Origin of the sequence: Acetobacter fallax (assembly GCF_011516735.1) — a bacterium.
Taxonomy (GTDB): Bacteria; Pseudomonadota; Alphaproteobacteria; order Acetobacterales; family Acetobacteraceae; genus Acetobacter; species Acetobacter fallax.
The window spans coordinates 1-57,671 of the sequence record NZ_WOSX01000002.1; the positions used below are offsets into that span (position 1 = coordinate 1).

General features: G+C 59.5%; 41 protein-coding genes and 1 pseudogene (1 of these 42 running past the window's edge). 18 read left to right on the plus strand and 24 right to left on the minus strand.

Annotated elements, in window-relative coordinates:
- Nucleotides 1-180 precede the first annotated feature (180 nt).
- Nucleotides 181-753, minus strand: a pseudogene (locus GOB85_RS02115) (LysR family transcriptional regulator); the annotation flags it as partial.
- Between the two features lie 200 nt (nt 754-953).
- On the opposite strand from GOB85_RS02115, the gene GOB85_RS02120 reads away from it, so the two are divergent.
- Entirely contained in the window at nt 954-1,565 is a 612-nt protein-coding gene (locus GOB85_RS02120; protein WP_173576083.1) for an NAD(P)H-dependent oxidoreductase, read from the plus strand.
- Between the two features lie 170 nt (nt 1,566-1,735).
- Here the strand turns inward: GOB85_RS02120 and GOB85_RS02125 are convergent, their stop codons facing one another.
- Nucleotides 1,736-2,548, minus strand: a complete 813-nt coding sequence (locus tag GOB85_RS02125; RefSeq protein ID WP_173576082.1) for an IS5 family transposase — start codon at nt 2,546-2,548, stop codon at nt 1,736-1,738.
- Nucleotides 2,549-2,823: 275 nt separating this feature from the next.
- Between GOB85_RS02125 and GOB85_RS02130 the strand changes: the two genes are divergently transcribed.
- On the plus strand, nt 2,824-4,776 hold the full coding sequence (locus GOB85_RS02130; protein ID WP_173576081.1) for an ABC transporter ATP-binding protein: 1,953 nt from the start codon (nt 2,824-2,826) through the stop codon (nt 4,774-4,776).
- Nucleotides 4,777-5,233: 457 nt separating this feature from the next.
- On the opposite strand, the gene GOB85_RS02135 is transcribed toward GOB85_RS02130, so the two are convergent.
- On the minus strand, nt 5,234-7,201 hold the full coding sequence (locus GOB85_RS02135; protein ID WP_173576080.1) for an AAA family ATPase: 1,968 nt from the start codon (nt 7,199-7,201) through the stop codon (nt 5,234-5,236).
- Between the two features lie 691 nt (nt 7,202-7,892).
- Nucleotides 7,893-8,948, minus strand: a complete 1,056-nt coding sequence (locus tag GOB85_RS02140; RefSeq protein ID WP_173576107.1) for a COX15/CtaA family protein — start codon at nt 8,946-8,948, stop codon at nt 7,893-7,895.
- A gap of 120 nt (nt 8,949-9,068) precedes the next feature.
- Here GOB85_RS02140 and GOB85_RS02145 point away from each other — a divergent pair, with 120 nt between their 5' ends.
- The 5 genes from GOB85_RS02145 to GOB85_RS02165 all read left to right on the plus strand — a co-directional run bounded on the left by GOB85_RS02145 (nt 9,069) and on the right by GOB85_RS02165 (nt 16,721).
- Nucleotides 9,069-9,875, plus strand: coding sequence for a TVP38/TMEM64 family protein (locus GOB85_RS02145; protein WP_173576079.1), 807 nt, complete (start codon nt 9,069-9,071; stop codon nt 9,873-9,875).
- A 151-nt stretch (nt 9,876-10,026) separates the two neighbouring features.
- Nucleotides 10,027-11,292 carry a multidrug effflux MFS transporter gene (locus GOB85_RS02150; protein ID WP_173576078.1) on the plus strand — a complete coding sequence of 422 codons (1,266 nt, stop codon included), beginning with the start codon at nt 10,027-10,029 and terminating at the stop codon, nt 11,290-11,292.
- A gap of 84 nt (nt 11,293-11,376) precedes the next feature.
- Complete coding sequence (locus tag GOB85_RS02155) at nt 11,377-13,617, plus strand: ATP-binding protein (RefSeq protein WP_173576077.1); 2,241 nt, start codon at nt 11,377-11,379, stop codon at nt 13,615-13,617.
- A 212-nt stretch (nt 13,618-13,829) separates the two neighbouring features.
- Nucleotides 13,830-14,354 carry an adenine phosphoribosyltransferase gene (locus GOB85_RS02160; RefSeq protein WP_173576076.1) on the plus strand — a complete coding sequence of 175 codons (525 nt, stop codon included), beginning with the start codon at nt 13,830-13,832 and terminating at the stop codon, nt 14,352-14,354.
- A gap of 129 nt (nt 14,355-14,483) precedes the next feature.
- The gene (locus GOB85_RS02165) at nt 14,484-16,721 is read left to right on the plus strand and encodes an FUSC family protein (protein ID WP_173576075.1); all 2,238 of its coding nucleotides are present in this window, start codon (nt 14,484-14,486) and stop codon (nt 16,719-16,721) included.
- A 243-nt stretch (nt 16,722-16,964) separates the two neighbouring features.
- Here GOB85_RS02165 and leuB read toward each other — a convergent pair whose 3' ends face one another.
- The 4 genes from leuB to GOB85_RS02185 all read right to left on the minus strand — a co-directional run bounded on the left by leuB (nt 16,965) and on the right by GOB85_RS02185 (nt 22,660).
- Complete coding sequence (gene leuB, locus GOB85_RS02170) at nt 16,965-18,074, minus strand: 3-isopropylmalate dehydrogenase (RefSeq protein ID WP_173576074.1); 1,110 nt, start codon at nt 18,072-18,074, stop codon at nt 16,965-16,967.
- Nucleotides 18,075-18,324: 250 nt separating this feature from the next.
- Nucleotides 18,325-19,497, minus strand: coding sequence for a mechanosensitive ion channel family protein (locus GOB85_RS02175; RefSeq protein ID WP_173576073.1), 1,173 nt, complete (start codon nt 19,495-19,497; stop codon nt 18,325-18,327).
- A gap of 248 nt (nt 19,498-19,745) precedes the next feature.
- Nucleotides 19,746-21,569 carry a translational GTPase TypA gene (gene typA, locus GOB85_RS02180; RefSeq protein WP_173576106.1) on the minus strand — a complete coding sequence of 608 codons (1,824 nt, stop codon included), beginning with the start codon at nt 21,567-21,569 and terminating at the stop codon, nt 19,746-19,748.
- A 164-nt stretch (nt 21,570-21,733) separates the two neighbouring features.
- Nucleotides 21,734-22,660: an SMP-30/gluconolactonase/LRE family protein gene (locus tag GOB85_RS02185; RefSeq protein ID WP_408737014.1), complete on the minus strand. Its 927-nt coding sequence runs from the start codon at nt 22,658-22,660 to the stop codon at nt 21,734-21,736.
- A gap of 186 nt (nt 22,661-22,846) precedes the next feature.
- Between GOB85_RS02185 and GOB85_RS02190 the strand changes: the two genes are divergently transcribed.
- From GOB85_RS02190 to GOB85_RS02200, 3 genes are read left to right on the plus strand one after another with little or no spacing between them, the layout of a single operon-like run.
- Complete coding sequence (locus GOB85_RS02190) at nt 22,847-23,086, plus strand: FeoA family protein (protein ID WP_173576072.1); 240 nt, start codon at nt 22,847-22,849, stop codon at nt 23,084-23,086.
- Nucleotides 23,087-23,088: 2 nt separating this feature from the next.
- A complete protein-coding gene (gene feoB / locus GOB85_RS02195) occupies nt 23,089-24,948 on the plus strand; it encodes a ferrous iron transport protein B (protein ID WP_173576071.1) in 1,860 nt (619 codons plus the stop codon).
- Entirely contained in the window at nt 24,945-25,178 is a 234-nt protein-coding gene (locus GOB85_RS02200; RefSeq protein ID WP_173576070.1) for a DUF6587 family protein, read from the plus strand. Before feoB ends, GOB85_RS02200 begins: the two co-directional genes overlap by 4 nt.
- Before the next feature lie 264 nt (nt 25,179-25,442).
- Here GOB85_RS02200 and bla read toward each other — a convergent pair whose 3' ends face one another.
- Both bla and GOB85_RS02210 read right to left on the minus strand, forming a co-directional pair.
- Complete coding sequence (bla, locus tag GOB85_RS02205) at nt 25,443-26,321, minus strand: class A beta-lactamase (RefSeq protein ID WP_173576069.1); 879 nt, start codon at nt 26,319-26,321, stop codon at nt 25,443-25,445.
- Between the two features lie 367 nt (nt 26,322-26,688).
- Nucleotides 26,689-27,291 carry a YqgE/AlgH family protein gene (locus GOB85_RS02210; protein WP_173576068.1) on the minus strand — a complete coding sequence of 201 codons (603 nt, stop codon included), beginning with the start codon at nt 27,289-27,291 and terminating at the stop codon, nt 26,689-26,691.
- 92 nt (nt 27,292-27,383) lie between these two features.
- Here GOB85_RS02210 and GOB85_RS02215 point away from each other — a divergent pair, with 92 nt between their 5' ends.
- On the plus strand, nt 27,384-28,139 hold the full coding sequence (locus GOB85_RS02215; protein WP_173576067.1) for an SDR family NAD(P)-dependent oxidoreductase: 756 nt from the start codon (nt 27,384-27,386) through the stop codon (nt 28,137-28,139).
- A 20-nt stretch (nt 28,140-28,159) separates the two neighbouring features.
- Nucleotides 28,160-29,086 (plus strand): polyphosphate kinase 2 family protein, encoded by a 927-nt coding sequence (locus tag GOB85_RS02220; protein WP_173576066.1) that lies wholly within the window; start codon nt 28,160-28,162, stop codon nt 29,084-29,086.
- A 6-nt stretch (nt 29,087-29,092) separates the two neighbouring features.
- On the opposite strand, the gene GOB85_RS02225 is transcribed toward GOB85_RS02220, so the two are convergent.
- From GOB85_RS02225 to GOB85_RS02250, 6 genes are all read right to left on the minus strand, one after another.
- On the minus strand, nt 29,093-30,832 hold the full coding sequence (locus tag GOB85_RS02225) for a tetratricopeptide repeat protein (protein ID WP_173576065.1): 1,740 nt from the start codon (nt 30,830-30,832) through the stop codon (nt 29,093-29,095).
- Between the two features lie 536 nt (nt 30,833-31,368).
- Nucleotides 31,369-32,886, minus strand: coding sequence for an efflux transporter outer membrane subunit (locus GOB85_RS02230; protein WP_242011242.1), 1,518 nt, complete (start codon nt 32,884-32,886; stop codon nt 31,369-31,371).
- A gap of 74 nt (nt 32,887-32,960) precedes the next feature.
- Nucleotides 32,961-34,229, minus strand: a complete 1,269-nt coding sequence (locus GOB85_RS02235; protein WP_173576063.1) for an efflux RND transporter periplasmic adaptor subunit — start codon at nt 34,227-34,229, stop codon at nt 32,961-32,963.
- Nucleotides 34,226-37,399: an efflux RND transporter permease subunit gene (locus GOB85_RS02240; protein ID WP_173576062.1), complete on the minus strand. Its 3,174-nt coding sequence runs from the start codon at nt 37,397-37,399 to the stop codon at nt 34,226-34,228. The genes GOB85_RS02235 and GOB85_RS02240 overlap by 4 nt, the downstream gene beginning before the upstream one ends.
- A gap of 180 nt (nt 37,400-37,579) precedes the next feature.
- On the minus strand, nt 37,580-39,094 hold the full coding sequence (locus GOB85_RS02245; protein WP_173576104.1) for a sensor histidine kinase: 1,515 nt from the start codon (nt 39,092-39,094) through the stop codon (nt 37,580-37,582).
- A gap of 10 nt (nt 39,095-39,104) precedes the next feature.
- Nucleotides 39,105-39,821 (minus strand): response regulator transcription factor, encoded by a 717-nt coding sequence (locus tag GOB85_RS02250; protein WP_173576103.1) that lies wholly within the window; start codon nt 39,819-39,821, stop codon nt 39,105-39,107.
- A 385-nt stretch (nt 39,822-40,206) separates the two neighbouring features.
- Between GOB85_RS02250 and GOB85_RS02255 the strand changes: the two genes are divergently transcribed.
- Nucleotides 40,207-43,209, plus strand: coding sequence for a TonB-dependent receptor plug domain-containing protein (locus GOB85_RS02255; RefSeq protein ID WP_173576061.1), 3,003 nt, complete (start codon nt 40,207-40,209; stop codon nt 43,207-43,209).
- A gap of 271 nt (nt 43,210-43,480) precedes the next feature.
- Here the strand turns inward: GOB85_RS02255 and GOB85_RS02260 are convergent, their stop codons facing one another.
- The gene (locus GOB85_RS02260; RefSeq protein ID WP_173576102.1) at nt 43,481-44,536 is read right to left on the minus strand and encodes an aromatic ring-hydroxylating oxygenase subunit alpha; all 1,056 of its coding nucleotides are present in this window, start codon (nt 44,534-44,536) and stop codon (nt 43,481-43,483) included.
- A 217-nt stretch (nt 44,537-44,753) separates the two neighbouring features.
- Between GOB85_RS02260 and GOB85_RS02265 the strand changes: the two genes are divergently transcribed.
- The gene (locus GOB85_RS02265) at nt 44,754-45,641 is read left to right on the plus strand and encodes a LysR family transcriptional regulator (protein ID WP_173576060.1); all 888 of its coding nucleotides are present in this window, start codon (nt 44,754-44,756) and stop codon (nt 45,639-45,641) included.
- A gap of 328 nt (nt 45,642-45,969) precedes the next feature.
- Nucleotides 45,970-46,911, plus strand: a complete 942-nt coding sequence (locus tag GOB85_RS02270; RefSeq protein ID WP_338421627.1) for a DUF3034 family protein — start codon at nt 45,970-45,972, stop codon at nt 46,909-46,911.
- A gap of 37 nt (nt 46,912-46,948) precedes the next feature.
- On the opposite strand, the gene GOB85_RS02275 is transcribed toward GOB85_RS02270, so the two are convergent.
- Nucleotides 46,949-48,229, minus strand: a complete 1,281-nt coding sequence (locus tag GOB85_RS02275) for a DNA recombination protein RmuC (RefSeq protein WP_173576059.1) — start codon at nt 48,227-48,229, stop codon at nt 46,949-46,951.
- A 219-nt stretch (nt 48,230-48,448) separates the two neighbouring features.
- On the opposite strand from GOB85_RS02275, the gene GOB85_RS02280 reads away from it, so the two are divergent.
- The 3 genes from GOB85_RS02280 to GOB85_RS02290 all read left to right on the plus strand — a co-directional run bounded on the left by GOB85_RS02280 (nt 48,449) and on the right by GOB85_RS02290 (nt 53,245).
- Entirely contained in the window at nt 48,449-49,813 is a 1,365-nt protein-coding gene (locus GOB85_RS02280) for a dicarboxylate/amino acid:cation symporter (protein ID WP_173576058.1), read from the plus strand.
- Between the two features lie 321 nt (nt 49,814-50,134).
- Nucleotides 50,135-51,931 (plus strand): alginate export family protein, encoded by a 1,797-nt coding sequence (locus GOB85_RS02285; RefSeq protein ID WP_173576057.1) that lies wholly within the window; start codon nt 50,135-50,137, stop codon nt 51,929-51,931.
- Nucleotides 51,932-51,952: 21 nt separating this feature from the next.
- Nucleotides 51,953-53,245, plus strand: a complete 1,293-nt coding sequence (locus GOB85_RS02290; protein WP_408737015.1) for an MFS transporter — start codon at nt 51,953-51,955, stop codon at nt 53,243-53,245.
- Nucleotides 53,246-53,300: 55 nt separating this feature from the next.
- Here the strand turns inward: GOB85_RS02290 and GOB85_RS02295 are convergent, their stop codons facing one another.
- The 6 genes in view from GOB85_RS02295 to GOB85_RS02320 are tightly spaced (at most 6 nt apart) and all read right to left on the minus strand, a layout consistent with a single transcriptional unit that may run on beyond the window.
- Entirely contained in the window at nt 53,301-54,173 is an 873-nt protein-coding gene (locus GOB85_RS02295) for a F0F1 ATP synthase subunit gamma (RefSeq protein WP_173576056.1), read from the minus strand.
- The gene (locus GOB85_RS02300) at nt 54,170-55,705 is read right to left on the minus strand and encodes a F0F1 ATP synthase subunit alpha (RefSeq protein WP_173576055.1); all 1,536 of its coding nucleotides are present in this window, start codon (nt 55,703-55,705) and stop codon (nt 54,170-54,172) included. The genes GOB85_RS02295 and GOB85_RS02300 overlap by 4 nt, the downstream gene beginning before the upstream one ends.
- On the minus strand, nt 55,698-56,432 hold the full coding sequence (locus tag GOB85_RS02305; RefSeq protein ID WP_173576054.1) for a F0F1 ATP synthase subunit B family protein: 735 nt from the start codon (nt 56,430-56,432) through the stop codon (nt 55,698-55,700). The genes GOB85_RS02300 and GOB85_RS02305 overlap by 8 nt, the downstream gene beginning before the upstream one ends.
- A gap of 6 nt (nt 56,433-56,438) precedes the next feature.
- The gene (locus GOB85_RS02310) at nt 56,439-56,684 is read right to left on the minus strand and encodes a F0F1 ATP synthase subunit C (protein ID WP_173576053.1); all 246 of its coding nucleotides are present in this window, start codon (nt 56,682-56,684) and stop codon (nt 56,439-56,441) included.
- Nucleotides 56,681-57,388 (minus strand): F0F1 ATP synthase subunit A, encoded by a 708-nt coding sequence (locus tag GOB85_RS02315; RefSeq protein WP_173576052.1) that lies wholly within the window; start codon nt 57,386-57,388, stop codon nt 56,681-56,683. Before GOB85_RS02315 ends, GOB85_RS02310 begins: the two co-directional genes overlap by 4 nt.
- Nucleotides 57,385-57,671, minus strand: the 3' portion of a protein-coding gene (locus GOB85_RS02320) for an ATP synthase subunit I (protein ID WP_173576051.1). Its footprint extends 34 nt past the window's final position; the window shows 287 of its 321 coding nt (coding positions 35-321); its start codon lies off the right edge, out of view; the stop codon is at nt 57,385-57,387. The genes GOB85_RS02315 and GOB85_RS02320 overlap by 4 nt, the downstream gene beginning before the upstream one ends.

Consider the following 57,671-nt stretch of genomic DNA (forward strand, 5'->3'; position numbering starts at 1 on the left):
GATACTGCGCTCGGGTGATTTCAGTCCAGGCCATCTTGATCTCATCAGGTTATCGCAAACCCATGAATCATAACCCGCTGAAATCACTCAACTCATTTTCGGTCAGACACTCAGGGAAAACGGTGAATCACATTCCCCCTGCAGTGTCACCTCTCGATTCAGAGTTCAGTGGAACTGCTCTAGGCATTTGTGGCGATCCAGATCATCAATGTTCTGTGGTGTACCAAACCGGTTCAGGTAATCCGGCGATCCGACGATCTTACGTCGCGCGGTTCCGATATGTCGGGCTGTCAGATTTGAATCCTGCAACTGTCCGACCCGGAAGGCGATATCCGTGCGATCAAGATAAAGGTCCGTCAGTTCATCGGAGAGCGACAGATCAACGACGATATCCGGATAGGCATCCCAGAATTCCGGAAGGAGAGGTTCAAGCGCCAGCGCCCCGAAGGCCACCGAAGCGTTGATGCGCACAGTGCCGCCTGGCCGGACCGATCCTGTGGTGAGCGCATGTTCCATATCGTCAAGTTCGGCGATCAGCGCCTGAGCGCGCTCGTAGTAAAGCTGTCCTTCCGGCGTGACAGAAAGGCGCCGTGTCGAACGTTCGAGCAGGCGTACGCCAAGGCGTGTTTCAACGCGGGCGATCAGTTTGCTTATCGTCGAGGGCGTTGTCATCGACAGGCGGGCCGCCTCGGAAAAACTGCCGCTTTCCACGACACGCAGAAACATCTGCATTTCGCCAATCCGGTTATCCATCAGCGCCTCTTTGATGAAACAGATTCACAAGTGCTGTGGAGAAGCGACGGATTATCAAAGCCTGTCAAGTTCATCATGTTCCGTAGGGAACGGATGCCGCTCGCACCGCTGATGCGCCGTCATATTGAAAATTCTTCCGGACAATCGCTCTGAATTCTGGTCAGGCATATCCGGGATACTTTTTGCAGGACACTATTGTGATGAAAAACATTCTCCTTCTGAACGGCGGAAAGGCTTTTGCCCATTCTCATGGTCGTCTGAACGATACGCTGCACGACGTCGCCCTTGAGCTCCTGTCGAACGCGGGTTTCAGCACGCGGCAGACAAAGATCGATGCTGGCTACGATATTCAGACGGAAGTCGAAAATATTCAGTGGGCTGACGTGGTCATCTATCAGATGCCGGGCTGGTGGATGGGCGCGCCATGGATCGTGAAGAAGTATGTCGATGAAGTCTTCACCGCCGGGCATGGCACGCTTTATGCCAATGATGGGCGCAGCCGGTCTCATCCTGAGCGGAAGTATGGTTCAGGCGGTCTGCTGCAGGGGAAACATTACATGCTTTCCCTGACATGGAACGCGCCGGAAGAGGCCTTTGTCGATCCGGCGCAGTTCTTTGAAGGGAGGGGGATTGATGCTGTCTATTTCCCTTTCCACAAGGCGAACCAGTTTCTGGGGATGACACCGCTTCCGACGTATCTGGCAACGAACGTCATCAAGGAGCCACACGTTGACCGGACGATCGCGCGCTATCGTGCCCATCTGGCAAATATCCCTGGCTTTGTTGCGCCCAGGACTGGCGCTGAATCGTAATACGGAGCGCAGGATTATCCCGGCAACCTGAAACCGGGAAGGTAGTGTGAGGGAGTGGATAAAGCTGGGTGGTTCCGGAGCGACCGGATCCCGTCACACAGGTGATCGGGCCGGATTACGCACCGGGCCGGCACAAGGCTTCGCTCGACATTACCTTCTCCTGGAGGGTGTTATGCACCTTGCATGAGCAGGTTGGCTGCGTTTTTCAGCATGAAGCCAGCGAATGCGATGGTGTGCATTGCGGCAAGCGTTGAGGCGCAGCGCTCGTAGTCTTTTACGAGCCTTCTGTATCGTGTCGCCCATGCGAAAGATCTCTCTGCGATCCATCGTCGGGGCAGCAGCACGAAACCCCGTTTTGCCAGAGGCAGCCTGATGATTTCGAGAGTGATACCCTGCTCTTCAGCGGCTTTTGCCGCTTTTGATCCGATATAGCCCTGATCGGCCCATGCCAGTTCCACACTTCCGTCCGTTGCCTGCCGGATAGCTTCCGCCAGCGGACCGGTTTCTGCCCGGTCGTCCCTGTTTGCCGGGGTGATATGCAGGGCCGGAAGATGCCCCAGAGTATCGACCGCCATATGCAGCTTCGATCCGTTCTTTCTTTTCGCACCATCATAGGCCGATCGTAACCCGCTTTCCGGGGTTGAACGCAGTGTCCTGCTGTCGATGATCGCCGTCGTCGGTTCAGCCTTCTTTCCAGCCGCCAGACGAAGCACGGCCCTCAGATCATGGACGAGAGCTTCGAAACATCGCGCCTCCATCCATCGCCGGGACTGCTGATAAACCGCAGACCACGGCGAAAGATCGTTTGGCATTGCACGCCACGCAATACTGTCACGGATCACATATCGCAGACCGTTGAACAGCTCTTGCAGATCATGATGACTCTGTTCTGCATCCTCTTTCATCAGAAGAAGGTATGGAACAATCAGCGACCGCTCTTCGTCACTGAGATCAGACGGATACGGTTTGCGTGCAGTATTCATCCATCTATTCTGAAACACTCACGCCATAAATTACATAATACACTCTAATTTTCATAAATTGTTTATTTATTTAATTATTGACAACTAAATATAAATAAACGGAAAATTATTATCATCCTGAAAGAACTGTAGCACCTTATAGTATTATTGTGAAAATTATTCCTGATCACCTCGCAGGAAGGAGACTACTGAAAGACGGGTTTGCCGGGCACAACGGATGGCGCCTCGAATATATGGTGGGCGAGAGATCTTTTTGCTTTTAAGACTGGGGGCACATGACCATTGCTCCTGACTGCCCTTCCGATGCGCCTGACGGCGCCCTGCCCTCTTCTGCTGACCGGCCTGACGGCGGGGGAAATGCTGCTGGTCATCCGGGACCGGCGGCGGTGGCTGGTGCCGGGGATCACGGTCCTGAGACGGGTGTTGTCGGGGCGGGTGGCGCTGAGCGGAGTCCGTTTGTGGCGGCGCTTGGGTTTGCTGTGCGGCGGTGGCTGGACTGGCCGCGTGACCTGGCGGTTACGCTGATCGGCGTTTCGGTTGCGACGCTGTCTGATGTTCTGACGCCGCTGGTGGCGGGGCGGCTGATTTCCGATGTCACGCAGGGAGCGCCTTCGGTTTCATCGGTCATCGGGGACGGGGCCGCGCATCACGCCCTGGCGGATGCGAAGTGGATGCTGGCGGCAATGGCGGGGCTGGGGCTTGTCAGTCTGCTTGGGCGACGGGCGTCGTTCCTTGGGATTACCTGGCTGACGGTCAACATGATGCGGGATGTGGCGCAGACGAGTTTTGCGCGATTGCAGCGGTTTTCGACGGACTGGCATGCCAACACGTTTGCGGGCTCGACGGTGCGTAAGCTGACGCGCGGGATGTGGGCGATTGATGCGCTGAATGACAATCTGCTGCTGATGCTGGTGCCGGAGATGCTGGTTCTGACCGGGACGACTCTGGTTCTGGGCTGGCACTGGCCAGTGATGGGGCTGCTGCTTGGCGGGATGTCGGTGGTGTTTGTGGCGCTCTCCTGTGTGCTGACGTTGCGCTATGTGGCGCCGGGCGCGCGGAAGGCGAACCGCTGGGACAGTCGCGTGGGGGCGGCGCTGGCGGATGCGATCACCTGCAACCCGGTGGTGAAGGCGTTCGGGGCCGAAGAGCGCGAGGAGGCCCGTCTGGGGCGGACGCTGGCGATCTGGCGCAAGCGGACGGGCCGGAGCTGGACGCGCGGGACGAATAGCGGAAACGTTCAGAATCTTGCTGTGACTGTCATGCGGGTTGTGCTGGCGTCCTGCGTGGTGTGGCTGTGGTGGAACGGCCGGGCGGGGCCGGGCGATGTTGCTTATGTGCTGACGATGATCTTTCTGGTGCAGGGGTATCTGCGTGATATCGGGCAGCAGGTTTCGGTGGTGCAGCGGTCTGTGAACGAGATGGAAGAGCTGGTTGCGATCTGGAACCAGCCTCCGGCTGTTGCGGATGTTCCGGGGGCGCGACCTCTGGTGATCACGCGGGGCGAGATCCGGTTTGAGCATGTGCTGTTTCATTATAAGGGGCAGACGGGGCCGCTGTTCCGGGATCTGGATGTGGAGATTCCGGCAGGGAGCCGGGTGGGACTGGTGGGACCATCCGGATCGGGAAAATCGACTTTTACGAAGCTGTTGCAGCGGCTTTACGACATTAACGGTGGCCGTATCCTGATTGACGGGGTGGATATTGCCACTGTGCAGCAGTCATCGTTGCGGGCGCAGATTGCGATTGTGCAGCAGGAACCGATTTTGTTTCACCGGTCTCTGGCCGAGAACATTGCGTATGCGCGTCCGGGGGCTTCGCAGGCGGAGATTGAGCGGGCGGCGGAGCTTGCGAATGCGTCCGGGTTTATTGACCGGTTGCCGCAGGGTTATGACACGCTGGTGGGTGAACGCGGGGTGAAGCTCTCCGGTGGAGAACGGCAGCGTGTTGCGATTGCGCGGGCGTTTCTGGCGGATGCGCGGATTTTGATTCTGGATGAGGCGACGGCGTCTCTGGATTCTGAATCTGAGGCTCTGGTTCAGGAGGCGATGGAGCGGCTGATGCGGGACCGGACGGTGATTGTGATTGCGCATCGGCTGGCGACGGTTGTGGGGCTGGACCGGATTCTGGTGTTTGAGCGAGGTGTGGTGCGTGAGGATGGACCGCATGTGGAGCTGATCCGGCTTGAGGGCGGGCTTTACCGGCGGTTGTATGAGTTGCAGTCGTTGTGAGGGATGCGCGGGAACATCGCGGTTCTGCTCAGCCTGTTCAATGGGGTGGTTTCCGAAAGTTCTTTTTCTATTCCTGACTGATTAGAATCTGGCTTTTCCCGCGGGCAATCAGGTCAGGGCCGGAGAGTGAAGCGGCCCCTGCCCTTTCTTAAGGCGATGATACCGTTTGCAAACACGATTGATGAGGACATCGTTGATCCGCCTTCGGGAAAGGTTACCGGAAGCGGACCAGGCCCGGAGAGAAGAGGCTGGCGGCTTACGTCTACATGTCGGTTGTACGTGCCGATGAACAGCTTTCCGCACAGCGGACATAAGCAGCAAGGTGTATCTTGACCGAGTTGGGCCTGGAGCGGACGGGCCGCTTAAGACTCACAAATGCAAATAGCGGACATAGGTCACGATCTTATCCTCGTGTTCACCAAACCGGCAGCAACTCAGCTGCCCAAAAAACGGAAGGTTAGGCTGGTACTGTGACTTCTGGCGACGCGCCTATCTGCACCTGGGCTTCCTCTTCACTTCTCAAGATGGATTTGACCAAATTCTCTATTTCATCGCGTTGCGGTCGGGGGAGTTGATCCCAGAAGTCCGGTTGTTCTAGAAATGCAATTAATTTTTCAAGGTCCTTGCCTCGGTGGCCTGCTGGCAGGTAATCCTCAAGCGCACCTTTCGACAGGATGTTGATTCCGTCCCCTCTGAGCAACAAAAGAGAGTTGCTAAGTGCAGCCTCTTCATCCTGGGATAGATCAGATTTCAGCATTCTCCGGCGAGACTTAATATATTCCCACACACTAACTGCATCCGTCCAATCACCTGACGTCATAGCCTCTTCGATGCGAGCGACAAGGGTCGCTCCATCCAAACTACTGACATTTTCGATCACGTCCTTTTTGATCTCGCCTACATTAATCCGAAAAAGTCCCTTGATTTCACCGGTACCGACTTGTTCGATATAATCGAGATCCGCGATAGTCGTGCTTGGGACGTGGCAGGCCTTGAGTAGTTTTCTATAGCTTTCGAACAGGCCTTTGCCGCCTACGCTGATAATCTCAATAACATCACGGTGTTCATTCTGACCAAAGCGCTCCAACACCTTTTCAAAGAACATGCGATCGGAAAGGCCTTCGACAAGAATGACCCGGTCACAAAAAAACAGCCTCTCATTGTTTTGGCTATTAACGATGTTGAAGAGATGCTTAGCGTTTGGTAGGTCGGTAGCGTTCAGCCTGACAATTCGACTTTTCTGATCCTCGATATAGACGCGTGATACATATTGAATCGACGCTGGTGATATAAATGTCGGCGAGTGGGTCGCAAGGACAAACTGATTCCCGGTCTCACGTGACATTCGATCAAACAAAGTGAACAGGCTCTTTTGCCAGCGCGGATGCAGATGCAGTTCCGGTTCGTCGACGACTATGACGGCGTCTCTGACGTTCAGAGCGTAGATTGCGAACAGATAAGTGAGCAACTCGCGCTCGCCAGATGAGGCTGCTCCGGAGGTAAATTCGGTACCCTGTTTGGTAAGCATCACGTCATATTCATTGGTATCCGGATTGACGGTTTCCAGTCTCCACGAATAACCTAGATCTTCTAGGGCCGCTGTGAGCGATTTCAGTCTATCGTCGGCATAGAAGGCCGTCTTTACTGAGGTGTTGTCATCCAGTTCAAGTCTCCGATAACGCTTGCCGAGCCGTCCGATTGCAAGCTGAACAATATTGGTTTCGCCCGACCGGGACGTAATGGTGTCTAGCCGCTGCTTCTGTTCCAAGTCATTGAAACCCGACAGTGACACGCGGGACTGAAAGGCTGTACTCGTCCGGTTTACCGGAAGGTAAATCATCGGAAGTTGGAGCGGCTCCTTTTTAAGTTCACTGCGTTGACTGTTGTCGAATTCAAACAGTCGCAGATATTCTAAAAAGTCTCTGTCACTTTTTTGTTCATTTTTTTCTAAAATTCCGTTTTCCCAAACAAAAGTGATATAAGACCCGGGCTTGATGGCTTTAATATCCCACTCGTCTGTCTCTTTCCAAGGATTCGAGTTGTATTTGAGCGTTTGCTTCTTCCATAATTCTTTGGCATCATTCTTTATTCGCGCCATATTGCCCAAATCAGTGTCAGATACTTCAATTGTCACTTCGACGATCTGGGGCTTCTGCGGTGCGTGGGAGTGCTTTTCTAAAATGAGTTTATTGAGCTTATCATTCTGTTGAAGCTGCCAGAAGGCGTCTTCACGGCCTGAATTAAATTCGATGGGATAACGAGTAGCAATCAAATACCGCCGCAACATAGTCACTATGGTATCGAGTAAATTCGTTTTGCCGCCGCCATTCGGCCCAACTATTATCGAAATAGGGCCTTCGAAGGTTAATTCCTGCCGCTCGAGAAAACTTCTCACATTTTCAACGGCGATTTTCCTGATTAACATTCACACCTCTAGTGACCTTGGTTCTTGCTATTTCCAAGTCTGCGAGAAGTAGGCTCAAAGGGCAAGATGAGCTTACGAAGTCCTTTTGGGACAGTCTTCGGTGGTCTGCGCACCTTTAATGGAGCATCGTCAGCGTAGAATTGTGTTTCAACGGTGTCCACTTACGGAGAGACCGTAGAAACTCAGGAGCTACCGAAAGGGGCGCATGACGGTTCCAAGCATCATGCATGTGAATGGCAGCTTCTTGCTTACCGCTTCCATCAGCGGACATTCCGTTATCCCCCCCATTTCAGTCGTAATCCCCCAGGCCCGCCCGCCGTCCCACCAGCATCACAGCGCTGACCGAACCTCGCTCCCTCAATCCGAACATCTTTCAAACCAGCGAAACAGCGCCTGGCGTCCCCACCCCGAACCTCAAGCCCCAACGACCCGCACCACCCGTTTTCCATTCCCCAGCCAGAACAAAAACGTCCGGAACATTCTGGAATCCGCCCCGATTCCATCCCGTCCCCAAAACAAACCAACGCCCCACGGAAAAGAAAAACCTCTGGTCCCCGCCAGCGGAGACACGTCTCCTGCCCCGACAACGAAACCCGGACAGGAACCCACCCATCCCAAAACCATCACACACAGCAGAGCGCGGCTCCGCCCCGGACCCTGCCAGAAACGCGCTTCCGGAAGCCGCCCGCGATCAGGAAACCACCCGCCCCCGCTTCGCCCCGCGCAGCGCGTGCATCGTAAACACCCCGATCCCAAGCAGCACGGCCGCAAATGTCTGATGCACTGTGCCTGCCCAGGCCGGCACAACCAGCAGCAGCGTCGTCACCCCCAGCGCATACTGGATCAGCACCGCCCAGCCGAGCAGCGCCACACCCGCATGAGCCCGCGGCCCCAGATTCGCCCGCACACCCGCCAGCACCACCGCCCCGATCATCAGAACCGTCACCGTCGCCAGCAGACGATGATCGAACTGCACAGCCGGAATATTCGCAATCCAGTTGAACCAGAACGGCGACAGCTTCGCATATCCGTCAGGGATCAGATGCCCGTCCATCAGCGGAAACGTGTTGAACACAAACCCCGCATGCGTGCCCGCCGTGAACCCGCCGGCAATGATCGTCAGAGCCACCAGCCCCAGCGCCCCATGCAGCAGCCCGCGCGTCCGCCGACCAGCCGCCACATCGGCAACAGGCTCCGGCCGGGGATACCGCACTGAAAGCGCCGTCCACAGAATGGCGACATACAAAATCAGCGCCGCGCTCAGATGCAGCACCAGCCGCACCGGCTCCACCGCCGTGCTTCCCTCCCGAAAGCCGGACGCCACCATGAACCAGCCAATCGCGCCCTGAAGCCCGCCAAGCACGAAAAACACGACAAGCCGGATAATCAGCGCCCGCGTCAGCACGCCCTGAACCGCGAACATCACCAGCCGCACCATCAGATACAGCCCGATCACCCGCCCCCAGAACCGGTGCGTCCACTCCAGCCAGAAAATCTTCTGAAAGCCCGCCAGCCCGAACCCGTCATGCAGAATCTTATACTGCGGAATGTTCTGATACAGCGCGAACTGACGCTCCCACTCCGCATGGCTCAAAGGCGGAATCATCCCCGTCACAGGCCGCCAGTCCATAATGGACAAACCGGAGCCGGTAAGCCGCGTTGCCCCACCAAGAGCGATCATGCCAAGCAGCATAACGCAGATGGTCAGCAACCAGTTGGACACGCGCCGCCTGTCACGAACGGTCATACCGTCAATGACGGTCGCGTCAGCGTCCGGAGCAGTCATGGAAGAGGGTGATGTGGCATTGGACATGGCGCCGTTTAACGCGCACTTGCAACGCTGAGCAAGGAGGTGTTACCGCGCCTGATGCACAACGTGTCAGATCTGAATGCCGGGCATGGCTCAGAAGCCCGTCGCGACACCACAGTCCGCGACCAGACGCCGGACCGGCGAGCCCTCCTCGGCACCCTGATCCGTCCCGCGCTGATGCTGCTCCTGCTCGCCGCCGGCGCCATCGCCTTCCGCGAAATCCCGGCGCTCAGACACAGCCTCGACAGCACAGCCGCCCTGCGCGACGGCATCAGCGGCCGCCTTCTGTTCTGCGCCGCCGGCACGCTCTGGTGCCTGTTCGGCCTGCCAAGACAGATCCTCTGTTTCACCGCCGGCCTGGCCTGTGGCTTCTGGGAGGGATCGGCACTCGCAACCATCGCAACCCTGGCCGGTGCAATGGGCTGCTTCAGCTGGGCACGCTGGGGCGGTCGCGACTGGACAACCCGGCGTCTGAACGGCAACGCCTCCGCCCCGCAGACCCGGCGCGGCGTGAAAGCGCAGTTCTTCCGGATGAAGCGGGCGCTACACCATCACCCGTTCGCCTCCGTCATGACCCTGAGACTTCTGCCCGTCGGGTCTTCTCTGCTTCTTAACCTGTTTGCCGGAGTATCAGGCGTCGCAACCGGCCCTTTTGCCGCCGCAACCCTCATCGGCAGCCTGCCGCAGACGATGATCTTCGTGCTGCTGGGGTCCGGCGCGAAAATCGATGGCACGGGCCGCGTCGCGCTGGCCGTCGTGCTGTTCGCAGCCTCAGGCGCGCTGGGAGTCTGGCTCCTCCGCCGAACCGCATCGGAGTTTACGCCCGACACAACCGACACAGTCCCGTTCCGTGCCTCATCCTGACTTGCCATCCGGGGGCGTCACGTCATAGGAGAGCGCCGACACAACCCCGGCTCTCCGCTCCCGGCAAGACAGCTATCGCGGATTGAGGGGTCAAATTCATCCTCTTCCGCACTAAACCATCCTTTCACAGCAAAAAGTCCGGAGTGTCCGCATGGCCTCTGATGCCCGCCCGTCCCTGACCGGGGCCGGCCGCACCTATGAGACACCCTCGGCCACGGCCTGGTGGCTGCCCGTTCTTCTCGGCTTCCTGACAGCCGTCGGCCCGATCTCAACCGATATCTACCTCCCCGCCTTCCCGGCAATGGAGGCGTCGCTGCACACGTCGCTCGGCTCCGTGCAGATGACATTGTCGATCTGGTTCGCAGGCCTCGCGATCGGGCAGCTCAGCGTCGGCCCCATGTCCGACCGCTACGGCCGCCGCATGCCGCTGATCATCGGCAACACGATCTTCGGCCTCGCCTCCGCCGCCTGCGCCGCCGCCCCCGATATCATGACCTTCAGCGTCGCGCGATTCGTCGCGTCGATCGGCGCCTCGGCCAGCCTGGTCATCCCCACAGCCTGCGTGCGCGATCTCGTGCCGGATCGCCGCGAGGGCGCGCGGATGATGTCAAAGCTGGTCATGGTGATGGGCGTCGTGCCGATTCTGGCCCCCATGCTGGGCGGCATCGTCGTGACCTGGGTCTCCTGGCGGGTAATCTTCTGGGCCTCCGCCGCATACGGCCTGATCTGCTCGCTGCTCGTGGTGCGCATCCTGCCGGAAACGCTCCCTCCGGCCAGACGGGCACGCCTCTCGCCCATCACGCTGCTCAGCCGCTACCTCGGGCTTCTGCGGCACCCGGACTTCCTCTCGCACGCCCTGATCGCCGCGTTCTCGACGTTCATGTCGTTCAGCTACCTCACGGCAGCCTCCGCCGTGTTCATCGTCGTGTTCAAATTCACGCCGCTGCACTTCTCCATGCTGTTCGGCGTCTTCGCCGTGTTCATGATCGGCGCTTCGCAGATCAACGGCGCCCTCGTAAACCGGTTTGACCCCTCCAGAATTCTGACAGCCTCCGTGCTCGTCTCCGCGCTCGGCACGATCGCTCTCATGGCCGTCTCAATCTGGGTCGCGCACCATCCGGTCACGCAGGGTGGCCTGCAACCGGTCGTCATCCTGCTGATCGCAACGATGATCGTCGCCCTCGGCGCAACCGGCCTGATCTATCCGAACGCCACCATGGGCGCCCTGGCCGAACACGCGCAGGTGGCCGGCGCCGCCTCCGCGCTGGCCGGAACCATGCAATATGTCTTCGGTTCAGTCGCGGGCATCCTGATCGGATTCATGCCCACAGGCACCCCCGTCCCGATGGCCACCGGAATGCTTCTCGGTGCCCTGATGATGGCGGCAGTCCTGCCAATGAGACCAAAACAGACGTAAACCCTCGTCAAACCCGGTATTCGCACTTGACGCAGGGCCGGATATGACGAGGGTATCGCCACGCGAATACTGACGGGACAAGAGATGGCGCGCCATCCAGCCAAACGGGCCCATGTGCTCGCGCTCCTCGGCGCGGCACTGCTCATCGTGACCTTCGGCACCCTGGCCATGCAGCTGGGAAACGAAATGGCCCGGCATGGCCAGCTCGATAAACAGAGCGTCGGATCAGACCAGTTTATCCGCTCCGTGAACCGACAGGTCAGCGACGCCCGCCGCTGCCACTTCGCCTGGCTCGCCAGACAAAGTCAGGACGATGAAACCTGTTTCATCAGCGCCATAGACCAGATCGCGGAAGCCCGCACCGGCTTCCCGGTCGTTATCAGATTACAGGAGCGGCTGAACCAGGGCCATGCCGCCAGCCTCAATCAGGCACGTACCGCCTTCACTCAGATCGCTTCCTGGAAAGCCGCCCCCGAAGACGCCCTCCGCCGCGCGGACACCGACATCGTTCTCGGCAACCTGGATCAGGCCCTCACACGCCTGAGCAGCGTCGATACGGAAGAACGGGCCGACCGCCTCGCCGATATGCTGCGCAACACAAGCTGGCAGAAACGGCTGGACGTCCTGGGCATCATCATCGGCGTCCTGGTGATGATCACCGCCGGATGGATTCTGGATCGCAGCTCGCTGGCCGCCGCAGAAGCCGAAGCCAGCAACCGTAATCTGGCGCTCCAGCTACGCGCCGTGCTCGACAGTCTCACCCTCGGCGTGGCCGTCTTCACCCCGGACGGACAGCTCAGACACTGGAACGACCAGCTCGGCGCAATCCTCGGCCTGAAAGATGATTTTCTCCACTATGGCCTCTCTTACAACGACCTCAGCGCCGCTCTGATCGTCGAGGGCCGCCCCATGCTTGAGCCCCTCTCCCACGTCGAACGCGCATTGCATAAAGGAAGCTGTGCCCCCCCCGTCGTGGTCGAGTGCAAAGGCATCAACAACGCCGATCTGGAACTCTGCCGCACGCTCTTCTTCGCGCCCGACGGAAGCGTCGATATCGAGGAACGGCGCGGCTTCGTTCTCACCGCCAATGACATCACACTCCGCCTGCGCAGCGAACGCGCCCTTGGCGAAGCGCAGAAACTCCGCGCCGTCGGCCAGCTCACGGCGGGAATTGCTCATGACTTCAAAAACCTGCTCACCGTCATTCTCGGCAACCTCGACCTCGCCACGGAAGCCGATCAGGCCGGTGACATCACCCGGCGCCAGCACTGCATCGATGCCGCAACTCATGCCGCGCGACGCTCGGAGACGCTGACCGGCCAGCTCCTGTCCTTCATGCGACGCGACCGCCCGGCGCCGGACATGGTCCGACCCGCCGATATCTTCCTGCTCACAACCGGCCTGCTCGCCCGCGTCATCGGTCCCCGCATCGCCGTCGAATGCGCCGATGCCAGTATAATCTGGCCCGTGCAGGTCAATCCGGCACAACTCGAAAGCGCCCTCCTCAATCTCGCTATCAACGCGCGTGACGCCATGCCGGAGGGCGGAACAATCAGTATCAGGGCCACGAATGTGACCTTCCCTGCCGGTGTGGACCTCCTCACGCTTCCCATCGAAAGTGACCGGGGCCTGCGCGTCACATCGGACACCACCCCCCTGACAGCAGGCGCATGGGTCCGCATCGACGTCACCGATTCCGGCTGCGGCATGGGGCCAGAAATCCTGCAACAGCTTTTTGAACCTTTCTTCACCACAAAGGACGAAGGCGCCGGCACAGGCCTCGGCATGGCCATGGTGGTCAATTTCGCCCACCACTCCGGCGGCCGTGTCGTTGTGTCCTCCGCCCCGCAACAGGGCTCGCAGGTCACGCTCTGGCTGCCACGCGCCAGCGTGGATACCGCACCCGCCATTCCGCTGAAGGAAGAGCCACCTGCCGCAAAAGCAGCCCGCAAAGCCCTGGTGGTCGAAGACGATCCGGCCATCCGTGACATTGTGGCCACCATCCTCGGCATCGCCGGCTACCGCGTGACGGAAGCCGCCGACGGTGAAGCCGCATTCGATCTGGTGGCCGAGGCCGGCAATCAGTACGATCTGCTGGTCAGCGACGTGCAGCTCCCCGGACCGCTGGACGGATTCCGCCTCGCAAACCTCCTGGCCGAACGCCTCCCCGGTCTCGGGATCGTCTGCATGTCCGGCGACTTCACGGCTGACGGTCACCGCCCGGCCGCAGCGCCGCCAGGCGCCCGTCTCCTGCCCAAACCCTTCCGTCGTGAAGGTTTCCTGAAGGTCGTGGCCGCCGTGATGGACGAAAAAGTCGCATCCTGACAACGAGCCCGTCGATCGGAAACCAGCACGTATCCCACCGGAAAGTCCCGCGACAGCGGAAGGTTGCGACAGAGTGACTCACGGGCTAGTGTCCGCGCCTCAGCCGCCGCAGCCATTCCGCCCCTGAAAAAACAGTCTTCTGTTTTCAACGATAAGGGCGGTCCCTGGCCCCGGAGCGGCCGGTCCGATCAACCCGCTTCTGGCACGGCATCATGCAGAATATTGACCTCAAACAGTATATTCGCGGCATCCCGGATTTTCCGAAGCCCGGCATCCTCTTCTACGATATCTCGACACTGCTCCGGAACGCGGACGCATGGCAGCTCGCAACCGCCCGCATGGCCCATGCCATCGCGCCATGGCAGCCCGATCAGCTCGCAGCCATCGAATCACGTGGGTTCCTGACCGCCGCACCGCTTTCAACCCGCCTCGGCTGCGGTCTCATCATGCTCCGCAAACCAGGAAAGCTGCCAGGCGAGACAATCTCCCTCACCTATGACCTGGAATATGGCAGCGACAGCCTGCACATTCAGGCAGACGCCATCCACTCCGGCCAGCGCATCGTCGTCACCGACGATCTCCTGGCGACCGGAGGCACTCTCGCAGCCTCCGTCGCGCTGCTGCGCAAAGCCGGTGCAAACGTTGTCGGCGCGTCCGTGCTGGTCGAACTGACCTCACTTGGCGGTCGCGATAAACTGGACGTCCCGGTTCACTCACTCCTCTCGTATGACGAATGATATCGCTGCGATCGTTTCGCGCTCTTTCGGGAAATTGAGTTATTCGTTCCGCTAATACGTGATTAAACCAGGCATGGTGTAAGCGAACGTCATGATGTTCGCTTCACGGCAAATGCACGAGGCAAGGGCATGAGTGATGGGGCGATCCCCGAAAAAAAGCCACTCACGGCCCTCCTGACAAGCTTTCTGGCCCGCACAGGACTTTCGGCACCAGTCCTGCCATGGCTGTTTGCGCGCGTACGCTGGCTGATCGCACCGAACATCTACAATTTCGGTTACGCGCTCCGCACCACCGTCGCCTCGCTGATCGCTCTCGGTATCGCCCTGTGGTGGGAACTCGGCAGCCCCCAGTGGGCCCCTCTTACCGTCTGGATGATCGCGCAGGGCTCACGCGGCAAATCGCTCGCCAAAGCCCGCTGGCACATGTTCGGCATGGTGGTCGGAACCCTGGCAGCCATCGGTATCGTTGCCGTCTCGCCCCAGCAACCGCTGATGTTCATCCTGCTGCTCGCGGCCTGCATCGGCCTGTTCTGCTTTATCGGCACGCTTCTGCCCGGCCCGGCGACGATGACGAATTATCGTATCCACGGCATGCGGGCGAGCGGCTTCACCGTTGCCATCATCGCCCTGGACGGCTCGGCAGACCCCGACCATATTTTCCTGATCGCAATGTCACGCGCCACCTACATCACGCTCGGCGTCGTCATTGAGACCGTTCTGTCCTCGCTGTTCCAGTTTCGTCTGAACGAACGCGCCCGGGACCGCCTGGCCAGCAACTTCATCAGCGCGGTCGGCAAGGCCTCAGACGCACTCGCCGCCATGATGTCCGGCAACAGAAACGCGCTGAGAAACTCACCGGAAATGCTGGCCTCACTGGCCTCGCTGGGTGACCAGATCGAATTTTCCGAAATCGAAATGGGCAAACACGGCCACGAAGGCGATCATGCCCGGGCCGCCCTGTCAGATGTCGCGGCCCTGTTTTCCCGCGCACTCGATCTCTCCGCCCTGATGGACGATCCGGCAAGCTATGGCACGACATGGCAGAAGCTGGCCGACCGAAGTCGTGACTTTCTGCAGTCGCTACCCGATCGCCTGAAGGACCCTCCTGAATTTCCCGGCCTCATGGCCGAACTCGCCTCCCTGCGCGCCGACTCCCGCCTCGATGCCGCGACCTGCCTCGACATCGAAATGAACATGGTCACGCATCCGCCCGTGAAAATCGCCACAGAGGTTGCCGTCACGCGGGAAGGGCAGGCCCTGCATGTGCTCGGAGATCTGCTGGATCAGCTTCAGGACGCTCTCACCCAGTTCGAAGCCAGCCGTAATCCCCTGCCCCATGACCGGTTCCACTTCGCCATGCGCACATGGCGTGACTGGCGTATCGCCTCCGCGAACTGCCTCCGCGCCAGCGTTTCCGTCTTCCTGGCCGGCGTCTTCTGGATCACCACCGCCTGGCCTGACGGTCTGGTGTTCGTGATGTTCGTCTGCATCGTCTGCTCGCTGTTCTCCACACTGGAAACACCAGCCATGGCCAGCCGCGCCTTCCTGCATGGCGCCGTATGCGTGTCGGCCGTCGCCATGGTCATCACCTTCTGGGCTGTTCCGGCTGTGACCATCTACGAGATGCTGGCGCTCGTCCTTATGCCGTTCATGATGATCGGCGGCCTCGCCTTCTCAAACCCGGCAATGATTCTGGGCGCGGTGGCCTACAATCTCTTCCTGACAATCCTCGTCGGCCCGCTCAACCAGGGCCGCACGGACGAAATCCTGTTCTTCAACACCGCCATGCCGCTCTGTCTCGCCATGGCGTTCTGCACATGGATGTACCGCGTCTTCCTGCCACTCGACCCCGATGGCGTCCGCTGGGATATGCGACAGCAAATCCTCAGAGGACTGCGCAATCTCGCCCGCAAGCGACATCCGAAACTACCCTCGGATGTCGTGGGGATCAGCGTCGAGCGTATGGTTCGCCTGCTCAACACCGTCGCCGGACGACGAGGCCCGATCATTGACGCCTATCTGAGCGGCGTCCTCTCCGGCATGACCGTCGGCCTCGCCATCCTTAATCTGCGCGCAATCCTGATACGTGCCGAACTCCCGCCTGCCGCTGCCCATGACGTGCAGGAGATGCTCGCTCGCATGGCGCAGTTTACCGGTCGCTACGGAGGCCATTACGGTCGCACAGCACGGGCCACGCGCCTCGCCGTCGCCTCTCTGGAACGACAGGAACAGGTCGAAACCAATCTGTCACAACGGGTGGAAATCCTGCGTGCTCTGGCCAGCCTGCGCGTCATCTCAGCCGAACTCGCCGGTAATCGCCTGTTCTTCGACGCTTCCAGTCCTTATCTGGACCCGATTTTTTCATAATCCGGATAAAGGGGGCCACGCCCCCTTTCGGGTCCGGACAGCACCCGCGTCACTGCCCGGCTTTAATATATAGCCAGCAGTTGTTCAGACTGACCTGTGGACGAAAGCATCCGGGCTCTGCCCGATCCCGGTAGGCACCCCAGGCCCTGCACCCCGATCTGTCGATCAACAGGCCGGTTTCCGGAAGTCTGTGACCCTTGTGGTCATCACGGACAAGCCGTGTGAAAGCAGACCGAAATACCCTCAGCCCTGCAACTTATCCAGTTCACGAACGATGGCATCACCCATCACATCCGTGCCAACCCGCGCCATGCCTTCACTCATGATATCGGCAGTCCGCAATCCGGTCGCCAGTACAGCGGCAACAGCCTTCTCAATCATGTCAGCTTCCGCCAGCATGCTGAACGAATACCGCAGAAGCATCGCAAAGGAGAGAATCTGCGCGATCGGGTTCGCAATGCCCCGCCCCGCAATATCCGGCGCGCTGCCATGAATCGGCTCATACAATGCCGGACGACGACCATCGGAATGCACGGCACCCAGCGTCGCAGAAGGAAGCATGCCAAGGCTGCCGGTCAGCATGGAAGCCAGATCGGACAAAATGTCACCAAACAGATTGCCGGTAACGATCACATCGAACTGACGCGGATTGCGAACAAGCTGCATCGCGCAGTTATCAGCCAGCATGTGCGACAGAGTAACGTCGGAATACTCACGGGCATGAAGATCCGTCACGACTTCCTTCCAGAGAAGCCCGCTCTCCATCACATTGCACTTCTCGACCGAACAGACCGAGTTCTGCCGCTTACGCGCCAGATCAAAAGCAACCCTGGCAACACGTTCAATCTCACGCGTCGTATAAACCTCGGTGTTGATCCCGCGACGCTCGCCATCCGGCAACGTCTCAATGCCACGAGGCTCCCCGAAATAGATCCCGCCCACAGTCTCGCGGACGATCATGATGTCGAGGCCTCTCACCACATCCGGTTTGAGCGTGCTGGCATCCACCAGTGCATCAAACACCTTCGCGGGCCGCAGATTGGCAAACAGCCCAAGCTCCTGACGAAGCTTCAGGATCGCGACTTCAGGACGTTTATCGAAACCGACATGCGCCCATTTCGGGTCACCCACGGAGCCAAACAGAACGGCATCAGCTTCACGCGCTTTCTGAACCACCTCTTCACGGATCGGCACACCATATTCCGCCAGAGACGCACCACCGACAAGATCTTCGGAAATGTCGAATGTGATCCCACGGCGTCTGCTGAGCCACGCCGCAACACGCGCGACCTCACGCATCACTTCGGGACCGATGCCGTCACCAGGAAGAATCAGCAGTTTTTTGGTGCTCATGAGAGTCTCCGCCAGATGCCGCATCCCCGTCGGAGATCGCGACAGCCGGAACGTGTCGCTCGCGCTCCGGCGTTGTAAACTGATCGACAATATTTCATTGCCCGCGCATCGCGATCCGGTCCGTGCGCCCGGGCCGGTGCAGAGCACATAAAGGCCCGGCGTGCTTACCAGCGCGGCGGCCCGCTTTCAATCCAGGAAGAAAGACCACCCCTGCCCGAATACAGCAGAGACCGCATGCCACCACACCCGGTTACCGCCCGGACCGCCCCTCAATCCGCGGCTGCATCGGAGAAGGACCGTCATAACCCCATGCCATCCCATCCCCTTCAGAAGCATGAGCCGAAAACCGTGTCTGCGGAAAAGCTTCCGGGCAATTCAGCCTGATCCAGGAAACAATGCCCTCACGGATGGCGCAACGCAGATCCCAGCTCCGGACAGCCGTGCGCGCACCGGCGGTAATGCGGATCATGATGGTCCGCTCGCTCGCATCCGCGACCTGCACACTGAAATCCTTGCCATTCCATTCGGGGCAGGCCTCGACAATCTCCCCCAGCCGTGTCCGGATCATGTCCATCGGAGCAACAAAATCGAGGTACAGATACACCGCACCGACCAGTTCAGCCGAATTATACGTCCAGTTCTCAAACGGGTTATCGAGAAAATAAGACAGCGGTACGATCCGGCGCCGCTTGTCCCAGCACCGCAGCACCACATAGGTCGAATTGATCTCCTCGACCCAGGTCCAGTCACCATTAAACGCAATCATGTCGCCTATGCGGACAGGCTGCGTCACGGCAATCTGCGCGCCGGCAATAAGGTTCGTAAGAACAGACCGCGCGGCAAAACCGATGATAATGGATGCCGCGCCGGCGGAGGCAAGCAGGCTGAGACCATATTGCCGGACCGGGTCGAACGTCATCAGCGCGGCGCCAATCGTCAGCACCCCGATAATGATCTCCGCCATACGCTGCAAAAGCCGCACCTGCGTGAGATGCTTACGCCCGAGAATATCCTCCTCGCGGTCATCTGCCGAAGCATCAATGTGGCTGATATAGCTCGACGCCCCGATCCGGGCGCTCTTCATCAGCCCCAGCCCGAACGCCAGCACAAGCACGACCGCAAACAGATGCGCCAGACTGCCGGCCAGCGAAACCGGAAGATCAAGCGCCGGAATCGCGAAAATTATAAACGTCGAGGTAATGGCTATCTGCGCGGGATGACGCAGAGTCACCGCCGCCGTGCGAATCAGAGAACCGGATCTGCGACCCGGAATACGCGTCAGAACACGATTGATAATGAAACCGCTGATGAGCGCGACAAACGCCCCGAGCACGAAGAGAATGAGCAGCGAAGCAAGAGTCGGCGGCATCCAGCCAAACCACCGCCGGATATCCAGAAGCGTATAAAAAAAAGGGCCTCGCAAACCGTGTGATTCTCCTGATGACAGACGGGAACAGGCATCGCCAGGCACGAATGCCCACGACCAGAAAACTCAGTATAACCGATCACGTTCCCGTACGGGCGTAAAAAGCCCCGACATCGCATCTCATCCGTCCGGACGATGGCATTACGGCTTCGGATTTACGAAAATCCGGAAATCGCCCGACAATCAGAAGTCAGACGCATCGGGGCAGACAGTCAGCCGCCTGCCCCGGAACAGAGAGTCCCTGCTCAGTCGTGCTTCGACGAACGCTCGTTCTTCTTGCGCTCGTGCGGATCAAGATAACGCTTCCGCAGACGAACAGCAGACGGCGTAACCTCAACCAGTTCGTCATCCTCGATATAGGCAATCGCCTGCTCAAGGCTCATCTTGCGGGGTGGCGTCAGAAGCAGCGCCTCATCCTTACCAGCGGCACGGATGTTGGTCAGCTTCTTTTCACGGACGCAGTTCACTTCGAGATCGTTCTCGCGTGAATGCTCGCCGATGATCATCCCGATATAGACTTTTTCGCCGGCTCCAAGGAACAGCGTCCCACGATCCTGCAACGAATACAGCGAATACTGCGTCGTCGTGCCATCTTCAGACGAGATCAGCGATCCGTTACGACGACCTTCAATCGTTCCGGCATAAGGCTGATACCCGGCGAACAGACGGTTCATGATGCCCGTGCCGCGCGTGTCCGTCAGGAACTCGCCATGATAGCCGATCAGGCCACGTGACGGGATCAGGAAGGTCAGACGCACCTTATCGCCGCCCGAAGGTCGCATGTCCTGCATCTGGCCCTTGCGCAGGGACATCTTCTCGACCACGACGCCCGAATACGGCTCGTCAACGTCGATCAGAACCTCTTCGTAAGGCTCCTCACGCTCGCCGGTCTCTTCATTCTCGCGGAACAGCACACGGGGACGACCGATCGTCAGCTCAAAGCCTTCACGACGCATGGTCTCGATCAGAACGCCAAGCTGAAGTTCGCCACGACCGGCAACCTCGAATGCCTCGCTTTCCGGGCTCTCGCTCACGCGGATCGCAACGTTGCCCTCTGTCTCCTTGAACAGACGGTCACGGATCTGGCGTGACGTGACTTTCTTGCCTTCGCGGCCACCAAGCGGGCCGTCATTCAGGCGGAACGTCATCGACAGGGTCGGCGGATCAACCGGAATGGCGGGCAGCGCCCCGGTCACTTCCGGAGAAGCGATCGTGTCGGGAATCGTCGTGTCGGACAGCCCCGCGACCGCCACGATATCACCGGCCTCAACCTCATCAACCGGCACCCGGTCGAGTCCACGGAACGACAGCAGTTTCGTCAGACGGCCCGTTTCGACAATGGTGCCATCCTGACGGATCGCACGCACAGGCATGTTAAGCTTCGCACGCCCCTGCTCAACACGACCGGTCAGCACGCGACCGAGGAAGTTGTCATATTCGAGAATGGTCGCGACCATCGCGAACGGCTTGTCCTTGTCGAGTGCCGGCGCCGGCACATGACGCAGAATCAGATCGAACATCGGAGCCAGATCCTTGCGGGGTCCGTCCAGTTCCGTATCGGCCCAGCCCTGACGACCGGATGCATAAAGCATCGGGAAGTCGAGCTGCTGATCATTCGCGTCCAGAGAGGCGAACAGATCGAAAATCTCGTTGTGAACTTCATCAGGCCGCGCATCGCTGCGATCAATCTTGTTGACCACCACGATCGGCTTCAGGCCACGGGCCAGCGCTTTGCCAACGACGAATTTCGTCTGCGGCAGCGCACCCTCGGCAGCGTCAACCAGCACGATCGCGCCGTCCACCATGCTCAGGATGCGCTCGACCTCACCGCCGAAATCGGCGTGACCCGGAGTATCGATGATATTGATCCGCGTATCTTTCCAGACCACGGAGGTGCACTTGGCGAGGATGGTGATGCCACGTTCTTTTTCAAGATCGTTGCTGTCCATCGCACGCTCAGAGACCTGCTGGTGCTCGTGAAAGGAGCCGGACTGTTTGAGAAGTTCATCAACGAGCGTGGTCTTGCCATGATCGACGTGAGCGATAATGGCGATATTGCGGATTTCCATCGTAAAGCGGGCCTGATCTTTCCTGCGTACAGACCCGCCACAGACCATGACAGTCTGCGGCGGGTCCCCATTGCTCGCAGTCCATAGAGAGGACGGGCACGGAATGCACGCGAAACTTCATCGCGCATCCGTGACCATGCCATGAAAATCCTGTTTTCCCGGCGTCAGCCCGCGACAGGGAAGCTCACATGTCCCTGAACCAGCCCCGGCGTCTCCGTCCTCAGACAAAACAGCCCGCCCGTCCGGGGCTCAGCCGCAAGCGCCTCCTGCGACAGCCCCTTCCGCGCCGTCGTCACAAAAACCGTGCGCCCGTCCGGACCACCAAAGGCCACTTTCGTCACGTTCCGCGCCGGCACCGCAATGGGGGCCAGCCGCGATCCGTCCGGTCGGAACCGCTCGATCCGACCACCACCCCAGACGCCGGACCAGAGCGTCCCGGCGCTGTCCATAGCGAGGCCGTCCGGCGCGCCATCCTCCACTTTCGCAAAAACACGCCGTCCGCTCAGAGCACCATCCACCGCCACATCAAACACGAAGATCGTCCCGAGAGCCGAGTCACAATGATAAAGGATGCGGCCATCCGGCGAGACCGCCGGACCATTGCTCACCGTATAGCCGCCATGATGCCGGGTCAGCTCATGCCCCGGCCCGATGCTGTAGAGAGATCCCGTCGGGTTCTCCTCGGAATCATCCATGGTGCCGAACCAGAGACGCCCGGCAGGATCGACATGACCGTCATTCAGCCGGTTGCCCGGCAGATCCCGCTCCACAGCCAGCACACTCCCGAATGTGCCGCTGGCAGGATCAAAACGATGCAGACCGTCCTCCATGCCGCAAAGCAGGCGACCATCCTGAAGCGGGACAAGAAAACAGGGCCGCGATGGCGCAGCCCATGACCGGGCCGCACCACTCGCCGGATCATAACGATGGACCCTGCGACCCAGGATATCGACGAACCAGAGGACCTTCGCCCCGCCGCTCCAGACAGGCCCCTCACCCAGCTCCGCGCGCAGATCCCACACACACACCGGCACATCCGTCGCCCCGTCCCGCGGATCGAACGGAACCGCCATCTCAGTGTTCGCGGTCATGTCATTCGCTCCCTTTTCATCCGTCAGACAGGCAACCGGAACGCCCCCGTTCAGACGAGGGTTGCGCTCCTGTTATGCCGGACTTGCCAGATTCATACTGATCAGCACAACACACCAGCCTGGACAGCAGACAAATAACGAAATAGGTATCATTCGCAATTACACAGCAGGCGGACACAAGCAGCCATGCGCCTGAACGAGCTGTCACCCGGGTCAGAAGCCATCATAGACCACATCGAAGACCGCGAATCCGGTGATCCTGTCGCCGTGCGTCTGCGCGAACTCGGCTTCGTGCCCGGTGAGCCCGTAACAATCATCGCACAGGGACCGTTCGGCGCCGATCCGCTCGCCGTAAAAATCGGCTTCACCCGCTTCGCTCTGCGCCGCGCCGAAGCCTCCCGTATCGTGCTCAGGACCGCCGCCTGATCATGGACGCCATGGTGGACATCCTCCCGCTGCGGGCAGCACTGGTCGGCAATCCCAACTGCGGCAAGACAGCCCTGTTCAACCAGCTGACCGGCAGCCGTCAGAAAGTCGCGAACTACGCTGGCGTGACGGTCGAACGGAAGGAAGGACGCCTCACCACCCCCGGCGGCCGCCCCGTCCGCCTGCTCGATCTGCCTGGCGCCTACAGCCTGACCGCCACCAGCCCCGACGAAGCCGTCACCCGCGATGTCTGCGCCGGACGATACAGGGGCGAAGCCGCCCCCGAACTGCTGATCTGCGTGCTGTCGGCAACCAATCTCCGCCTGCATCTCCGCTTCGCTCTCGAAGTCCGGCAGCTCGGTCGCCCCATGGTCGTCGTCCTCAACATGGTCGATGCCGCACGCCAGCAGGGCATGGTCATCGACGTGCCACGCCTTCAGCAGGAACTCGGTGTGCCCGTCGTCACCGCTGTCGCGATCCGCAGAAACGGCGCCACCGACCTGCTCGATCTGCTCGATCATCCTCCCCTCACCGGCCCCGCGCCCCTGGAGGGAAACGAGGACGTGCATGTCACCGTCCGCCGGCTGCTCGCAGACTGCGTCTCCCGTCCCTCCGCCGCCAGCGAAGCCTTCGAAGACAGGCTCGACCGCTGGGTGCTCAGCCCGGTCTGGGGTCTCGTGATCCTGTTCGCGCTGATGTTCGTCATGTTCCAGGCCGTGTTTTCCTGGGCCCAGCCGCTTATGGATGCCATCGATGGCGGGGTAAGCGCTTTCGGCGAAATGGTGCGCCATATCCTGCCGGATGGCGTACTTCAGAGCCTCATCGTGGATGGCGTGATCGCCGGCGCCGGCACGGTCGTCGTCTTCCTGCCCCAGATTCTCATCCTCTTCCTGTGGATTCTCGTCCTGGAAGAATCCGGCTACCTCCCACGCGCTGCCTTTCTGCTGGATCGCATCATGGCCGCCGCCGGCCTCTCCGGCCGTTCCTTCATCCCGCTCCTGTCCAGCTTCGCCTGCGCCGTGCCGGGAATCATGGCCACACGCACGATCCAGAACCCGCGTGACCGCCTGATCACCATCCTCCTCGCCCCCCTCATGACCTGCTCGGCACGGCTCCCGGTCTACACGCTTCTGATCGCCGCCTTCGTGCCCGATCGCACCGTCGGCGGCATCTTCAACCTGCATGGTCTGGTGCTTTTCACCCTCTACATGGCCGCGATTCTCAGTGCGCTGGCCGTGGCCTGGGTTCTGAAACGAGGCGGCAAAACCGCCGAACACCCCCTGCTGCTCGAACTCCCGGCCTATCGCCTGCCCAACCTCCGCGATCTCGGACTTGGCCTCTGGCAGCGGGCCGTCATCTTCCTGTCCCGTGTCGGCACGATCATCGTCACGCTGAGCGTGCTGCTCTGGGCCCTGTCCAGCTTCCCCGCCCCTCCGGCAGGCGCCACCGGGCCGGCCATCGATTACAGTCTCGCCGGCCGGATCGGACACTGGATGCTGCCGCTCTTCGCGCCGATCGGCTTTAACTGGCAGATCTGCGTGGCCCTCATCCCCGGCCTCGCCGCCCGCGAAGTCGCAGTCAGCGCCCTGGCGACAGTCTACGCCGTCGGCGGTACCGAAACCGACGCCGCCGCACAGCTTACCCCGCTGCTCTCAGCCCAGTGGAGCCTCGCCACCGCCCTGTCGCTGCTGGCATGGTACGTCTTCGCACCCCAGTGCTTCTCCACTCTCGCCGTCATCCGCCGCGAAACAGGGGGATGGAAAATGGTCACCATCACCGCCACCTATCTGTTCGGACTTGCTTACGCCGCGTCCTTCGTCACCTGGCGACTGGCACTGGCATTCGGAGGAGGACCGTCATGATCGAAGTGCTTATTGTCAGCGTGCTTGTCGTGGCCTGCGGATTCTACTGGCTCGGGCGTCTTGCTCCCTCCGTAACCCGCAGAATGTGGCGGGGCACGGGGCACGTTCTGGAAGCGGTGCGCGCACCGGCTCCGATGCGCCAGGCCGTGGCAGGACGCGCCAATGCCGCTCCCGGAGGGGGCTGTGGGGGCTGCAAAGGCTGCGACAAAGGCAGTGGCGGCTGCCACTGACAGGGCTGCCGACTCAGCGTATTTTTCTTCATGATGGCCATGGAAGAGGGATGCCGGAATTTTCCCGGGCATCTCAAAAACAGGCTCGTTATGATATGCCCGGACAGAGATCAGAATAACAACCGCCCGGGAAAATAAGAGCACGCGCACAGCGCTTGTCGTTATCGATACGCAGATGGTGATGCAGGAGCGTATCGAGAGCGGACGTGATTATGCAGGACAGATGCTTCTTCCAATATTGCAGACCTGTTGTCGGCTTTTCGTTCAGCCGGGACGCTCCCGCACCAGATGTGAAGCAACCAGACGTCCGGCTCCGGCAAACACCGCGTCAAACTGAGCATTCGTCGGGGCGCCTCCCCGGGTGTAAACGCAGATGACAACGGGAGTGCGTGGATCGGGCCACGACACTGCAATGTCGCCGGCAGCATCCCTGCCGTTGTGACCTGTTTTATTGCCGGTCACCCAGTTACCCGGAAGGCCAGACCGCAGGCGATTGCCACCCGTCTGGCAACCAATCAGTAACTCCGTGAACCACGCGCGGGATTTAGCGGATAAAACGTCCCCAACAACAAACTTGCGGAGATTTTCTGCCATGGCAGCCGGCGTGGTCGTGTCATACGATTCACCCCGGCGTGTTCGGTTCAGAAACGGTTCGGGGTGATCCAGCCGGGTCACATGGTCGCCAATTGTGCGCCAGAACGCTGTCATTACCGGAGGGCCACCCACACGCTTTAGCAACAGATTACAGCAAACGTTGTCGCTAACCTCGACTGCCGCCCTGCACATGTCCCGGACAGACAGAACACCCTTCGACAGATTTGCTCTGGCCACCGGAGCGTACAAATCACCTGTATCCGCTGCGCTGTAATGGATCATTTCATCTAAATCGCCGTGCCCCCGATCGATTTCAGAAAGAACGAACGCGACCAGCGACGCTTTGACGGTGCTGCACATCACAAAGCGATCATGAGCCCGCCACGCGAACGTGGCGCCCGATGATATGTTCTTCGCATATATCCCTATGTGACCTCCGCTTGCCCGCTCATACTCCCGGAGCGGCACAAGCGCGGCATCGCCCGCCACGGCGGGCGATGCCAGAAACGCAGGAATGCCCAGGATGAGAGTTCGTCGCTTCAGACACATGTGAACTCTCTGTTATGGCCTCAGAACGCCATAAAGTCTGCCTTAGCCATGGTTCATTGCACAGCCCCTGAAAGCACTTCGGACAGAGAGAAGCCTCTTCGACCCACAGGATCTCAGCAATGACTGATGCATAGCCCGAATGTCGGAAAAACAGACTAAAAAGCTGTTTCAGGAGGCTCTGTTGTTACGTGTTGATCAGTGATTTTTCAAAGGGTAAGCAGAATCCGGGCTCTGCCCGAACCCGGCAGGGGCTCTGTTGTCATTAACTGTTGGCTTCTTCCCAGGGCTTTGCCCTGGAACCCACCAAAGGTCACAGACCTTTGGAAACCATTTTGTCATGAATAAATCGAGGCGCAGGCAGCCTGCCTCAGGCGTTGCCAACGAACGACGCCAGTCGCAGCGGATCAATATTGATCCCCGCCAGCGCCTTGCGCCACTTCCCGCCATGATCCGCCCCGAAAATAATGTCCCGTGTGGCCGGAGCAATCAGCCAGGCAGAATCGCGGGCAATCTCTTCCTCAAGCTGACCAGCCGCCCAGCTCGCATGACCAAGAGCCAGCAAAGCATCGCGCGGACCCGAACCGGCCGCGATGTCCTTGAGAATTTCAAGGCTGGCAGTCAGACACGTACTGTCATCAACCGTCAGACTGCCCTCGCCACTCCAGTCTGAGGAATGCAGAACAAAACCACGCGCCGACTCGACAGGGCCACCAGCACACAGCCCGATCCGGCGACGCGGAGGCACCGGAGCAATATCAAGCTGCAAAAGAAGATCGTCGAAAGCCGGCTGAGGCAGACGCCGGTTCACGACAATCCCCATTGCGCCAGTCTCCGCCGAATGAGCGCACATATAGATCACCGACCGCGCGAACCCCGTCTCAGAGAGCGTGGGCATCGCAATCAGAAGATAGCCGGTGAACGAGTTCTCCGCCCCGCCGGCGTCAAAGATATCTGTCGAAGAAAGGCACATGCCTCAGGATATGGTGTGCTCCGCGTCATTTGACAACACGGCAACCCGCACGGGCTAATGCCACCAGACAAACAAAGACGGGAGAAAACACGATGACAGACACAGTTCTGGTCACCGGCGCCACAGCCGGTTTCGGCAAGGCGATCGCCCGACGGCTCGTAAAAGACGGATACCGGGTCATCGGCACAGGTCGTCGCCAGGAACGGCTGGATGAACTGAAAAGCACGCTCGGCGATGCCTTTCTGCCCCTGAAGCTCGACATGGACGACACTGCCGCCCTGCGCGCCCTGCCCGGCAGCCTGCCGGATGGCTGGCAGACCGTGGACGTGCTGGTCAACAATGCCGGCCTGGCCCTGGGTCTCGCCCCCGCGCAGCAGGCCGATATCAATGACTGGGAACAGATGATCCGCACCAACGTGTCAGGACTGGTGGAAATCACCGGCGCACTCCTGCCCGGCATGGTCGAACGCAACCACGGACACATCGTCTCGCTCGGCAGCACAGCCGGAACATATCCCTACCCCGGCGCCAATGTTTACGGCGCCAGCAAAGCCTTCGTGTCCCAGTTCATGCGCAATCTCCGCTCAGATCTTCTCGGCACGCGCGTCAGGGCGACCAATATCGAACCCGGACTCTGCGGCGGCAGCGAGTTCAGCAACGTCCGCCTGCGTGACGACGCGAAAGCGGCTGACGTTTATAAAGACACCAGCCCCCTCCTGCCGGAAGACATCGCCGAAACCGTCTCCTGGACTCTCGGGCTGCCGCCACACGTCAATATCAATCGCATCGAGATGATGCCGGTCTGCCAGGCCTCCGCCGGCCTCGCCGTAAAACGCGGCGTGAACTGAAGCCACAGGAGCAGCGCATCATGGCACAGACCAAAACCACGACTGCCGGACCCGGCGTCAGGTCGGTCCTCTCGCAACGCTATCGTGTCAACGAAGAAAAGCCCTTCCACCTCGCCGATTATGACCCGGGTGACACGGCGGGACTTCCGCTCGACAAAGCTCAGGGTAAAGCCCTGCTGAAGATCGCCAAAAAGCGACTCTTCGAATTGCAGGAACTCCTCTACGCCAACGGCACAACCTCAATGCTCATCGTGTTGCAGGGTATGGATGCCGCAGGAAAAGACGGAACGATCAAGCACGTCATGTCCGGCGTAAATCCGCAGGGCGTGAGCGTGACATCGTTCAAACAGCCCGGTCCGCAGGAACTGCTGCACGGATTCCTCTGGCGCATCCACAGCGCCGCTCCCGCCGCCGGCCGCATCGTCATCTTCAACCGAAGCCAGTACGAAGACGTCCTCGTCACACGCGTTCACCCGGAACTTCTGGAACAGGAACATCTCCCCGAAGACACCGGCACCCCCGCATTCTGGAAAGGCCGTTTCGAGGACATCCGGCATTTCGAGCATTACCTGTCACGTCAGGGCACGCTGATCCTCAAATTCTTCCTCCACATTTCGAAGGAAGAACAACGCGCACGTCTGCTCGCCCGCCTGGACGACCACGACAAACGGTGGAAATTCTCCGGCGCAGACGTCAGGGAACGTGAATTCTGGGATCATTACCAGCAGGCTTATGAAGAAGCGGTCAGCCACACTTCACGGCCCTACGCGCCCTGGTTCGTCGTCCCCGCCAACCACAAATGGTTCGCCCGTCTGACCGTACTCGAAACAATCATCAGCGCCCTCGAAAAGCTGGCCCAGAAACCACCCGTCATGGACCCGGCCTTTTCAAAATCCCTGGACACCTACCGCGCGAAACTGGGCGAAGAAACCGACCCGAAAGACTGACGAACATCATGGCCGGAGGGCGCAACTCCGGTCCCGCATGTGCCGGGAAAGCAGGCTGCGAGCCTCCTCAACAGCCCCGGACCAGTCTCCCGGGGCCGATTGCCGGATAACCCGCATCGAGGGATACCACGGAGTGTCAGAGCGACCCTCCAGCCAGCGCCAGCAACTGTCAAAACGTGATAGCATCAGCACCGGCAGACCCAGCCCGCCACCGAGATGCGCGATGGACGTATCAACCGTGATCAGAAGGTCAACACCGCTGAGACGGGCAGCCGTATCCGCGAAATCACCGATGCCCCCGGTGACATCAGTGAGAGGAAAGCCGCTTTCAGCTCTCTGCGTCGCCGCTTCATCCATCTGAAAACTGACGAAACGAGTCCCCTGAACTGAAAAAAGCGGTGCAAGTTCAGCCAGTTTTACAGAACGACGACGATCGAGAGCATGCGACCGTGCTTTGTGCCGCCGGGGCGCGCCAGACCAGACGAGGCCGACAACAAAATCACGCGCGTCCGCCCCACCATTTTCCACAAGACGCCGAACCATATCCCCCTGACGCACAGCCTCTCCCGGAGGAACGGAAAGATAGGGCGCCCCCGGAACCGTGTCCGGCATAATCCCGAACCGCAACGGCAGACTGCCCAGCGGAGAGTGAAAGTCGAAGTGGCAACCGGACGGAAGGGTGCTGCAAACGTCCGCAATGCCCTCAACGCGACGGAATAACCGGACCAGGGGCTCAGGCACCTGCACAGTCACACGCGCGCCACATCGGCTGACGCTGGTGGCGAAACGGATAAACTGAAGCGAATCACCAAAACCCTGTTCAGCATGAAGCAGGATACTGCGACCGCGCAGATCCTCACCCAGCCATAACGGCGCACAGAGATCCATCCGGGGCGTCTGACAGGATCGCCAGCGCCACTCATACTCCCGCCAGCCCTCATCCCAGCGCCCCGCCTTGAGCAGGGCCGTGGCACGGGTAAACAACGTCTTCGGATAAGCTGGCCGCACTTCCAGCGCGCGGTCAGCCGCGATAATGGCCGCATCCGACTGATTGAGAAGAGAGAGCAGATGACTGCGGTTATGCAGCGCCTCCTCATCCTGTGGTTTCAGAGCAAGAGCCTTTTCAACGGCCTGGAGAGACTCCTCCAGCCGCCCTGTCAGCTCGAGTGCCACACCATGATCAAGATGATAATACGCCTCCTCCGGCCGGGCGGCGATGGCCCGCGCAATCAGGTCAAGCGCGGCTTCCGGCTCTCCCTGATCAAGCAGGAGTCTGCCAAGACGGTGGCTGACACAGGGAACATCAGGCGCCAGTTCAAGACTCTGCCTGTAAAAACGAACAGCACGATCCGTTTCGCCAATCCCTTCGAAAGCGACCCCGGCCGTAAAAAACGCAAACCCGGAAGCAGGCATCATGCGACTTGTCTGTTCCAGCTCCGCCGTGGCTTCAGCCTGACAGCCCAGCTTTCGCAAACAATGCGCATAGAGCAGGCGGAAAACAAAATTTCCCGACTGACGAAAGCAGCGCCCCAGCGGCGCCAGAGCACGCGCCGGCCGGCCAAGCCGAAGCTCCGCGCGTCCAAGCAGGGCCAGAGCAGCCATATCGCGCGGATGACGTCCAAGGAAACGCAGCGTATCGCGACGGACCGCTTCGAAATCCCGTCGTTGTTCAAAAACACGACACCGGGCCAGCATCGTGTCCAGCAATGTATCAGAGACTTCGGCGGTGGCGGACCGGATCGTCATGGTGCGAACTCCTCACCACCCTGATGCCACCCGGATCTTAAGAGCCCCTTTCCGGATCGCGGGATTTTTTTGCAGAGCGTTACAGCACCACATCAGATATGACAGGCCCGGCCGAAAGGTGCACCTGCTCCGTCGCACTATGAAAAGATGACAGCCTCTGTTGTCGTTAAGTGTTGATCTGTGATTTTTCAAAGGGTTGGCAAAATCCGGGCTCTGCCCGAACCCGGCAGGGACCGTCACGCGAAGGCGTGCTGCGCACGACGGCCCCTGCACCCCGATTGATCAAATAACAAAATGGTTTCCAAAGGTCTGTGACCTTTGGTGGGTTCCAGGGCAAAGCCCTGAGAAGATGCCGGCACTGAATGACAACAGAGCCTCTGGAAACCGGCCTGTTACTCAACTGATCGGGAAGAAGGGGTTCGAGGACAGAGCTCTGTCCAGTGTTACACCGGGATCAGCAATCCGCTTCTCTGAGCGCCCATGGGACAAAGCCCCCGGTTTTTACACTTCATTATACGAACAGAGCCTGACAGAAGTCAGGGCTGCCGCATCAGATTGGCATTCGCAGGATCGGTGGAAACGGAAATTCCGCCAGCACCCTTCGGCGTACGCAAACCATCATACTGAAGCGGCGCGAAAGGACGAATCGCCTTATATGCCGGCAGATCACTGGCCGACCAGCCACCGCCGAGAGCACGGATCAGAGTAACCTTCGACTGAAGCTCCCGGGTCCTGACCTGCATCAGCGCCACACGGGCAACCAGAGCCGCCTGCTGCGCAACAACAACATCCAGATAGTTGGTGAGACCGCCCGTATAAAGCTCCATCGTCATCGTCTGCGTACGAAGCGCAGCCCTGACAGCACTGTCCTGCTGAATCGTCTCAGTCCTCAGACGACTGACATTCGTCAGACCATCTTCAACTTCCTGGAACGCGGACAGAACCGTGGAACGATAATCATCCTCGGCCTGACGATACTGCGACCAGCTCCGCTGAAGCTCAGCCCGGCGAATACCCCCCTGAAAAAGAGGCAGCACAGCCTGCGCACCAAAATTGTACATGGAGTTCGACAGCGAGGCGAGATCAAAGCCGTTATCCATAAAGCCGGTCATCGCATTGAACGTCACATGTGGATAAAATGCCGCGCGTGATACACCGATGGCACGGTTCGCCTGCGCCATTGCCCGCTCGGACGCAGCAATATCAGGACGACGCTCCAGCAGCGTTGACGGCAGACCGGCAGAAGGCCGCACATCCGGGAAACTGAGGTCATCCACCTTCAGCGGGGCAATATGAAACGAAGCCGGCGCCGCATTCACCAGCACGGCAAGAGCATGCTCCATAACATCACGCCGGGCGCGGATGTCGGTCTCCGCCGCCTGCGTGGCATAAAGCTGGGCTTCGGCGCGTGACACGTCGATCCCCGCGGAAATCGCCCCCTGCAGACGCATCTGCGTGATCTGCACCGCAAGCTGATAATAGCGGATCGAATCCCTGTAGACCGCATCCTGCGCATCGAACCCGCGCAACGCCATGTAATCCCAGGCAAGTTCAGCTTCCAGGCTCAGACGCGCAACCGCATAATCTGCCGCCTGCTGCTGTGCTGACTGTTTCGCCATCAGCGTGCGATTGCGGATCGCATCCCAGAAATCCGGCTCCCATGTCGCAGCGCCCGAATACTGCTCGGACGACATATACATCGGACCGGTAGAGCCCGCACCGCGCCACAGCCGGTGCGCCGACCCTTTCCATTTCTCTCCGCCGGCCGAACCGGTCACCTGCGGATAAAGATGCGCCGCAACCTGCGCCGCCACATCACGCGACTGCATGAAGGACTCGGCCGACGCCTGAAGATCCGGATTGGCTTTCAGAGCCCGGTCCTCAAGCGCATCAAGCTGTGGATCGCCAAATGCCTTCCACCAGTCACTGCGGGGGGCGCCATCATCAGGCTGCCCGTAACGGATAACCCCCTGCCCCTCCCAGTTTACCGGATAAACCAGCTTCACAGGCTTATAAGCCGGAGCCAGATCGCAGCCGGCAAGACCAGTCGCCATCAGCAAAGCCGCAGCAAAGCAATTCAGACGGCGACGTTTCCCGGACTGCACTTCAGGCGAAATACGGCATGCCGTCATTGACGCGCACCCGCCTCAGGTGAGGGAGAGTTGTCCTTCGGCATCGCCCGGACATCGTCGTTACCAGCCGCTCCGGTTTTCTCCGGAGGCGGCCCGGCGGCAATGTTGTAGCCGCGCGTGCCAGGAACAACACGGACCTCGTCGCCGTCGAGCAGACCGGCAGACGGATTGTTAATCACCTTGTCCGTGGTCTTCAGACCCTCAAGAATCTGCACGCTTTTTCCGAGCAGCGTGCCAACTCTCACGGACACGAGATGAACCCGGTTGCTGGCGTCAACCATCGCCACCTGCAGCCCCTCCGCACGGAATATCAGCGCCCCTACAGGCAGAATGAGAATATCCGGATCGCCCGGCGCCTCGAAATGCACCGTCGCATAGGAATCAGGCCAGAGTTCGCCGCGAGGATTATCAACCATGAGCTCCGTATTCACAGTGCGGGTGTTCTGATTGAAGGCCGCCGCCGTCGCGAGATAACGCGCCTGGAACTCACGCCCCTGAAACTGCGGCACCCTGAGGGTGGCCGTCAGTTTCGGCGTAATAATATCCGCATAATCCTGCGGCACCGGCACAAACACGCGCATCGCATGAACGTCCGCAACGCTGAACAGCTCGGTGGCGCTGCCGCGTGAACTCACATCACCGCCTCCGGCATTCACATAATCACCCACATCGGCAAGTCGCGCCGTAACCACACCATCAAACGGCGCGACGATCTTCTTAAAACCTTCGAGTGCAGCATAACGCTCCATCTCATGGCGCGCCGCCTCAACCTGTGCCTGCTGCGCTTCGGCATTGGCCGCCTGCACATCGACTTCCTGCTGCGACACCGCCTGAGTGCCCTGCAGCGCTTTCCAGCGTCTCGCTGTGATCTGAGCCAGCTTGTAACGGGCAAGCGCCACATCCAGATTGGCCTTCGACGCACCGAACTGCGCATCAAGACCAGGCGTATCGATCTCAGCCAGAAGATCTCCGGCATGAACCTGCGCGCCGATGTCCTTGTACCACATCTTCACATAGCCGGAGACCTGCGCGTATATCGGCGCCTGATACCAGGCCGAAATATTGGCCGGAAGATCCAGTGTGCGGTGGGTCGGACCAGGCTGCGCGCTGATCAGCTGCACCTTCGGATAAGAACTCTCCCGCGTGTCCGACGCCAGTTGCACAAAATGACGGTGACGCTGGAAAATCCCCCACGCCGCCAGAACCAGCGCCACAATCAGAACGATAATGAGCGCAAGCTTTCCGCGCGATTGCCTGCCACTCATGCCGCTTCTCCCTCGGGCGTCTTCAATTTCTGTTTCCGTCCGTGCAGCATGGCGAAGACGCAGGGCACGAACAGCAATGTCGCAACCGTCGCCACCAGCAGACCACCAATCACCGCCTTGCCGAGCGGCGCATTCTGCGAGTTGCTCATCGACATCGGCAGCATGCCGACAATCATGGCGGACGCCGTCATCAGCACCGGACGAATCCGCTCGAACCCGGCATCCAGCGCCGCTTTGAATGCATCCCCGTGCCGTGCCAGCTCATCGCGGGCAAAAGACACGACCAGAATGGAATTCGCCGTCGCCGTGCCCATGCACATGATCGCACCCGTCAGAGCCGGCACCGACAGCGCCGTGTTCGTCAGGAACAGCGACCACGCAATACCACCAAGAGCACCGGGAAGCGCCGTGATGATGATGAACGGATCAAGCCACGACTGAAAGTTCACGACGATGATCAGATAGACCAGCATGATCGACATCGCCAGACCACCGATAAGCTGAGCATAGGCCGAATTCATCGTCACGCCCTGGCCGATCACGGCCATGGAGGAACCATGCGGCAACTTGTCCTGCTCAGCCGCCACAATTCGCTTTACCTCCCGCGCCACAGTACCCAGGTCGATCCCTTCGTTCATGGCGTAGATGTCGAAGACCGGCATAATATTGTAGTGCGCAACCTCACCCGGCGTCCCCGTTTCGACAATCTTGCTCAGACCACCAAGCAACTGAACGGTATTACCGTTCGGGTTCCCGTCGCCCTTATCAACAGGCGTGATCTCCAGGTCGTTCATCGTCTGCAGATATTCCGCCGGCGTCTGAATATCGATCAGATGCGACACGCCGGTCTTCGGGTCGAGCCAGTAAACCTGACCAACCTGGGAACTGCCCGACAGAGAGACAAGCATGTTGCTGGCAACGTCGGACTCCGTGATGCCGGTACCAAGAGCAAAGCTCCGTCGTGCATTCACCAGAAGCGTCGGCGTCGTCATCGGTTCCTGAACGTTCACATCCGCAATACCGGGCACATGGCGCAGTTTCGTCACCAGCCGGTTCGCAAAAATAAAGTTGTCATGCAGGTTACGGCCGATGATCTGAACGTCGATCGGAGCCGGCGCACCAAAGTTCAGAATCTTCGCCGTCAGATCGGCGGGCTGGAATGTAATCTGCGTGCCGGGGAATTTCTTCTGCAAACCAGTTCGCAACGTGGCGCGGTATTCAGCCACCGGCGAATCATCGTTCTTCAGCGTCACGTTCAGATCGCAATCCTGCGATCCCACCGTCGGCGTCGGAATAAACGCCTGGTTGAGCGGGCTGAAAGGCAGTCCACAGTTATCAACAATGGACTCCACCTGCCCCGGAAGCAGACTCTCGATCTCATCATTCACCAGCTGAGAAATCTTGCCTGCTTCTTCAATACGGGTCCCGAGCGGCGCCCGCATATGCAGCGCCAGCGCATTCGAATTGATCTCCGGGAAGAAATCCTGACCCACAAAGAACAGAAGGCCCAGCGAACAGATCGCGGCCGCAAGAAAACCACCAATAAAGGTGCCACGCGCGGCTATCAGAGAAGCAAGCAACTCCTTGTAGCCAGCCCGGAACTGCTCGAAACGATGCTCGAAGCCCCGCTGAAAGCGCCCGAAAATGGTCTTCGGCTCTTTGTTCGCACCAGACCGCTCCGCCTCAACCTGAGCCGCAAGCAGGTATTTCGCCATCGTCGGAACAAGTGTTCGAGACAGGATAAAAGACGCCAGCATCGCAAAGATGATGGCCTCAGCCATCGGCATGAACAGCCAGCCGGCAACACCCGTCAGCTGGAACAGCGGCATCCAGACGATACAGATACAGAGTGTGGACACGAACGTCGCCACGACAATCTGGTTGGCGGCATCAATGATCGCGTCTTCCAGATCCTTGCCGCCATGCAGATGCGCATCGATATTTTCGATCATGACGGTCGCATCATCGACGAGAATACCAACCGCCAGCGCCAGCCCGCCAAGCGTCATCACATTGATCGTCTGACCAGCCCAGCCCAGCCCGATGATCGCGCAGAGCATGGCGAGCGGAATAGAGGTCGCAATGATGACCGTGGACCGCCACGACCCCAGGAAGAGCAGCACGACAAGCCCGGTAAGCACGGCGGCGGTGCCCATCTCCTGCACCACGTCGCGCACCGATTCCTTCACAAAAGTGGAAGCATCGTTGACGATCCTGATGTCCACACCCGGTGGCAACGTCTTCACGATACCGGGCAGCAGCTGCTTCACACCGTCCACGACGGCAAGCGTCGAAGCATCGCCACTTTTCATGATGACGATGAGAACGCCCTGCTGCCCCTTCACCAGAACAAGGTTGGTCTGCGGCGGTCCGCCGGGGTGAACCCAGGCCACATCACGCATATACACCACGGAATTCCCGACCTGCTTGATCGGGATGGCATTGAAGGTGTCGATATCACGCGGCGCAGCATTGGACTGCACCATCCAGTCCATCGTGCCGATTTTCTGGTCGCCCGCCGGAAGAACGATGTTCTGCCTGTTCAGCGCGGCAGAGACATCCACCGGCGAAAGACCATGCGCAAGCAGCTTGGTCGGATCGAGATCGACCATGATGTTGCCCGGCTGACCGCCATACGGGTTCGGAATCGCCGCACCCGCCACCGAAACCAGCGCCGGTCTGATCAGGTTCGACGACATGTCATAGATCTGTGACGCCGTCATACTGGTCGAGGAAACCTGAAGCGTCAGAACCGGCACGGAAGACGCGTTGTAGGTCAGAACCAGCGGCGGCGTGGACCCGGTCGGCATCTGTTTGATGACGGTCTGCGACACGGCCGTAATCTGCGTCTGAGCCGCAGAGGCGTCGGTTCCGGGCTGAAAGAAGATTTTGACAATGCCCCGCCCGTAATAGGACTGGCTTTCGATGTGTTCGATATTGTTGACCGTCGCCGTCAGCGCACGCTCATAATAATAAACGACACGCCCCGACATGTCCTCCGGCATAAGACCCGTATAGGTCCACGCCACGGCCACAACCGGGATCTTGATGCTTGGAAACACGTCTGTCGGCGTGAACAGAATCGACCGGACACCGAAAACCAGGATCAGGATCGAGAGGACAACAAAGGTGTAAGGACGCTTGAGAGCAATGACGACAATTTCGTTCATACGCTCTCACCCGAATACACATCGAACAGGCACAGTACAACTGACATATGTAACCTTCTGGCAGCGAATGCCGCAGGTGGCGAATAAAATACCTTTTAAGAGACCCTCTCCGGAGCTGTCATTTCCCCCGATAGCCGGCTGAAAACAACATTTTCCCCTGACGGTTCCGAGCCGCTCCCGTCATGACCGGAGTGGCTCGCGACCATGGCCCGGTACCGGAAAGACGGCAACGAGCCTCGCCCCCTGAGTCGGATGACCGGGCATCGCGTCCTCAACCAGAACATGCGCGTTATGAAGCCTCAGAATGGACGCCACAAGGCTCAGACCAAGCCCGCTGCCACGAATGTGGCGACTCTTGTCCGAGCGGTAGAACCGGGTCAGCACGGCAGCCCGCTCCTGAGGCGCGATCCCAATCCCGTTATCCGTCACGGCAACAGCCGGATGCCCTCGCCAGCACCCCACATCCACCCGCACGCTCCCGCCAGGCGGCGTGAATTTGATCGCGTTATCCACAAGATTGGCAAGCATCTCGATGAGCAGATCCCGGTCTCCCTGCACGACGACAGGCACCGCCGGAAAAGAAGCGCCCGAAAACGTCGTTCCGGACAGAGAATCCTGCGGCGGAGATGCGGAAGACATCATCGCCCCCTGCGACACCGGACCAGATTTCGGACCATAAAGACCAACACCCTCGCTTTCCGCGATGGGCTCGTAAAGATCAATGATGTCACGAGCGAGATCTTCGAGATCAACAGCCGCAAAGCCGTCCCGTCGCCGGCCATTATCGATTTCAGCCATCCGCAGCAGTGCGGTAATGATGGAAAAGCACTGATCGAGATTTTCGATCGCACCGCCAATCGCATCCCGCAGAACTTCGGGAGAACCGGCATTGGGGCCGGCAAGAGTGCGTTCAAGAGACGCACGCACGCGCGCAAGCGGCGTCCGCAGATCATGCGCAATATCATTCCCGACGTCACGCATGTCATGCATCAGCTGCTCAAGCCGGTCGAGCATACGATTGACACTGCCAGCAAGGCGATGAAGGTCGTCCCGCTCCGATCCGGCAGGAAGCCGTTCGTGAATGTCACCCTGCATAATCCGGTCAACCGCCTCATGCATCTCCTTGACGCGAGCCAGCGCACGGTGACTGAGCCAGAGCCCGGTCAGCAGCGCGAGAACGAAAATCGGAACAATGGTCGTGACCGAAGCACGACGCAGCATCAGCTTCTGTTCGCTGAGCGGATGGACGCTGCGCCCCAGCGCAAGCAGACGCCCGTCAGAAAGATGATCGGCAAGGAACCAGACCTTGTAAGGCGCCCCTTCCTCAGGAACCATCATGGACGCATGCATCTCACCGTCCGCGACCAGCCCTTCCGGCCATTCCTTCAGATCGCCGGTCACCGGTTCACGGGCAGCCGTAAAAATCCCCGCCTCGTTGATGACAATACGCAGGTCATCGGTAGACCGCTCACGAATGACGTAAGCCAGGTGATCCGGCGGAAGAGAAAGCAGGAAATCCATCTCACGACGGAGAAGCTGGGCGGAACGCCGGAATTCCAGCGACGTCATCTGGCTGTAAATGAGCGAGAACTGAAAAACGGTCGCAAGAAGAATCGCCACAGCGAAACCAAGCGCCAGCTGGAAGCGGGCCGTCCGGAACAGTTCGAACCGCCTGCCACGCAGGAAAGACACCATGCGCGAACGCTCAGTCCGGCGCGCCAGGATCGGACGCACCAAGCGTGAAGCCCGCCCCCCGGATACTATGGATCAGCGGCGCTTCTCCAGGCCCGTCAATCTTGCGGCGCAGCTTGCCGATATGCACATCCACAAGGTTGGTCTGTGGCGTGAAGCGGTAATTCCAGACTTCTTCCAGCATCATGGCACGCGTGAGCACCTGACCAGGCCGACGCATGAGAAATTCCAGCAGCCGGAATTCACGCGGCAGCAGATCAACCTCCCGTCCCGCCCGATCAACCCTGCGGTCAATAAGATCCATCGTAAGAGGCCCGGCCCGCAGCACGGTCTGGCGCGTATCGTCCGGACGACGCAGAAGCGCTTCAATCCGGGCAACAAGCTCTTCCATGGCAAACGGCTTGGTAAGGTAATCATCACCGCCCGCCTTCAGCCCGCTCACGCGGTCATCGACAGCCGAAAGCGCCGAGAGAACAAGTACCGGCGCACGGATGTTGCGGGCACGCATGGTTTCGATCAGCGTCAGCCCGTCAAGACCAGGCAACATCCTGTCCACAACCATGACATCATACGCACCGGAAAGCGCCTGTTCCAGGCCCCCGTCACCAGTCTCCACCGCAGTAACGGCGAAGTCACGGCTCTCCAGTTCCTCGGCGATCTCACGGGCGATGCCGCTGTCATCCTCGACCAGCAGCACATGGGCGCCATTCACAGGGACAGATGCACTCATAAGACCATGGGATGCCGCGCCAGACGCGAAATTGCCACTAAAATCAATTTCATGACGGTCACAGAAACGACCCGTCCGGAGAAACGGCCACAGCACACTCCGGCCGGCCACCATGCACCGCGCACGAACCACACCCTCCAGGGCAACAGCAGCCTGTTCAAAGCCATGATTCCGCATCGTTCATCTGCTGCTCAGCAACACCTGATGCACAAGTGATAAAACTGCAACATTCACGTCCAATAAGTGTCGCGCAGGCAACAGAGTATTGCAGAACGCGCATTGATTATGTCAGAGCGAAATTATTGCGATATCGCGTCAAACCATGTCCGGACGGAAATCCAGCGAGATCCGGTCAAAACGTCTTCTTAAAAAGGTCTTGCCCTCAATGCCTCTTTCTCACCTGTATCCCGGCAGGACACGTCTGGGAAACCGTAAGCTGAAATCACGCCCGGTTCTCCTGGCGGCAACAGTTTTCGCCTCCACCCCCCTCATCCTGCTCTCCGTCTCCGCCCAGGCTGCAACAGACAGCACGTCGCACACCCACAAGGTGCGGACCGCGAAAACCCGGCCCGTTCACGCAACCCGCAACACAACCGTCGCCCCGGCTCAGACGGCCACCCCTGCCATTTCGACCACCAGCGCAACGACACGTCGCAACAACAATGCGGCAGCGCTCAGCCAGCATTACCAGGCCAGCGGCAACGAAGAAGTGGTGGTCACCGGTTCCATGCTGCGCACCGCGCGCAACACCAGCCCGAACCCGGTCCAGACCATCACCTCCGCCCAGATCCAGCAGACAGGCGTCGCAACGCTGGGTGACTTCCTGCAGCGCATGCCTTCCATCGGTTCCAGCGGCACGACCAACAACCAGACCAACGGCACAGGTGGCGCGTCCTGTATCGACTTCCGTAACATGGGTCAGAACCGGGTACTCGTCCTGATCGACGGCAAGCGCACGACAATGAACGGCGACAACAACTGCGTCGATTTCAACACGATTCCCACCGACATGGTCGACAGCATCGAAATGCTGAAAGACGGCGGCTCGGAACTGTATGGCGCGGATGCGGTCTCGGGCGTCATCAACATCAAGCTGCGGCATAATGTCACGGATGGCGGCGTCACCGCCTATGGCGGCATCAGCGGACAGGGCGATGCGCTGACCGGCAAGCTCTCAGCCCATAAAGGGTGGAACTTCGATCACGACAAGGGCAACATCACCCTGTTCGGTTCCTATATGAGCCAGGGCGGCATCATGCAGCGTGACCGCTCGTGGGCCACACCCGTCGCCGAGAACAACCCCTCATCAGGCGGCGTGACCTACGGGTCATTCATTGCCTCGTCAGGGCATTACATCGGCGAGACGACCGGGAACGAATATACCGGAACCAGTTCCGGAAAAATCATCCCCTGGAACGACAAATACCGTTATAACTACGGTAACGACCAGATGCTCTCCAACTACCTGCAGAATTCCACCCTGCGTGGTGAACTGCATTACGAGATCAACAAACACTTCATCCCCTACGCCAACGTGCTGTACAGCCACCGCACATCGATGGCGCAGATGGCCGCCGAGCCGGTGGATGGCGCCGTGCCGCCATCGGACATGCCCGCCTCCATCATCATCCCGTCCAACGATCCGTACAACACGACCGGCGAAGACGTTCAGATGTACCGGCGCATGACCGAATTCGGGCCACGCCGCACGGAAGATTCGTCCGACACGGTGACAGGTATCGGCGGCATGCGCGGTGAAATCACGCATGGCTGGATGTATGACGCCTCATACACCTATGGCTCGAACATGATGACCGAGCAGATGTCAGGCGTCGGCAGCTACACCAACCTGCTGCAGGAATACGGAATCCAGCAGCTCGATCCGACCGACACGAACAGCGCGACCGCCTATAACCCGTCGGTCTGTAACGCCGCTAAAGGCTGCGTGCTGTCCAGCCCGTTCGCACCGCTCTCCAGCGCCGCGGCAGCCTACGCGAACTATACGTCTCACAGTCATTACCATTACCAGATGCGTGACCTGAATTTCCGTATCAACAACGATCATGTCGCCAAAATGCCATGGAAAAACGGCGGCACTTTCGCCGTCGCACTCGGCATGGAGCATCGCGGCGAACAACTCAGCTACAATCCGGATCCGCTCATCGCATCAGGCCAGAGCCTGACGGATACATCCACCTATACGGGCGGCGGGTTCGACGTCACCGAGGGCTACCTGGAAGGCAAGCTGACACTGCTGCACAACGCCTTTCTCGCCCGCGACCTGACCATTGACGGACAGGGACGTTTCTCGTCCTACAACACCTTTGGCAGCGCCAGGAACTGGAAAGGCTCCATCAACTGGTCCCCGACCCGCGACATCCGTTTCCATGCCACACTGGGCACGTCATATCGCCAGCCAAACGTCTATGAAATGTACGGCGGACAGCAGCTGACCTACGCCTCGGCAACCGACCCCTGCGCACAGGCAGGATCCTACGGTTCCTATTCCGCTACCGTCGTGGCCAACTGCGCGAAGGCCGGTATCAACGCCGCTAATTTCACGGACGTCAATTCAGGTCAGATCGCCACCCTGACCGGCGGCAACTCGAAACTTCGTCCTGAAACCGGCCGCACATGGACTGTCGGCACGGATTTCACACCGCGCTGGATCCCCGGTCTGCACACGTCACTCACCTACTGGCATTACACGATTTCCAACCTGATCTCAGCCGTATCGACCCAGTACATGGCCGACCAGTGCTATACGGGACAGGGCAGCGGCTACTGCAACCAGATCAAGCGGTTCGCAGGCTCCGATCAGATCGATTACGCGACATCATTCTACACGAACCAGGGCGGCCTGAATCAAAGCGGTCTCGACTGGGACGTGGATTACGCCATCCGCGTCACCCCGATGGACCGCTTCATCCTCAGCAACAATTTCCAGCAGATCCTGAACTACAAGCAGCAGAATACCGCGGGCGGTTCCTGGACAAACTACACAGGCGGCCTGCAATATAACGCTACCGCCGGATCCCTGCCTGCCGCAGGCATCCCCCGTGTGCGCGATTACGCAAGCATCACATGGCGTCACGGAAATTTCCACGTGACCTACATGATGACCTTTATCGGCGGCATGCGCTGGAACAACAGCTCGGAGTTCCTGACGGCGGACGGCAGCCAGCGTTACAAGGCGCCGGCCATGGTCAAGAACGATCTGTCGCTCGGTTACGATCTGGGTCGCTGGAGCTTCACGGGCGGCATCAACAACCTAAACAACAAAAAACCGCCTTACGTCGTCAGCACAGCCGACAACAGCATGGCCTCTGTCTATGGAGACTTCTACGAAGGACGCTCCTTCTGGCTCCAGGTTGCGGCCGGCTTCTGACCTTCGCCACGCATCCCGGCAGGGCCTGCCCCGGAACCCGGCAAAGGCTCTGTCAGTGTTGTGTGTTGATCTGTGATTTTTCAAAGGGCTGGCTGAATTCGGGCTCTGCCCGAACCCGGCAGGGACCGTCACGCGAAGGCGTGCTGCGCACGACGGCCCCTGCACCCCGATTGATTAATAACAAAATGGTTTCCAAAGGTCTGTGACCTTTGGTGGGTTCCAGGGCAAAGCCCTGAGAAAGCACCAGCACGTAACGACAACAGCGCCCGGTTCAGGCAATAAAGAAACGACTGAGCCCGAGCCCCCGCAGCCCGCGCCGATAGGCAATGGAACTGCGATCCGCAGGCACATGAGCCTCAAGAGACGGATCAAGCGGCAGACATTCAGGCTTCTGACTTTCGACGATCGCCTTGTCTTCCTCAAAAACCCGGCGATTAAAGTCATAAACAGCCTGAACAGACTGATCAGTATCAAAATTACGGCAAATCGGCGCAAAAAGACGGGTAACACGCGCGGAAACCGGCGATGCCGCATTCATAATCACCAGCCGCCCGTCATCAGGGAAATGAATCTCCAGCGTCGCCGTAAACGGCAGATGAGTCCGGAAATGCCGCAGCCACTCAAAGCCAGGCCGGCCGCGATCCTGAACGCCAATCGGATAATTCCCCACCATACTACGATACCCGACCTCGAAACCCTTCTCCGTCAGCACCGGCATGTAAGGCGGAACCACGGGGTTTTCCGGATCAGCAAACGTGTCGGTGTGGACGAAAGCGAAATGGGCAACATCCAGAAACCCTTCCATCTGCCGACCCGCAAAACCCTGAATATCAATCGTGGGACAAACGATCTGCTGATAACCCGCTTCATCCCAGTGCGGCATCCCCGGAATGTCCGCCGCCGCAAGAATTGCCTCCCGGTCCGCCGGCCACTGACCTTCAGCAGGCGCCAGACAAACCCAGATCAGCCCATAACGCTCCAGTGAAGGATATGTCCGCAGCGTCATCTTTTTAGGGATCGCCCCATCCGGATGAGCCGGTATTTTCACGCAGCGGCCAGCCTGTCCGAAGCGGAACCCGTGATAGGCGCAGGCAATGGACTCACCATTTCCCGTGCCCAGACTGAGCGGCACCCCACGATGCGGACAGATGTCGCGGGCAACAACGATCTCATCACCGGCGTGGTATACAACCAGTGCTTCATCCAGCAGCATGGCAGCCACAGGCTCCTGCCCCACCTCCCTGACGAGCGCGACGGGATACCAGAACCGCGCAAGAATAGCGCGATCATGCGGATCGAAAGTGCTGTTGCGTGGCAGATCAGCCATCGCGGCCGTCTGCGCAACGCACTGCGACAGAGGTGCGGCAGATCCGGGTTCAGCAGACTGGGTCATGACGTGTCTCACATTAAGAGCGGGGGATGGCGTCACCAGTTCTGCCGCGCAGGGGGTGTGCCTGCATATCGCTTAAGTTAGTCTTTGCCGTTCGCAAAAAGAGCGCACCGGGGGAGAGATGACTGTCCAGTCAAGAATCATGAAGTATTTCATGGCAGTCGCACGCTGCGGCTCAATCCGTCGGGCCTCCGAACAGCTCGGAATCGCGGCCTCGGCAGTCGACAGACAGATCCTGCACGCAGAAGCGGAACTCGGTGTCCCGCTTTTCGAGCGGCATCCCTCCGGCCTGCAAATGACAGCGGCCGGAGAACTCCTGTTTACCACCGGACAGAAATGGGAACGCGACTGGACGGAAACACAGGCCGGCTTCAATGATCTTCAGGGACTGAAACGCGGCCATATCACTATCGCCATTGTCGATGCGCTCACACGAGGCGGCATCCCGAAACTGATCGGACAGTTTCGCAAAAGTTATCCGGGCATCGTGATCGCCTCCAGAGTAATGGACAATCACGCCATCGCAGGCGCCGTAACCGAACGGGAAGCAGAGTTCGGCCTGCTGCTTGATCCACCAGCCCGGCGCGATCTGATCGTGCAGAGCTATACAACATCACCACTGGGCATCGTCTGCCCGCCGGATCACCCGCTTGCCGCCAGGTCCGAGGTTCGTCTCGGGCAATGTCATGATTATCCGTTCATCATGCCCGCTCCGCCCCTGGCGTTGCGGAGACGTCTTGATCCTCTGCTTTCAGCCAGCCTGACAAAGATCGCGCCGGTAACGGAGACGGACAGCATCCGGATGATCCGATCGCTGATCGGCGCCGGTGTCGGAATCAGCATTTTGCTGGGTGTGGACGTTCTCAGCGAAGTCGAGGCGGGATCGCTGCGCTTCGTGCCCCTGGCGGAAGCCCGGTCCAGCCCCGCCATGCTCGCTCTCGCGGTTTCACGAACACGGATTCTCACATCGGGCGCACGCCTGCTCGCCGCGGAAATCGAACGGTTTCTGGCAGGATCACATGCAGCACTGACAGTACCATAACATAGCCAGAACCATCGCAACGACCTGCGGAAAAATCGTGAGCCAGACAGAAGGAATCATGGCCACATCACAAAAAGCGGATCACAGTCGAAACGGCCTGAGCACGGATCCGCATCCGACATATACAGGATTGTCTGTGTATTTTATGCAACAAAATGGAAACATAATCGCAAATGAGAGGCCAATAGCAGAGACAAAAGAATGTGCCTCATCTATATCCACAGAAATATAGATAAAGCACAATGTTGCGAGCACGTTCCGATCCCGCAACACCTGAAAGGTCAAAAAAGTGACGTCCCGCGTTGTAAAGTCCGCCCAGACCGCTCCCGTGAAGTCCGTTTTCCGGCATCAGGAGCGCTCTCTCGCCGGTCTGACTCTGGCCAGTCTGGCCCTGGCCTGCGGCGTTTTATACAGCAGCCCCGGTCATGCAGCCGGCGGCGACGTCTCTCTCACCGGCCCCAACTCGATCTTTGACGGCGAACGGGCGCTCGGAACCAGCGGCCTCAGCTCGCTCGAAGGATCAAGCGGCGGCGGCATCGCCAGCTGGGCCACCATCGGCGGCTACGGCAGCAAAAAGGGTGTCGGCATGGCTTTTCATTACAGCTACGTCAACGTTACGAATTACTGGGACCAGAACGCCGGCGCGATCCTCGGGCTCTATGACCGCGTCGAACTGTCCTACTCACATAACTTCTTCCAGACCCGCGGCACCGGAGCACTGCTCGGGATCGGCAAAGGATACCAGTTTGATCTCGATACAGGCGGCATCAAGGTCCGTCTGTTCGGACACCTTGCCGACAAAACACTGATCCCGCAGTTCGCAATCGGTGCGATGTACAAGCATGACGGTGACAACAAGGTCATTCATGAAGTCGGCGCAAAATCGACCGATGGCGCCGATGTCTATTTCGCGGCGACGAAACTCTATCCGTCGATCGGACTCCTCATCAACACAACGATGCGCCTCACAAAAGGCAATCAGTGGGGCATCCTCGGCTTCGGCGGCGACCGCAACGACAGTTACCATCCGCAATTCGAAGGGTCGCTCGGTTATCTGCCGTCTTTCATTCCGGGCCTCGTCGTCGGTGTCGAATACCGGACCAAACCGCGCAACCAGAATTTCACGCCGGAAAGCAACTGGTTTGACGTCTATGCCAGCTACTTCGTGAACAAACACCTGAACATCACAGCGGCCTACGTCTCACTGGGAACGATCGCAACATTCCGCAATCAGACCGGCGTGTATTTTTCGGCCCAGACCGGATTTTGACAGACCGGCTTCTGACACACCCCCCGGCCAGCCCCCGTCATGTAACATCCAGCGGAGAAGCCGGCATTCCGGAAGACCGGGTCAGCACCTCAGACGGCTCCGGATCATCCGCGTCCAGTTCCCGAAGCTGCCGCGCAACACTGCGGGTCCGCCGACGGGCATCTTCAATAGAGGAAGACATCGCCGAAGCATTGCGTGAGAGTTTTTCGAGCACACCATCCATTTTCAGCATTTCCTGACGTGTGGCGCCCAGAAGCCGCGCAATGGTGTCCGTCCGCTCTTCAAGAGACAGCGTGACATAACCAAGATGAATGGTGCGCAGCAGAGCCGGCATAAGCGATGGCCCCATGATCAGCACACGACAGGTGCGCCCGATTTCGTCAATCAGGCCGGGACTACGGGCGATTTCAGCATACAGGCCGTCCGTGGGCAGATAGAGCACCGCAAACTCCACCGTTTCAGGCGGAACGATATATTTCGAGGCTATTTTCCGGGCCTCAAAACGCAACGCGTTATCAAGCGCCTTGCGGGCATTGCGCTCCCCATCCCGGTCGTTCTGCGCACAGGCGTCCAGCAGTCGCTCATAGGCTTCAGTGGGGAATTTGCTGTCAATCGCCAGCACAGGCGGCACCGTGCAGCGAACCGGCATTTTCACAGCAAACTCCACAACCTCCCGCCCCTGCCCCAGCCTGCGGTTCGTCTCATAGGTGCCAGGCGGCAACACATCCTCAAGGATCGTGCGAAGCTGCGCCTCTCCCCACCCGCCACGGGTTTTAACATTCCCGAAAAGCCGCTTGAGATCACCAATCTGCGCCGTCATCGCGGAAACCTCCCCCATGGCCTTCTGCATCGCCGAAAACTGTTCCAGCACACGCTGGAAAGAGGTCTGCATCTGCTTTTCAACCGCGGCATGGAGCTGTTCCGTAACAGCACCCCGAATGGAGGCAAGCTGCTGGGCACTGGCTTCGGCCATCGTGCGCATGGCCTCCGACTGGGCAGCACGGGCCTCCGCCTGTTCACGCCCGATGCCCCCCGCGAGATGGGCGAGCCGCTCCCCGAGTTCAGCGCGCATCTGTTCGACGCGGGCAAGAAGAGCCCGCTCTGTTTCCGTCAGCCGCAAGCGCTGCTGCTCGGTTTCAGCATGACGCAGTCCCGCCTCCCGCTCGACCATCACATAGAGCCGCGCAAGCAGATCTGAGTCCGCCACACCCGTCACAGGCTTACGGCTGCGCAGAAAAGCTGCGATGCCAGAGATGGCGAGCAGGGTGGCAACAGCCAGAAGAAGGAATACCGGCAGACCGGAAGGATGGGATATCATGACAATGGCATCTTCCGATATTTCCGGCCTTTGTCACAGGGGCAGGATAAATTCAGAGCCCGTTCCGCAATCCCGCGCTGACAGCGCCCCTCATCCCGTCGCCAATAGTTACGCACGTGAATTGGCATCAGCCTGCCAGGATGCTATCGACCGGTAAAGCGAGCAGCACACCCCGCCGACAATCAGAAACAACAGAACGCCACAAGGCGCCGATCGGTAATGAGAGCTATGCACGGCACCATCACAACACCCACCCCCAGGCAGAAACTCTGGAAAAGCCTCTATCTCCAGGTTGTTGTTGCCGTGACTCTCGGCATCCTCATCGGTCATTTCGCACCGAATCTTGGCGCGGCCATGCGTCCTCTGGGCGACGGATTCATCAAACTCGTCAAGATGGTCATCGCCCCCGTCATCTTCCTGACCGTCTCCACCGGCATCGCCGGCATGGGCAATCTGGGCAAGGCCGGCCGCATCGGCGGCAAAGCCATGCTCTACTTCCTCTTCTTCTCTACGCTCGCTCTGATTGTCGGCATGATCGTGGCGAACGTCGTGCGCCCCGGCGGCGGAATGAATGTCGACGTCCACTCACTCGATGCCGCCTCCGTCAGCAGTTATGTCCAGAAAGCGAAGGATCACACCTTCTCGGACTTCCTGCTGCAGATCATCCCCAACACGACAGCAAGCGCCTTTACTTCGGGTGAGATCCTTCAGGTCCTGTTCGTCGCCATCGTCTTCGGCATCAGCCTCTCGCAGATGGGGCCGCGCGGCGAACCCATCCTGGCGTTCTTCCGGCAACTGACCGAACTCGTCTTCGGCGTTGTCCGTATCGTCATGCTCGCCGCCCCCATCGGCGCTTTCGGCGCCATGGCGTTCACCATCGGTCGCTTCGGTATCAGCTCCGTCACCAGCCTGATCTGGCTGGTCGGAACGTTCTACCTGACATCGATCCTTTTTATTGTCGGCATCCTCGGCCTCGTCACACGCGCGATGGGGTTTTCCATCTTCCGCCTGCTGCGTTACCTGCGCGAGGAACTGCTGATCGTGCTCGGCACAAGCTCCTCGGAATCCGCCCTGCCAACACTGATGTCAAAGCTGGAAAACGCCGGCTGCGCACGACCAATTGTCGGGCTCGTCGTGCCAATGGGCTATTCGTTCAATCTGGACGGCACAAACATCTACATGACCATCGCCGCCCTCTTTGTCGCGCAGGCAACAAACGTACATCTGAGTTTTGGCGAACAGACCGCCCTCCTCCTGGTCGCAATGGTCAGTTCCAAAGGCGCAGCCGGCGTGACGGGTGCAGGCTTCGTAACACTCGCGGCAACGCTTTCAGTTGTGCCCGGCATTCCTGTTTCAGGCATGGCGCTCATTCTGGGCGTGGACAAATTCATGTCCGAATGCCGTTCCCTGACCAACATTATCGGTAATGCCGTGGCAACAATTGTCGTTGCGCGCTGGGAAGGACAACTCGACATGGCACGCCTGAATGACGCGCTGGCAGGCCGTCTTCCACCGCAGGAAGCTGGCGACTTACTGGCAGAAGAAGACGCCGCCCCGACACCTGGCGAACACCATTTTCACTGATCCGGCGCCCGGTTCCGAACCATGCAGAACCGCGTTCTGAGCGACGAGTCTTTTTTTTACAAACCACGGCATCTCTGCCCGGTCAGACGCGTTTATCTGACCGGAACGATGATACCTGCCCCGGCGGGTCGTCCGCCCCGACCATTCTGACAGAATGTTGCCAATCAGTCACACATAAGGAGGCTGAATAAAGACACACGATATTGCGATGTGACGAATCGTGGCACAAAATGCAACATATAGTTTATCTGATATACGTCAATCGAATAAATCGATGGCGGGCAGCAGCTCAAAAAAATAAGAAAGAATGAAGCCTGCACCATGAACAGATCGTCTGCTTTCCCGGTCGCCGGGACACGTTACCGGAGCCGTGTCACGGTTCGTCTGGTCTCATCAACGGTTCTTGGAAGCCTTGCTCTGGCGATGACCGGTCCGGCCAGCGCTGAGACAGCTCCCAATGCCCAGATCAACAGTCACACACAGATTCCGGACATCCACCGGAACCAGGCGCACACAGTGGCTCAACCGCAGGCCGGGCAAACCCCCGTCACCCAGACCCCGGCTCTCACACAAAAGCAGAAGTTTACAGGAACCTCACTGCTGCCGCCCCTCGAATCCCGTCCGGAAAATTACGCCATTCCACAGGCGCTGGAACTGCCACCGCAGCCTGCTGCCCTGCTGCATCAGGGGCCCTGGGGGATCTTCAACTCCAACACGGGCGCTGCCTCCGGTTTCGGCACGGTCGGTTACTACGCCGTCTCACGCTGGGCCGAAGACTGGTCCAACCTGCGAGACAAGAAAAACCGGATCGATTTTCTTGATCCGCTCAAATATATCCCGCTGAACGAAAGCGGTTCCATTTACCTCACCCTGAGCGGCAACTTCCGCCATCACGGTTTCTATGACGAAAAACCCATCATGGGCACCGCAAGCAAAAGCCCGTCCTATCGCTCCAACCTGCGCTGGAATACAGGCGCCGACCTGCACCTTGGCCAGCACGTCCGGCTCTACGGCGAACTGATGAGCGGACAGGCCGGCGGCATCAACTACTACGGTTACAACAACGGCCGGTGGCGTAACAAGCTGGACGCACAACAGGCTTTCGTCGAAGTGCGCGGACATCTGCTCGGCGCCACAATGGGCGCCATGGTCGGCCGCATGACCTTCCTGGATGCACCGCCCTATATCACCGCCGGCAGCGTCTACCCGACAATTCCTTATTCATGGAACGGTATCAGAACATACTCTTTCTGGAAGAATTTTCGCGTCGATCTGTTCGATCTGACTCTGACGAACTGGGACATCCACAACGTACCATTTCATAACCAGGTCGGTTACCGTACGCGCTGGTTCGGCGCCTACACCTCCTATGCCATTCCCTCCTTCAAATTCATGGGCGTAAAGAGCCAGGTGTTCGTCGATACGTTCTATTACGGCTATCTGCTGGCAAGCGCGCCGATCGCCGGCGTGAAAGGCACAATCGCCGGGTCCACGCATCGTGACACGCCGGGCATACGCGTCTGGGGCAATACCGGCCCGATCGAGTTCTCCCTGGGCGCAATGTGGCAGGGCGGGTCGTTCAATGCCGCAAATAACGGTCCGTCACGGTCCGTCAGCGCCTATTCGTTCAACGCACAGATTTCCTATCGTCTGGCAAAACTGTGGGGACGCCCCGCCATCGGCCTCCAGGCCGACGACATCTCCGGCGGCAACTACAACAAAAGTCAGACCAGTTCATGGGGTGGCTTTCTCACCCCGTTCGTGCCCAGCGCCTATTATCTCGATATGAGCACATATTTCGGCAACCAGAACGTGATCGATGTCGGGCCGATCGCAACACTGGCGCCCACAAAAAATACCACCCTGCTGCTCAAGGTGCCCGTAATGTGGCGTAACAGCGTCAATGACGCGATCTATCAGAACCCGCTTGCCGCCTATGCCTTCCGTCCGCACGGAGGTTACGTGGGAACAATCCCGCAGGCCAGTTTCACCTGGCGCGCAACGCGTCACATCACTCTCAGTATCGACGGCGAGTATATTTTCGCGTCAAAAGCATTAATCCAGACCGGGGCGCAATCGGGCGCCTATGTGCAGAGCAACCTCGAACTGACGTTCTGAACCTTTTTCACTACGGACTATATGACACAGAGACCTCCGGCCGACCTGACAAACTTCGAGCGCATACGCGGAATCTTTGCGGGCTCAGCCGGAAATCTCCTCGAATATTTCGACTGGTACGTCTACTCCGCCTTCGCTCTCTACTTCGCCCACGCCTTCTTCCCCCACGGTGATCCGACAGCGGAACTCCTCCAGTCCGCCGCCGTCTTCGCCGTGGGCTTCCTCATGCGCCCCGTCGGCGGATGGCTCATGGGCCTCGTTGCCGATCGTTACGGACGCAAAAAAGCTCTCACCCTCTCCGTCGGAGCCATGTGTGCCGGCTCCCTCGCCATCGCCGCCTGCCCCGGATACGAACAGATCGGCATCGCCGCCCCCGTCATCCTGGTCCTCGCCCGCCTCGTCCAGGGCCTCAGCCTCGGCGGCGAATACGGCGCCTCCGCAACCTACATCGCAGAAGTCTCCCGCCCCGAAGACCGTGGCTTCTGGTCCGGCTTCCTTTACGTCACCCTCGTCATGGGACAGCTCGCCGCCATGGCCGTGCTGCTCCTTATGCAGTTCGTCTTCCTCACACCCGCGCAAATCACCGCCTGGGGCTGGCGTATCCCGTTCCTGCTCGGCGCAGCCGGGGCAGTGCTGATCTTCTGGCTCCGGCGCAACATGGAAGAAAGCAGCTCATTCAAAAAGACCGCCAGCCAGAAAAGCGAAGGCGGCCTGCATGTGATGCTGCGCCATCGCAGAGCCGTGCTGACCGTTGTCGGCCTCACGGTCGGCGGAACAGTCGCGTTCTACACCTACACGATCTACATGCAGAAATTCCTCGCCAATTCACTGGGTTTCGACAAGGAACAGGCCACGCTGATCTCGGCTGCCTCACTGGCCGTCTTCGCCGTCGCGCAACCTCTTTTCGGCGCATTGTCAGACCGTATCGGACGCAAACCGATGCTGATCGCCTTCGGCATCCTCGGCACCCTGGGTACGGTCCCTCTGATGAGCGTCCTCTCAGGCACGCAATCCGCCTTCGGCGCCTTCAGCCTGATCACCCTCGCGCTGATGATGGCCTCCGGCTACACCTCGATCAATGCCGTCGTGAAGGCCGAACTCTTCCCAACACGCATCCGCGCACTCGGTGTGGCCTTCCCCTATGCGGTAACAGTCTCGGTGTTCGGCGGCACAGCGGAATACGTGGCGCTCTGGTGCCGCCAGGCCGGACATGAAGGCTGGTTCGCATGGTATGTCTCAGCCTGTGCACTGTGCACCCTGCTCACGGCACTGACGCTTCCCGCCCATGGCGCAACATTGCCGGAAGAGCCCTGAAGAGCCCTCCACAGCCCTCAGTCAGGCCGGTTCTGTAAGTGACCCGACCGTCGGCTCACTCGCCGGCCCCGCCGGAAAACCGTTTCAGACGCGCAAGAGTCGGACCGGAAACGAGTTCGATGATTTCCGACGTGATGTCGTCCTGACGGACCATCCGACGACGCTGTTCAAGATCCTGAAGCCGTCGCTCGATTTCCTGATGAGCAGCGGTCATGCGCTCACTGCGTGCTTCATTTTCAGCCGCGAAACTATGGAGAGCAGCCTGACACAGCCGGGAGAACAGATAATCCGCTGTCAGATCGGTCATCAGCTTCTCCGGCGGCAGATTGAGAAGCGGCGGCGGTCCGGCAGACGCGGCTTTCAGAAGGGCGGGGTCAAGCGGAAACAGCATTTCCCTGACGATGACCGCACCCTGACCAGGATGCCAGTGGCAGAAGACGGTCGCGACCGTTGAAAGCTCGCCCGCAAGAACCTTCCTGCAGATTTCGTTTGCAATCGTGGCGGCAAGATCCGGAATAGCGGCAGGATGCTGGGCGGCGGCTGCTGTCCACACGGGAGAGACCTCACGCGAACGGGCAATGGCGGCGCCGCGTGTACCAATAAGGAAAATACCGCCTTTTTCACTGTCCTGCACAGCATCGAGCATGTGTTCGCTAAAGAGACCGGCAAACCCCTGCTCGGCGCAGAAAAGAATAAGTCCCGCTTTACCCTGACCGTTCCCGTCCGGGCTCCGTTCCGTGTCCGGCTGCAAAGCAATGACACGAAGAAGCGCCTGACGGACAGTATCGGAATAAGCCTCCACAGCAGGAAGAGCCTTGCGGGCCTGCTGCACGCGGACAGCAGCAAGAGCCCGCATGGAATTGACGATGCCGCCAAGCTGCCTGGTATTGTCAATGCGGGCGGTAACGTCCTGAAGACGCTCCGTCATAGCGACACGGGAGCCGACGCCTGCGCGGCAATGCCGGCTTTCAGCACGTCCAGCAAAGCGGCCTTCTGCTCGTCCGGCAGAGCAACGCCTGAGCTGATCGCCACAGCAAGCTCCGGTGCGGTTTCACGAAGAAGGGCACCCAGGTTTTCCCGCAGGGTCCGGATCAGCGAAACCGGCAGAGTATCGAAAAGACCGTTCTGGGCAGCGGTAACGAGAGCAACTTCCTGCACGAGATCAAGCGGCGCATGGGGTGGCTGGCGGAGCACGGCGCGAATACGCGCCCCCCGTATAAGCTGCTGCCGCACATGAGCATCAGGAAGGCCACCGAAGCGGGTAAACGATTCGAGTTCGGTGAACTGGGCATAGTCGAGACGCAGGCTGCCGGTAGCCTCACGCAGAGCCGGCGCCTGCGTCGCGCCGCCAACACGGCTGACACTGACACCGACATCAACCGCAGGCTTCTGGCCCTGATCGAAGAGTGTCCGGTCAAGAACAATCTGGCCATCAGTAATGGAAATAAGATTAGTGGGAATATAGGCGCTGAGATTACCAGCTTCCGTTTCAGCGACAGGAAGCGCCGTAAGCGAGCCTGATCCCTTTTCGGGCGAGAGCTTCGCGGCCCGTTCGAGCAGGCGGGCATGGACATAAAAAATATCGCCCGGATAAGCCTCGCGCCCCGGAGCCCGACCGGTAAGGAGAGAAACCTCTCTGTGTACGGCAGCATGTTTCGACAGGTCATCGATCACGATGAGCGCATGCTGCCCCTTGTCACGGAAATACTCCGCCATACTGAAGGCCGCGAACGGCGCAACCCAGCGCAGTCCGGGCGCTTCAGCAGGGCGCGCAACAACAATGATGCAGCGTTCAGGATTCCCGCGTTGCCGTATGGTGTCAATGACGCGCTGTACACTGGAGGTTTTCTGATCCACCGCAACATAAACGCAGATCATGTCAGAGGATGTCTGCGCCAGAATGGTATCGACAGCGACAGTGGTTTTGCCGGTGGCGCGGTCCCCGACAATCAGCTCCCGCTGCCCACGTCCGATCGGAAAAAGCGTGTCAATGACAAGTGTGCCGGTCTGAACAGGATGAACGACAAGATCGCGGTCAATGATGGCGGGCGCCGCACGTTCAATGGGAAAACGGGTTTCCGCCATCACCGGGCCTTTGTCATCCAGAGGCCGGCCAAGCGGGTCCACAACTCGGCCAAGCAGCCCCGGCCCGACAGGAACACTGACAACCTCAGACGTCCCGAAGACAGGCGCACCGGCTTCTATGCTGCCATCATCATCAAGCAGGACACAGGCAATACGGTTTTCTTCCAGACTGTGCGTAAAACCATAACGCCCGTTTCCAAAAGAGAGAAGCTCGTCAAGCTTCACGTCCGGAAGGCCCGAGATAAGCGCAACGCCGTCGCCGATATCCTCCACACGCCCGACGCGCTCAGTCTGCGGACCAGCCGGAATATCATCCAGACGGGAACGGGCGGCAGCAAGCCAGCCAGCAGCCGGATCGGCAGCGGAATCAGACATCGGCATGACTCAGAGTGTCCCTGATACGGTCCAGATCGGCCTGCCAGTTCGAACCGACGGTCAGATGAGGCGTGCGAATGGCAAAACCTTCAATCAGAGCCGGATCGGTGATCCAGGTCACGGCAGGATGTGCGCCAAGGGCGGTGACAAGGGCCGTTTCGCAACTCTCGCGCTCAGCATCGGAGAGAGGCGCTGCTGTCGCAATACTGAAACCGGCTCCCAGCGTGTGTCGCTCCCGCTCAGGCAACGCCGCGACCGCTTTCAGAAGACCGGAGAACAAAACACCACGCGCAGCGGCAGGCGCACCGGTAACAGTCAGAAGCCGGCCCGCAATATCAACAGCCAGCACCGCCGCCTGCTGCCGCCAGACAGCGCGGCTTTCAGCCTCCTCGCGGGCAATCGCCTGCCTGCTGGCGTCTCCAAGCGCGGCGGCATCCTGCTGCGCACGGGCCAGAATCGCAGCGCGATCAGCCTGCGCCTGCTGCGCCGCCTCAGCCAGCACACGGGCTTTTTCCTCCGCGATCGTGTTGCGGGCCTCTGTCAGAGAAGCGCGCTCAGCCGCCACCTGTTTTTCCTGACCGGTCAGAGCATCAAGACGCGTATCAACGTTTTTCTGCCGTTCCGCGATGATGGCGGCGAGTGGCTTCCAGAAGAAGCGGGCAAGCAACCAGATAAGGATGCTGACATTGATGGCCTGAAGGCCAATGGTCCACCAGTCGATCTGCACAGGATATTATTTCAGCAGCGGGTTGGCGAAGAGAAGCAGCAACGCGATGACAAGACAGTAAATAGCCATCGTTTCAATCATCGCCAGCCCCACAAAGAGGGTACGCGAAATCGTGCCGGCAGCTTCCGGCTGACGGGCAATGGCGTCCATGGCGGCGGCAACAGCGCGGCCTTCGGCAAGAGCCGGACCAATGGCGCCGCACGACACGGCAAAAGCCGCTGAAACGATGCTTGCAAAAGCGAGCCAGTTCATGAAGGAGATCCTGTTTTGTCAGCAGAAGAAGACGGAGACACTTTCGGCCGGGTCAGCGCGCCCGCGATGAAGACCATCGCCAGCACGGCAAAGATATAGGCCTGAACCGCGCCCGTAAGCATATCCAGCGCCATGAGCGGAACAGGCACCAGAAGCCCGGCCAGTGAGACGACGATCCCGACAATAAATGCCCCGGCCATGATGTTTCCAAAAAGACGGACCATCAGGGAAAAGGTTCGGGTCACCGTCCCGATCAGGTTGAGGGGAACCATGACAATGCCCGGCCACAGAAAGGTGCGAAGATAACCGCCAGGACCGCCGGAACGGATGCCAAAGACGATAATCGCGACAAATACGAGACCGGCCAGAGCCGCATCCGTGGCAAGAGCCGCTGTCGGGGCATGCAGACCAGGAACAAGCGCCGTCCAGTTGGCAACAAGGATAAAAATAAAGAGCGTCCCAATGAAAGCGCGATAGGGCGCGGGATCGGTCCGCATGGTTTCGCTGATCTGGCTGTCGAGTGCCGTCAGCAGCAGTTCGAGAAATGCCTGGAGCCGGCCCGGTGCGCCAGGTGTCAGACGGCGGCGGACCAGCACCGCCCCGAGCGTCAGCACGGCCATAAGACCCCATGTAGTGACAACCGGCCCGGTGACCGGGACAGGCCCGATATGGAAAAGCGCCGGCGTGGACAGAGGTGAATTCATGACCGGGCGTTCTCTTCCCTGATAGCCGCCAACGGTGCCGCGCCGGTATAACGGCGCATCAGGCGGAGCGCGACAGGCCGGGCAAGGATGACGCCGAACGCCGCGAACAGAAGCGACGCGGTGCCGTTGCGGGCCGCGAGAAAAAGCACGGCCGCCAGAACAAGAAGACGAACGACCATAACCGCCACGGCAGCGGCCCGCCGGCCTGGCATCATGAACCACTGCACATTGGGCCAGAGGGCGACAACATGAGCCGCTCCGGCGGCAAGGCCTGCGACAAACC

Bases quoted from the DNA above. Each gene is read 5' to 3' on its own strand.
- GOB85_RS02120 (WP_173576083.1), top strand. From the start codon at position 954: ATGAAAAACATTCTCCTTCTGAACGGCGGAAAGGCTTTTGCCCATTCT.
- GOB85_RS02125 (WP_173576082.1), bottom strand. From the start codon at position 2,548: ATGAATACTGCACGCAAACCGTATCCGTCTGATCTCAGTGACGAAGAG.
- GOB85_RS02130 (WP_173576081.1), top strand. From the start codon at position 2,824: ATGACCATTGCTCCTGACTGCCCTTCCGATGCGCCTGACGGCGCCCTG.
- GOB85_RS02135 (WP_173576080.1), bottom strand. From the start codon at position 7,201: ATGTTAATCAGGAAAATCGCCGTTGAAAATGTGAGAAGTTTTCTCGAG.
- GOB85_RS02140 (WP_173576107.1), bottom strand. From the start codon at position 8,948: ATGACCGTTCGTGACAGGCGGCGCGTGTCCAACTGGTTGCTGACCATC.
- GOB85_RS02145 (WP_173576079.1), top strand. From the start codon at position 9,069: ATGCACAACGTGTCAGATCTGAATGCCGGGCATGGCTCAGAAGCCCGT.
- GOB85_RS02150 (WP_173576078.1), top strand. From the start codon at position 10,027: ATGGCCTCTGATGCCCGCCCGTCCCTGACCGGGGCCGGCCGCACCTAT.
- GOB85_RS02155 (WP_173576077.1), top strand. From the start codon at position 11,377: ATGGCGCGCCATCCAGCCAAACGGGCCCATGTGCTCGCGCTCCTCGGC.
- GOB85_RS02160 (WP_173576076.1), top strand. From the start codon at position 13,830: ATGCAGAATATTGACCTCAAACAGTATATTCGCGGCATCCCGGATTTT.
- GOB85_RS02165 (WP_173576075.1), top strand. From the start codon at position 14,484: ATGAGTGATGGGGCGATCCCCGAAAAAAAGCCACTCACGGCCCTCCTG.
- leuB (WP_173576074.1), bottom strand. From the start codon at position 18,074: ATGAGCACCAAAAAACTGCTGATTCTTCCTGGTGACGGCATCGGTCCC.
- typA (WP_173576106.1), bottom strand. From the start codon at position 21,569: ATGGAAATCCGCAATATCGCCATTATCGCTCACGTCGATCATGGCAAG.
- GOB85_RS02185 (WP_408737014.1), bottom strand. From the start codon at position 22,660: ATGACCGCGAACACTGAGATGGCGGTTCCGTTCGATCCGCGGGACGGG.
- GOB85_RS02190 (WP_173576072.1), top strand. From the start codon at position 22,847: ATGCGCCTGAACGAGCTGTCACCCGGGTCAGAAGCCATCATAGACCAC.
- feoB (WP_173576071.1), top strand. From the start codon at position 23,089: ATGGACGCCATGGTGGACATCCTCCCGCTGCGGGCAGCACTGGTCGGC.
- GOB85_RS02200 (WP_173576070.1), top strand. From the start codon at position 24,945: ATGATCGAAGTGCTTATTGTCAGCGTGCTTGTCGTGGCCTGCGGATTC.
- bla (WP_173576069.1), bottom strand. From the start codon at position 26,321: ATGTGTCTGAAGCGACGAACTCTCATCCTGGGCATTCCTGCGTTTCTG.
- GOB85_RS02210 (WP_173576068.1), bottom strand. From the start codon at position 27,291: ATGTGCCTTTCTTCGACAGATATCTTTGACGCCGGCGGGGCGGAGAAC.
- GOB85_RS02215 (WP_173576067.1), top strand. From the start codon at position 27,384: ATGACAGACACAGTTCTGGTCACCGGCGCCACAGCCGGTTTCGGCAAG.
- GOB85_RS02220 (WP_173576066.1), top strand. From the start codon at position 28,160: ATGGCACAGACCAAAACCACGACTGCCGGACCCGGCGTCAGGTCGGTC.
- GOB85_RS02225 (WP_173576065.1), bottom strand. From the start codon at position 30,832: ATGACGATCCGGTCCGCCACCGCCGAAGTCTCTGATACATTGCTGGAC.
- GOB85_RS02230 (WP_242011242.1), bottom strand. From the start codon at position 32,886: ATGGCGACTGGTCTTGCCGGCTGCGATCTGGCTCCGGCTTATAAGCCT.
- GOB85_RS02235 (WP_173576063.1), bottom strand. From the start codon at position 34,229: ATGAGTGGCAGGCAATCGCGCGGAAAGCTTGCGCTCATTATCGTTCTG.
- GOB85_RS02240 (WP_173576062.1), bottom strand. From the start codon at position 37,399: ATGAACGAAATTGTCGTCATTGCTCTCAAGCGTCCTTACACCTTTGTT.
- GOB85_RS02245 (WP_173576104.1), bottom strand. From the start codon at position 39,094: ATGGTGTCTTTCCTGCGTGGCAGGCGGTTCGAACTGTTCCGGACGGCC.
- GOB85_RS02250 (WP_173576103.1), bottom strand. From the start codon at position 39,821: ATGAGTGCATCTGTCCCTGTGAATGGCGCCCATGTGCTGCTGGTCGAG.
- GOB85_RS02255 (WP_173576061.1), top strand. From the start codon at position 40,207: ATGCCTCTTTCTCACCTGTATCCCGGCAGGACACGTCTGGGAAACCGT.
- GOB85_RS02260 (WP_173576102.1), bottom strand. From the start codon at position 44,536: ATGGCTGATCTGCCACGCAACAGCACTTTCGATCCGCATGATCGCGCT.
- GOB85_RS02265 (WP_173576060.1), top strand. From the start codon at position 44,754: ATGGCAGTCGCACGCTGCGGCTCAATCCGTCGGGCCTCCGAACAGCTC.
- GOB85_RS02275 (WP_173576059.1), bottom strand. From the start codon at position 48,229: ATGATATCCCATCCTTCCGGTCTGCCGGTATTCCTTCTTCTGGCTGTT.
- GOB85_RS02280 (WP_173576058.1), top strand. From the start codon at position 48,449: ATGAGAGCTATGCACGGCACCATCACAACACCCACCCCCAGGCAGAAA.
- GOB85_RS02285 (WP_173576057.1), top strand. From the start codon at position 50,135: ATGAACAGATCGTCTGCTTTCCCGGTCGCCGGGACACGTTACCGGAGC.
- GOB85_RS02290 (WP_408737015.1), top strand. From the start codon at position 51,953: ATGACACAGAGACCTCCGGCCGACCTGACAAACTTCGAGCGCATACGC.
- GOB85_RS02295 (WP_173576056.1), bottom strand. From the start codon at position 54,173: ATGACGGAGCGTCTTCAGGACGTTACCGCCCGCATTGACAATACCAGG.
- GOB85_RS02300 (WP_173576055.1), bottom strand. From the start codon at position 55,705: ATGTCTGATTCCGCTGCCGATCCGGCTGCTGGCTGGCTTGCTGCCGCC.
- GOB85_RS02310 (WP_173576053.1), bottom strand. From the start codon at position 56,684: ATGAACTGGCTCGCTTTTGCAAGCATCGTTTCAGCGGCTTTTGCCGTG.
- GOB85_RS02315 (WP_173576052.1), bottom strand. From the start codon at position 57,388: ATGAATTCACCTCTGTCCACGCCGGCGCTTTTCCATATCGGGCCTGTC.